The organism is Pedobacter sp. BMA, assembly GCF_001027745.1.
Classification (GTDB): Bacteria; Bacteroidota; Bacteroidia; order Sphingobacteriales; family Sphingobacteriaceae; genus Pedobacter.
Map to the genome: position 1 here is coordinate 56870 of NZ_LECU01000002.1, position 57671 is coordinate 114540.

47 protein-coding genes and 1 other RNA gene (2 of these 48 running past the window's edge) are annotated in these 57671 nt (G+C 38.8%); 30 read left to right on the plus strand and 18 right to left on the minus strand.

Features of this window, described 5'->3' with window-relative positions; translation table 11 throughout:
- A protein-coding gene (locus AB669_RS02700; protein WP_047798047.1) for a 1-acyl-sn-glycerol-3-phosphate acyltransferase crosses the window boundary here: on the minus strand, nucleotides 1-690 show its 5' portion. 39 nt of this gene lie to the left of the window's left edge; the window shows 690 of its 729 coding nt (coding positions 1-690); the start codon lies at nucleotides 688-690; the stop codon falls past the left edge of the window.
- Nucleotides 691-872: 182 nt separating this feature from the next.
- Here AB669_RS02700 and trpS point away from each other — a divergent pair, with 182 nt between their 5' ends.
- The 10 genes from trpS to AB669_RS02745 all read left to right on the plus strand — a co-directional run bounded on the left by trpS (nucleotide 873) and on the right by AB669_RS02745 (nucleotide 13246).
- Nucleotides 873-1871, plus strand: coding sequence for a tryptophan--tRNA ligase (gene trpS, locus AB669_RS02705; protein ID WP_047797772.1), 999 nt, complete (start codon nucleotides 873-875; stop codon nucleotides 1869-1871).
- Nucleotides 1872-1959: 88 nt separating this feature from the next.
- Nucleotides 1960-2574 (plus strand): deoxynucleoside kinase, encoded by a 615-nt coding sequence (locus AB669_RS02710; RefSeq protein WP_047797773.1) that lies wholly within the window; start codon nucleotides 1960-1962, stop codon nucleotides 2572-2574.
- A gap of 19 nt (nucleotides 2575-2593) precedes the next feature.
- Entirely contained in the window at nucleotides 2594-3382 is a 789-nt protein-coding gene (gene kdsB, locus AB669_RS02715; RefSeq protein ID WP_047797774.1) for a 3-deoxy-manno-octulosonate cytidylyltransferase, read from the plus strand.
- A gap of 123 nt (nucleotides 3383-3505) precedes the next feature.
- On the plus strand, nucleotides 3506-4048 hold the full coding sequence (locus AB669_RS02720) for a hypothetical protein (protein ID WP_047797775.1): 543 nt from the start codon (nucleotides 3506-3508) through the stop codon (nucleotides 4046-4048).
- Nucleotides 4049-4171: 123 nt separating this feature from the next.
- A complete protein-coding gene (locus AB669_RS22020; protein ID WP_156166634.1) occupies nucleotides 4172-4642 on the plus strand; it encodes a hypothetical protein in 471 nt (156 codons plus the stop codon).
- Nucleotides 4643-4646: 4 nt separating this feature from the next.
- Nucleotides 4647-5078, plus strand: coding sequence for a hypothetical protein (locus AB669_RS02725; protein WP_047797776.1), 432 nt, complete (start codon nucleotides 4647-4649; stop codon nucleotides 5076-5078).
- 234 nt (nucleotides 5079-5312) lie between these two features.
- Nucleotides 5313-6929 (plus strand): CTP synthase, encoded by a 1617-nt coding sequence (locus tag AB669_RS02730; protein WP_047797777.1) that lies wholly within the window; start codon nucleotides 5313-5315, stop codon nucleotides 6927-6929.
- 20 nt (nucleotides 6930-6949) lie between these two features.
- A complete protein-coding gene (gene yidC, locus AB669_RS02735; protein ID WP_047797778.1) occupies nucleotides 6950-8746 on the plus strand; it encodes a membrane protein insertase YidC in 1797 nt (598 codons plus the stop codon).
- A gap of 186 nt (nucleotides 8747-8932) precedes the next feature.
- Entirely contained in the window at nucleotides 8933-11791 is a 2859-nt protein-coding gene (locus AB669_RS02740) for a prolyl oligopeptidase family serine peptidase (protein WP_047797779.1), read from the plus strand.
- A gap of 183 nt (nucleotides 11792-11974) precedes the next feature.
- Nucleotides 11975-13246: a nucleoside recognition domain-containing protein gene (locus tag AB669_RS02745; protein WP_047797780.1), complete on the plus strand. Its 1272-nt coding sequence runs from the start codon at nucleotides 11975-11977 to the stop codon at nucleotides 13244-13246.
- Between the two features lie 92 nt (nucleotides 13247-13338).
- On the opposite strand, the gene AB669_RS02750 is transcribed toward AB669_RS02745, so the two are convergent.
- The 3 genes from AB669_RS02750 to AB669_RS02760 form a co-directional block, all read right to left on the minus strand.
- Nucleotides 13339-13509, minus strand: coding sequence for a hypothetical protein (locus AB669_RS02750; RefSeq protein ID WP_156166635.1), 171 nt, complete (start codon nucleotides 13507-13509; stop codon nucleotides 13339-13341).
- A 163-nt stretch (nucleotides 13510-13672) separates the two neighbouring features.
- Complete coding sequence (locus tag AB669_RS02755) at nucleotides 13673-14113, minus strand: PaaI family thioesterase (protein WP_047797782.1); 441 nt, start codon at nucleotides 14111-14113, stop codon at nucleotides 13673-13675.
- A gap of 86 nt (nucleotides 14114-14199) precedes the next feature.
- On the minus strand, nucleotides 14200-16656 hold the full coding sequence (locus AB669_RS02760) for a TonB-dependent receptor (protein ID WP_053058222.1): 2457 nt from the start codon (nucleotides 16654-16656) through the stop codon (nucleotides 14200-14202).
- 133 nt (nucleotides 16657-16789) lie between these two features.
- Here AB669_RS02760 and AB669_RS02765 point away from each other — a divergent pair, with 133 nt between their 5' ends.
- From AB669_RS02765 to AB669_RS02775, 3 genes are all read left to right on the plus strand, one after another.
- Complete coding sequence (locus AB669_RS02765) at nucleotides 16790-17023, plus strand: hypothetical protein (RefSeq protein ID WP_047797783.1); 234 nt, start codon at nucleotides 16790-16792, stop codon at nucleotides 17021-17023.
- 74 nt (nucleotides 17024-17097) lie between these two features.
- Entirely contained in the window at nucleotides 17098-18885 is a 1788-nt protein-coding gene (gene lepA / locus AB669_RS02770) for a translation elongation factor 4 (RefSeq protein WP_047797784.1), read from the plus strand.
- Nucleotides 18886-18963: 78 nt separating this feature from the next.
- Complete coding sequence (locus AB669_RS02775; RefSeq protein ID WP_047797785.1) at nucleotides 18964-19845, plus strand: bifunctional 5,10-methylenetetrahydrofolate dehydrogenase/5,10-methenyltetrahydrofolate cyclohydrolase; 882 nt, start codon at nucleotides 18964-18966, stop codon at nucleotides 19843-19845.
- A gap of 71 nt (nucleotides 19846-19916) precedes the next feature.
- Here the strand turns inward: AB669_RS02775 and AB669_RS02780 are convergent, their stop codons facing one another.
- Nucleotides 19917-20252, minus strand: a complete 336-nt coding sequence (locus AB669_RS02780) for a Rieske 2Fe-2S domain-containing protein (protein ID WP_047797786.1) — start codon at nucleotides 20250-20252, stop codon at nucleotides 19917-19919.
- Between the two features lie 105 nt (nucleotides 20253-20357).
- Between AB669_RS02780 and AB669_RS02785 the strand changes: the two genes are divergently transcribed.
- Nucleotides 20358-20981 (plus strand): 7-carboxy-7-deazaguanine synthase QueE, encoded by a 624-nt coding sequence (locus tag AB669_RS02785; RefSeq protein WP_047797787.1) that lies wholly within the window; start codon nucleotides 20358-20360, stop codon nucleotides 20979-20981.
- Nucleotides 20982-21019: 38 nt separating this feature from the next.
- Nucleotides 21020-22906, plus strand: a complete 1887-nt coding sequence (locus AB669_RS02790; RefSeq protein ID WP_047797788.1) for an OmpA family protein — start codon at nucleotides 21020-21022, stop codon at nucleotides 22904-22906.
- Nucleotides 22907-22996: 90 nt separating this feature from the next.
- Here the strand turns inward: AB669_RS02790 and kdsA are convergent, their stop codons facing one another.
- Nucleotides 22997-23809, minus strand: coding sequence for a 3-deoxy-8-phosphooctulonate synthase (gene kdsA, locus AB669_RS02795; RefSeq protein WP_047797789.1), 813 nt, complete (start codon nucleotides 23807-23809; stop codon nucleotides 22997-22999).
- 87 nt (nucleotides 23810-23896) lie between these two features.
- Nucleotides 23897-26086 (minus strand): DNA helicase RecQ, encoded by a 2190-nt coding sequence (gene recQ, locus AB669_RS02800; RefSeq protein ID WP_047797790.1) that lies wholly within the window; start codon nucleotides 26084-26086, stop codon nucleotides 23897-23899.
- A gap of 91 nt (nucleotides 26087-26177) precedes the next feature.
- Between recQ and AB669_RS02805 the strand changes: the two genes are divergently transcribed.
- Both AB669_RS02805 and AB669_RS02810 read left to right on the plus strand, forming a co-directional pair.
- Nucleotides 26178-27146: an SIS domain-containing protein gene (locus AB669_RS02805; protein WP_047797791.1), complete on the plus strand. Its 969-nt coding sequence runs from the start codon at nucleotides 26178-26180 to the stop codon at nucleotides 27144-27146.
- A gap of 14 nt (nucleotides 27147-27160) precedes the next feature.
- Nucleotides 27161-28252 carry a mannose-1-phosphate guanylyltransferase gene (locus tag AB669_RS02810; protein ID WP_047797792.1) on the plus strand — a complete coding sequence of 364 codons (1092 nt, stop codon included), beginning with the start codon at nucleotides 27161-27163 and terminating at the stop codon, nucleotides 28250-28252.
- A gap of 68 nt (nucleotides 28253-28320) precedes the next feature.
- On the opposite strand, the gene lysA is transcribed toward AB669_RS02810, so the two are convergent.
- A complete protein-coding gene (gene lysA, locus AB669_RS02815; RefSeq protein WP_047797793.1) occupies nucleotides 28321-29487 on the minus strand; it encodes a diaminopimelate decarboxylase in 1167 nt (388 codons plus the stop codon).
- 318 nt (nucleotides 29488-29805) lie between these two features.
- On the minus strand, nucleotides 29806-31119 hold the full coding sequence (locus AB669_RS02820; RefSeq protein WP_047797794.1) for an aspartate kinase: 1314 nt from the start codon (nucleotides 31117-31119) through the stop codon (nucleotides 29806-29808).
- Nucleotides 31120-31454: 335 nt separating this feature from the next.
- Here AB669_RS02820 and AB669_RS02825 point away from each other — a divergent pair, with 335 nt between their 5' ends.
- The 9 genes from AB669_RS02825 (at nucleotide 31455) to rnpB (ending at nucleotide 38832) form a co-directional block, all read left to right on the plus strand.
- On the plus strand, nucleotides 31455-33191 hold the full coding sequence (locus tag AB669_RS02825) for a phospho-sugar mutase (protein ID WP_047797795.1): 1737 nt from the start codon (nucleotides 31455-31457) through the stop codon (nucleotides 33189-33191).
- A gap of 295 nt (nucleotides 33192-33486) precedes the next feature.
- Nucleotides 33487-33771, plus strand: a complete 285-nt coding sequence (locus AB669_RS21370) for a hypothetical protein (RefSeq protein WP_156166637.1) — start codon at nucleotides 33487-33489, stop codon at nucleotides 33769-33771.
- Between the two features lie 177 nt (nucleotides 33772-33948).
- Nucleotides 33949-34719 (plus strand): MbnP family protein, encoded by a 771-nt coding sequence (locus tag AB669_RS02835; protein WP_047797796.1) that lies wholly within the window; start codon nucleotides 33949-33951, stop codon nucleotides 34717-34719.
- 1 nt (nucleotide 34720) lies between these two features.
- A complete protein-coding gene (locus tag AB669_RS02840; protein WP_047797797.1) occupies nucleotides 34721-35755 on the plus strand; it encodes a cytochrome-c peroxidase in 1035 nt (344 codons plus the stop codon).
- On the plus strand, nucleotides 35718-36695 hold the full coding sequence (locus tag AB669_RS02845) for a transporter (protein ID WP_156166638.1): 978 nt from the start codon (nucleotides 35718-35720) through the stop codon (nucleotides 36693-36695). Before AB669_RS02840 ends, AB669_RS02845 begins: the two co-directional genes overlap by 38 nt.
- Nucleotides 36696-36706: 11 nt before the next feature.
- Nucleotides 36707-37156, plus strand: coding sequence for a hypothetical protein (locus AB669_RS02850; protein ID WP_047797799.1), 450 nt, complete (start codon nucleotides 36707-36709; stop codon nucleotides 37154-37156).
- A 65-nt stretch (nucleotides 37157-37221) separates the two neighbouring features.
- Nucleotides 37222-37872, plus strand: a complete 651-nt coding sequence (locus AB669_RS02855; RefSeq protein ID WP_047797800.1) for an SCO family protein — start codon at nucleotides 37222-37224, stop codon at nucleotides 37870-37872.
- A gap of 96 nt (nucleotides 37873-37968) precedes the next feature.
- On the plus strand, nucleotides 37969-38391 hold the full coding sequence (locus AB669_RS02860; RefSeq protein WP_047797801.1) for a cytochrome c: 423 nt from the start codon (nucleotides 37969-37971) through the stop codon (nucleotides 38389-38391).
- A gap of 59 nt (nucleotides 38392-38450) precedes the next feature.
- Nucleotides 38451-38832: RNase P RNA component class A (rnpB, locus tag AB669_RS21415), an RNA gene on the plus strand.
- On the opposite strand, the gene AB669_RS02870 is transcribed toward rnpB, so the two are convergent.
- Nucleotides 38832-39710 (minus strand): polyphosphate kinase 2 family protein, encoded by an 879-nt coding sequence (locus AB669_RS02870; protein ID WP_047797803.1) that lies wholly within the window; start codon nucleotides 39708-39710, stop codon nucleotides 38832-38834. The two genes, rnpB and AB669_RS02870, sit on opposite strands and share 1 nt — an antisense overlap.
- A gap of 146 nt (nucleotides 39711-39856) precedes the next feature.
- Between AB669_RS02870 and AB669_RS02875 the strand changes: the two genes are divergently transcribed.
- Together AB669_RS02875 and AB669_RS02880 are read left to right on the plus strand one after the other, a co-directional pair.
- Complete coding sequence (locus AB669_RS02875; RefSeq protein WP_047797804.1) at nucleotides 39857-42304, plus strand: transglycosylase domain-containing protein; 2448 nt, start codon at nucleotides 39857-39859, stop codon at nucleotides 42302-42304.
- Nucleotides 42305-42446: 142 nt separating this feature from the next.
- Nucleotides 42447-45620: a basic secretory protein-like protein gene (locus AB669_RS02880; protein ID WP_047797805.1), complete on the plus strand. Its 3174-nt coding sequence runs from the start codon at nucleotides 42447-42449 to the stop codon at nucleotides 45618-45620.
- 109 nt (nucleotides 45621-45729) lie between these two features.
- Here the strand turns inward: AB669_RS02880 and AB669_RS02885 are convergent, their stop codons facing one another.
- Nucleotides 45730-46080: a GIY-YIG nuclease family protein gene (locus AB669_RS02885; RefSeq protein ID WP_047797806.1), complete on the minus strand. Its 351-nt coding sequence runs from the start codon at nucleotides 46078-46080 to the stop codon at nucleotides 45730-45732.
- Between the two features lie 133 nt (nucleotides 46081-46213).
- Here AB669_RS02885 and AB669_RS02890 point away from each other — a divergent pair, with 133 nt between their 5' ends.
- Both AB669_RS02890 and AB669_RS02895 read left to right on the plus strand, forming a co-directional pair.
- Nucleotides 46214-46990 (plus strand): LexA family transcriptional regulator, encoded by a 777-nt coding sequence (locus tag AB669_RS02890; protein WP_047797807.1) that lies wholly within the window; start codon nucleotides 46214-46216, stop codon nucleotides 46988-46990.
- A gap of 76 nt (nucleotides 46991-47066) precedes the next feature.
- A complete protein-coding gene (locus tag AB669_RS02895) occupies nucleotides 47067-47519 on the plus strand; it encodes a hypothetical protein (RefSeq protein ID WP_047797808.1) in 453 nt (150 codons plus the stop codon).
- Between the two features lie 114 nt (nucleotides 47520-47633).
- On the opposite strand, the gene AB669_RS02900 is transcribed toward AB669_RS02895, so the two are convergent.
- The 7 genes from AB669_RS02900 to AB669_RS02930 form a co-directional block, all read right to left on the minus strand.
- A complete protein-coding gene (locus AB669_RS02900; RefSeq protein WP_047798050.1) occupies nucleotides 47634-49043 on the minus strand; it encodes a calcineurin-like phosphoesterase family protein in 1410 nt (469 codons plus the stop codon).
- 79 nt (nucleotides 49044-49122) lie between these two features.
- Nucleotides 49123-50664: a DUF5689 domain-containing protein gene (locus AB669_RS02905; RefSeq protein ID WP_053058224.1), complete on the minus strand. Its 1542-nt coding sequence runs from the start codon at nucleotides 50662-50664 to the stop codon at nucleotides 49123-49125.
- Nucleotides 50665-50676: 12 nt separating this feature from the next.
- Entirely contained in the window at nucleotides 50677-52248 is a 1572-nt protein-coding gene (locus tag AB669_RS02910) for a SusD/RagB family nutrient-binding outer membrane lipoprotein (RefSeq protein WP_047797809.1), read from the minus strand.
- Nucleotides 52249-52258: 10 nt separating this feature from the next.
- Nucleotides 52259-55741 carry a SusC/RagA family TonB-linked outer membrane protein gene (locus AB669_RS02915; protein ID WP_047797810.1) on the minus strand — a complete coding sequence of 1161 codons (3483 nt, stop codon included), beginning with the start codon at nucleotides 55739-55741 and terminating at the stop codon, nucleotides 52259-52261.
- A gap of 124 nt (nucleotides 55742-55865) precedes the next feature.
- On the minus strand, nucleotides 55866-56864 hold the full coding sequence (locus AB669_RS02920; protein WP_047797811.1) for a FecR family protein: 999 nt from the start codon (nucleotides 56862-56864) through the stop codon (nucleotides 55866-55868).
- A gap of 118 nt (nucleotides 56865-56982) precedes the next feature.
- Nucleotides 56983-57555 carry an RNA polymerase sigma factor gene (locus tag AB669_RS02925; protein ID WP_047797812.1) on the minus strand — a complete coding sequence of 191 codons (573 nt, stop codon included), beginning with the start codon at nucleotides 57553-57555 and terminating at the stop codon, nucleotides 56983-56985.
- A 79-nt stretch (nucleotides 57556-57634) separates the two neighbouring features.
- Nucleotides 57635-57671, minus strand: partial view of a sterol desaturase family protein gene (locus AB669_RS02930; RefSeq protein WP_047797813.1) — the end only. 1172 nt of this gene lie beyond the right edge of the window; the window shows 37 of its 1209 coding nt (coding positions 1173-1209); its start codon lies beyond the right edge, outside the window; it ends in the stop codon at nucleotides 57635-57637.

Below are 57671 nucleotides of genomic sequence, written 5' to 3' on the forward strand. Positions count from 1 at the left end.
TTCTTTTAATATATCAGCGTCATCAATTGCCAGGGCAGCTGTGTTGATGGGTTTGTGAATGTAAATATCGCAAATTCCGGGCTTACTTCCATATTTAGATCCGTCGTCCCAGTTAATTTTCCATACGTTGGTAATGCTAACCGGAACCAGTGGAATATTTTTATCAATTGCGAGCCGGAAAGGTCCGTTCTTGAACTCACCAAGTTTGGGAGGATAATGATCATCAATTTTGCCCTCCGGAAAAATAATCAGGCTCATCCCCTTTTCCAGGTTTTCTCCCGCCTTTTTAAAAGCCCTGAATGCTGAGATTTTACTTTCCCTGTTTACCGATATATCGATGGTTTTAAAAAAAATACTCAATACCGGATTTTTCAGCAACTCATCCTTGCCCATAAAATGATATCTTCCTGAGCACATGATACAAAAAACCATGATATCCAGATTGGAAGTGTGATTGGCGCAATAAATATATGTTTGCTTGTTGTTCAACCTTTCTTCAAACGTGTAGATAAATATTACTCCGGAGAAGAGGCTGCATAAAAAACTGTTTAATTTTCTGCAAAAATTTAGTGCGCTGTAGTACTTTTCGTTACGGGAGGTAAGATAGTAGAGCGGATAAAGCAGTGCAAAGAAAAATATAATCCAAAAAAGGAACCATACCCTGTGTGCCTGGCGTAAAAAATTAATCATAGATGTATCAAAATTATAAAATAGGGTGACAATATCAATTTTAACGGCGTATATTTTTAACGGCATGGTTTCCCGGGACAGAAAAATGAATATTTTGATTTGCTTCGCTTAAGGTGCACATTCATATTAAATTGCGCACAAAATGTGCATTGCATGCAATTTATTTTTAATTTCGTGCCATTATGAAAGAAACAGTGGTGAGTGGCATCAGGCCGACAGGAAAGCTACATTTAGGAAATTATTTTGGTGCAGTAACCAACTTTGTAAAAATGCAGTATGATTATAACTGCTATTTTTTTATTGCAGATCTTCATTCGTTAACCACTCACCCAACCCCTGGCGATTTGCACGGTTACGTGCGCCACGTTTTGGTAGAATATTTAGCTTGCGGAATAAATCCGGAGGAAACAACCATTTATGTTCAATCTGATGTGCCGGAAGTTTCAGAATTGTATCTATATCTTAATATGAATGCTTATCTCGGTGAGCTGGAAAGAAGTGCCTCGTTTAAAGAAAAAATAAGGTCGAACCCCGATAATGTTAATGCTGGTTTATTAACCTACCCAACACTCATGGCTGCAGATATACTGATTCACCGGGCAACTAAAGTCCCAGTTGGAAAAGATCAGGAGCAGCATCTGGAGATGACGCGTAATTTCGGTAACCGTTTTAACAGAATGTATCAATCAGATTTTTTTCCTGAATCTTTTGCATTTAATTATGCAGAAAACCTGGTTAAGGTACCAGGATTAGAGGGAAAAGGAAAAATGAGTAAATCGGACGGCGACGGTAATTGTATTTATTTATCTGACAGTCCGGAAATTATCCGTAAGAAAGTATCAAGGGCAGTAAGTGATAGCGGCCCTACGGAAGAAAATCAGGAAAAGCCTGAAGCCATTCAGAATCTGTTTGATTTGATGAAAATTGTTTCTACACCGGATACCATTGAGCATTTCGACGGTTTGTACAATAAAATGCAGATCCGTTATGGCGATATGAAAAAGCAACTCGCCGAAGATATGATTGTATTCAATTCGCCAATAAGAGAGCGTATAGAAGAGCTTTCGAAAGATGAATTATACTTACGGCAGGTTGCTAAACATGGTGCTTTAAAAGCACGTGAAAGTGCACAAAAGACAATAAGGGAAGTTCGCAGTTTAATCGGATTTAAAAGTTTTTAATCAACAACAATTGATTTGAGGTGTTAGGTGATCCATTTGAAGCCATAAGCCTTTCTATTCTCTTACTTCAAATCTCATATCAAAAAACATGCACATAGCAATCGTAGGAAACATTGGCGCTGGCAAAACTACCTTAACAGGTTTGCTGGCCAAAAATTATGGATGGGAAGCTTTGTACGAAGCTGTGGACAACAACCCCTATCTGGAAGACTTTTATGGCGATATGAAACGCTGGAGCTTTAATCTTCAGATTTACTTTCTAAATAGTCGCTTCCAGCAAATTACCGATATTGAAGTGAATAAACGCAATGTTATTCAGGATAGGACAATTTATGAGGATGCGCATATCTTCGCTGAAAACCTACATGATATGGCGCTGATGACCACACGTGATCATGATAATTACCGGGCTATTTTTGATAACATTACTTCGTTTATTAAACCTCCGGATCTATTGGTTTACCTAAGAGCCTCTGTCCCAACCCTGGTTAATAACATTCAACGTCGAGGCCGGGAATATGAAGCGGGCATACGGATCGATTATCTTTCGAAACTAAACGAAAAATATGAAGCCTGGATAAAAGGTTATAACCTGGGCAAACTTTTGATTCTTGATAAAGATAAACTGGATTTTACCAATAATCCGGAAGATTTGGGAACAGTAATCCAGTCTATTGAAGCTGAGATAAACGGATTGTTTTAACCAGAATTAATTACGGTATATGAGCAATAATCAGCAACAATCGGGTGATGATGAATTAAAGATCATTGGAATTATTCCTGCGCGTTATGCCTCCACCCGTTTTCCGGGAAAGCCATTGGTTGATATTGCCGGGAAAAGCATGATTCAGCGTGTTTATGAACAAGCAGGTAAGGCAAGTAGCTTGGCAAAGGTAGTCATTGCTACTGATGACGAACGGATTGCTGAAGAAGTTAAACGGTTTGGTGGTGACTTTGTTTTTACCGCCTCACACCACCAGAGCGGAACAGATCGCTGTGCTGAAGTGATAGAAAAACTTCCTGATTTTGATATTGTAATTAATATACAGGGTGATGAGCCGTTTATCGAACCGGCTCAGATTGATTTACTAGCGAGTAGTTTTACAGATAGTAAGGTAGAACTGGCAACCTTAGTAAAACCGATCCAAAGTCAGGAAAGTATTTATAACCCAAATAGTCCGAAAGTAGTGATCGATGTTCATGGCCGGGCGATGTATTTTAGCCGTAGTCCCATACCTTTCATCAGAAGCGGAGAGCCAGGCGTTTGGGCAGAAAAACATCAGTTCTACAAGCATATAGGTATTTATGGCTATCGTGCTGAGGCATTAAAGGCAATCACCAAACTTCCTCCATCCTCTTTGGAAATTGCAGAAAGTTTGGAGCAATTGCGCTGGATTGAAAACGGTTTTTATATACAGACGAAGATTACTGATCTGGAAACGGTTGCTATTGATACGCCTGAAGATTTAGTAAAACTAAACAAGTTACTGGAAGCTTTAAAACTCGAATAGTTATGAATAATCCCCTCTGGCAACAGCATCACAAGGGTTATGTCGACTTTCAGTGGTGGTTGTCAATTGGTTATTCTTTTTGAATATCGTCCATATAAATCCTTAAAATTTGTATTTTCGGCTATGAGAAATCTGGTATTCTTTATTGTTGCTTCTGTTTTTCTTTTATCTGCCTGTCAATCCCCGTCAGATAAGAAAGATCCATCTGTTGAGTTTAAAAACGTAAACCAAATCGTTACCAAATCATTTTCGAATCTGAATGTACCCGATACCTTTAAAATTGAGCTAACCGGGAGAAAACCAGAGGACATGGTATTGAATTTTACGATCAAAAATGCTTCTGGTCAGGAGTTATATAATGCAAAACTGAAAGGAACTGATTTGTTAGGCAGTACTGATCCGAATTTAGATTTAACTAAAGAAAAAGATCAGGTTATATTCTTAAAAACGATTGCGGATGATTTTTTTTCGGAAGATAATTTTCTTGAGCCTGCTGTGATGCCTGAAGATAAACCGGATAACTATGTTCCTGATAAGGCACTTTATGAAGAGTTGAAGAAAACAGGTTTGAATGGCTTTAAATACCGGTTAGGTAAAGAGAATAACATTTACATTGCCTGGAGTGAAAAGGAAAAGAAAGTAAAAATCTATTATAATTGCTGTTGAAAAATTTGATTTAAAAATTTCCTGTTATTAATTGAAAAGCCTACTTTTACGCTAATCAAATCGTCTTAGTCTTCGGACTGAACTCCCCTATTGTTGTAAAACCATCCCTTTTTATAATTTTTTATGAAAAGGATATTTTTATTACTATTTGTTTCTTCCATTTTTATTGTGCAGTCTTTTGCGCAGACTGGTTGTGTTATCGTTAGCGATAATGGTATTTGTTGCAGTACCGGAAGCAATTTTTACCTCACAGCTACCACTACGCGAAGCTATGTTAATAATAACCCAACATATAATCCAAGTAAATCAGGTGGTGTGTGTAACACCTCTACCACTACTGTTAACGCAGATGGGAAAATAGTACAATACACCAACGGTATACGTGTCGATCCAGATGCGTGTTACAATCCCGTGATACCGAGGTCTACTAATCGCACCTGCTATGCCAACGGTTTCTGCGGAGTCGAAATGACCTTGAACGTTGTCAGTTGTCCGCTTGATACCAATTCATGGCTATGGCTTTTTATTTCTGCAATTCTGGGGTTCGGTGTATTACGCATAATCAGCGCCCCCTATTCTGATCCAAACATTTAGCGTTATGAAAACTCAGTGGGCTTTAATCATCCTGTTTCTGTTTTTTCGTTCTGGTGATGCATTTTCTGATGTAGTTTATGGATGTAGATATATGGGACGGATCTATACACACCAAATTAACATCGGAACGAGTAACCCTGAGAAATTCGATGAGCCCTATTATTTTCAATATACCAGCCCTGCATCTTGTACATCGGGAACAGACTTATTTGTATTAACCAGCGATGTTGTCGCACGTTCTGTTCCTCAGGGCGGGAGTTGCCAGGCAGAGTACATTGACAATGCATTCCAGTTAGGTGTACGCGTTTACTTCAATAATTCTAAAGTTTATCAGTGCCCTCTGGATAGCCAGGTGTTTTATCTGTTTTTGTTAACAAGCTTTACTGGGGTATTTTGTTTAAGAAAACGGAGTCATCTGCTTAGAGCCAGAAAATGAACCGAAAGGCCAGGTTTAGCCTTTAAAATGCGTTGATGCCCCGTTTGAATTGAACTAAATAACTCCTGATTTTACGATTTTGGGTTATCAGATATGTTATTATCCTGAATCACATTGCATTATCATTTTTTAATAATCTTCATTTTACCAGAGCAGAAACAACTAATTTTCCTACCTTTGTATCCCGTACAAAAAGCAGCAATAAGAACACTTTTGCTGTAAAAAATCAAAATCATGACTAAGTATATTTTTGTTACGGGCGGTGTTACTTCCTCTTTAGGTAAGGGCATCATATCCGCATCTTTAGCTAAACTTTTACAGGCACGGGGCTACCGTGTAACCATTCAAAAATTCGATCCGTACATTAATATCGATCCCGGAACATTAAATCCATATGAACACGGCGAATGTTTTGTTACGGAAGATGGTGCAGAAACAGATTTAGATCTTGGTCATTATGAGCGTTTCCTAAACGTTCCAACATCACAAGCCAATAATATTACAACAGGCCGTATTTATCAAAACGTAATTCAAAAAGAACGTAAAGGCGAATATCTGGGTAAAACAGTGCAGGTGGTTCCTCATATTACAGATGAGATTAAACGTAACATGCGCATTTTAGGTGAAAGCGGAGATTACGATATTGTGATTACGGAGCTTGGCGGTACTGTTGGCGATATTGAATCCTTACCTTTTATTGAAGCGGTTAGGCAGTTCAAATGGGAGGAAGGAAGTTCAAATGCAATTGTTATTCACCTCACATTAGTACCATACCTGGCGGCCGCTGGCGAATTAAAAACGAAGCCTACACAGCACTCAGTAAAAGCTTTACTTGAATATGGAATTCAACCAGATATTCTGGTTTGCAGAACGGAACACCACCTTGGCCCAGACCTTAGAAAAAAAATAGCATTATTTTGTAACGTTAACATTAATGCGGTAGTCGAATCGATGGATGCATCCACTATTTATGATGTGCCATTGTTAATGTTAAAAGAACAATTAGATAAAACTGTTTTAGCAAAATTAAAGCTGCCAACTAAAAACGATCCGGACATGGAAAGCTGGAAAGATTTTCTTGGTCGCTTAAAAAATCCAACTGCCGAAGTTAAAATCGGCTTGGTTGGTAAATATGTAGAATTACCTGATGCTTATAAGTCAATTATTGAATCATTTGTTCATGCAGGTTCTAAAAACGAATGTAAAGTAAAGGTGGAGTATATACACTCGGAAAGTATTTTTCCGGATAATGTGAAAGAAAAGCTTGGACATTTACAGGGCGTATTAGTTGCCCCTGGTTTCGGAAGCCGTGGAATTGAAGGTAAAATTGATACCATTAAATACGTAAGAGAGAATAATGTTCCCTTCTTTGGTATCTGTTTAGGAATGCAATGTGCGGTGATTGAATACGGACGTAATGTGCTGGGCTTAAAAGGCGCACATACTACCGAGATTGATCCTGAGGCTGCAAACCCTGTGATCAATATGATGGAAGAACAAAAGAGTATTGTAAATATGGGCGGTACCATGCGTTTAGGTTCTTATCCTTGCGACATTAAAAAGGGATCAAAGGCGTTTGCGATATATGGTAAACAACATATTAATGAGCGTCACCGTCACCGTTATGAATTCAATAATGCTTATCTCAAACAATACGAAGAAGCAGGAATGGTTGCTTCAGGAATTAATCCGCAAACCAACCTGGTTGAAATAGTTGAACTTAAAAATCACCCGTTTTTTGTTGGCGGGCAGTTTCACCCAGAATTAAAGTCAACAGTTGCTAATCCTCACCCACTTTTTGTTAAATTTGTCGCCGCTGCAATGGAGTATGCGAAAAAGAAAACAAATTAAAAGCAGTACAAATAAATATAATGGATAGAAATACCTTTACAGGAATGTTCCTGATTATGATCATATTGGCAGGATCATTCTACTTTTTTAGGCCAAGCGAGGCCGAAATGAAAAAAGCCCGCGAAATTGAGCACCAAGACTCTTTAAAAAAGGCTGGTATAGCACCAGTTGTTAAAGATACTACTGCCGCTAAAACTATCGCTACGGTTCCAACAGTTGACTCTCTGGCACTAAAAGGTCCGTTTGGCACTGCTTTAGCCGGTACAAGTACCAACACCGTACTCGAAAACGAAAATTTATTGATTAACCTCAGCAACAAGGGCGGTAGAATTTCATCTGTTGAAGTTAAAGGTCAGAAAACATTTGCGGGTAAACCCTTAATCTTGTTTGATGGTGAAGCCAATAAATTTGGGTTGACTTTAAATGGAGCAGGTAAAGTAATCAATACAAATGATTTGTATTTTAAACCAGTTAAAGCTGGTAATACTGTTACAATGCGTGCCGATTACGGTGCCAATGCGTATATTGAATATGTTTATAGTTTGAAAGGCTTGAGTAACAAGGTTGATTTCAAAATCAATCTGGTTGGCCTTCAGCAAGTGATAGCAGGTAATGCGGTTAATTTAAACTGGTCTACGGTATTATTACAGCAAGAAAAGTCGATCGAGAGTGAACACAGATATTCAGCACCATATTACAAGTATGTTGATGGAGATGTAGACCACCTGAGTGTTTCTAAGGATGAGAAAGAAGAACTTACCAAAGGTAAAATACAGTGGTTTTCCTTTAAACAGCATTTTTTCTCGGCATCTTTAATTTCTAAACAAGGTTTTGATAAGGGAAGTCTGGAAGTTAAAATCCCGACTGCTCCCGGACAGGTGAAGTTTTATGATGCTAACATGGAATTGGCCTATGCACACGCTGCAAACCAAAGCTATGACATGGAATTTTACTTTGGAACCAATAAATTTTCTGCGTTAAAGGATCAGGGTTATGATTTGGAAAAACAGGTTGATCTTGGTTACTGGCCATTAAAATACATCAATCGTTTTATCGTATTGCCTGTTTTTAATTTCCTTAACAATTTCGGCTGGAACTTCGGTTTAATCATTTTGGTATTAACGATTTTGTTAAAGGTTGCATTGTCTCCGTTAACTTACAAATCTTACCTGTCTATGGCCAAAATGAGAGTTTTGAAGCCGGAAATGGATGAAATCAAAGCTAAGGTAGGTGAAGATAATCAAACCCTTGTTCAGCAGGAATATTTGAAATTATATAAAAAAGCTGGTGTAAATCCGCTTGGTGGTTGTTTGCCTATGGTATTACAGTTGCCACTCGTAATGGCTTTCTTCTTCTTTTTTCCTAACCTGTTTGAGTTGCGCGGAGAAAGTTTCTTGTGGATGAAAGATCTATCAACTTACGACGAATTCATCAAGTTTGGTGTGAAGCTACCTTTTATCGGTGATCACTTAAGTTTGATGTGCGTATTGATGACGATTTCGACATTAATCATGACCTATTTCAACAACCAGACATCTGGTGCTACCGGTCAGATGAAGTATATCGGTTACATTATGCCGGTTATTTTTCTTGGTGTTTTAAATAGTTATCCATCAGGATTGAACTACTACTATTTCCTGGCGAATTTAATGACATTCGGTCAGCAGATTTTAATTCGTAAAATGGTTGATGACGATAAGATTCATGCTTTAATTCAACAAAATAAAGCAAGACCAGCTGATGAAAAAAAGAAAAAATCTAAATTCCAACAGCGTTTAGATGATTATATGCGTCAGCAGCAGCAAGCTAAAAAATAATTCCACTATTAAAATTGAATAGAAGCCACGATTGTTTAACAGTCGTGGCTTCTTTGCTTTACATCCCCTCGAATAGCTTGCCCTGGCGGTTTATTGTAATATTTGGCATACAAGTTTTTAAATAAGCCAAAAAATTCCAATTTTAGACGATTAGAACTTCACCAACAAATTAATTTACATTCCAAAATGCAAAAAAGACTAACAGTTATTCTGCTTTTCGTTGTCACTTTTGCCTACGCACAAAAAAAACCTCTGGATCATAGCGTTTATGATACCTGGGAATCGGTAGGAAGCAAGCAATTATCAAATAATGGTCAGTGGGCCATGTATGGCGTTATACAGCAGGAAGGCGATGCACAATTGTACATCAGCAACCTGAAGACTAATGCGAAGATTAATATCGCAAGGGGAATGAATGCGCAATTTAGTAATGATTCTAAATTTGCTGCTTTTAATATCCGTCCTTTTAATAAAGACCTGCGTCAGGCGAGGATAAAAAAAAGAAAGCCAGATGAAATGCCAAAAGATTCATTAGGGCTTGTTAACCTGAATTCGGGATTGGTTTCAAAGTTTCCGAGAGTAAAATCTTTTAAATTTCCGGAGGAAGGCGCTGGCGTACTGGCTTATCTGACGGATAAACCAGATACAGCAAGGAAAAATGTAAAACCAGCGGATAAAAAAGATGGCATATCTGATTTTGCAGACGACGAACCTGCTGCAAAAGGAAAATCAGAAGAAGGAACCGATCTTATCGTTAAGAATCTGACTACTGGAATAGACAAAACCTACAAGTTTGTTACTGAATATGCTTTCAGTAAAGACGGCAAACAACTTGTATTTTCCTGCAGCGGTTCGAAAAAAGATAAGCTGGCGCCTCAGGGTGTATTTCTATTGAATACAGAAAAAGGCACTTTAAAAACTTTAATTAAAGGCAAAGGAACCTTTAGAAGTTTCACTTTTGATGAGGATAGCGAACATTTAGCTTTTGTTGGTGAACAGGATCCTGAGAAGCAGGAGATTAAAAACTATAATATTTACTACAACTCTTTAAGTTTAGATACGGCACAGATTCTGGTTGATTTTGATATGCCGGGGTTACCTTCAAAGTGGTCGGTAAGTGGAGATGGCAGAGTGAATTTCAGTAAGGATGGAAAGAAACTTTTCTTTGGAATTGCTCCTGTAAAAAAGCCGAAAGATACTACGATAGTTGATTTCGAGGTGGCAAAGGTTGATGTGTGGAACTACAAAGATGATTATCTTCAGCCCATGCAGCTAAAGAATGCAGAGCGCGACAGTAAAAAAAGTTATCTTTCAGTAATCGATGTGTTCAGCAGTGATCCTAAAGTGGTGCCCTTAACGGATGTTACACTTCCAGATGCCAGCTTGATAGCAGAAGGTGATGTTAACCTGGTATTGGCTTCAACAGATTACGGACATCGTATTGAATCTCAATGGAGTGGTTCTACATCAAAAGATTATTATCTGGTAGACACCAAAACCGGACAACGGAAAAAGATTATTTCAGGTCTGAATGGCAATGCTATGGCATCTCCTGGTGGCAATTACATTTTATACTTCGACCGGAAAGCCGCAAACTGGTATACTTACAACGTAGCAAATGGCAGAATCGTTGCCCTTACGGAAAGTTTGAATGTTAAATTTGTTGATGAAGATAATGACGTGCCTGACCTCCCGGGATCTTATGGCATTGCAACATGGACAGAAGGCGATAAAGCTGTTTTGTTGAATGACAGGTATGATATATGGTCTTTTTCACCAGATGGAAAAAGCCCGGCTAAAAACATTACTGCCGGTTTTGGAAGAGCAAACAATATCACATTTCGTTACGAAAGAGTTCAGCAGGAAAACCGTTTCGAGCGTAATGCAGATACCAAATTTGTGAAAGCGAATGAACTGGTTTGGCTGAATGGTTTCAATAACGCTACTAAAGAAAACGGCTTTTATAAAACTACCGTTGGCTCTGTTAAAGCGCCTGACCTGGTAGTGATGGGAAAAACAAAATACTCTAATTTGCTAAAGGCTAAAGACGCTGATGTTTATATTTACGATAGAGGTAATTACGTTGAATCGCCTAATGTATATGTAACCAACGATTTTAAAACCGAGACCAAATTAACCAATACAAATCCACAACAAAAGAATTACAATTGGGGCACTGCAGAATTGGTGAAATGGGTCACTCCAAAAGGTTATAAGGCGGAAGGCATTTTGTACAAACCTGAGAATTTCGACCCAAATAAGAAATATCCGATGATTGCTTATTTTTACGAGAAGTTGTCTGATGGCTTATATAGTTATCAGGCACCTGCCCCAACCCCGTCCCGCCTGAACATTTCTTTTTTTGTTAGTAACGGCTATCTTGTTTTTGCGCCAGATATCAGTTACGAAGCAGGACATCCAGGCCAATCGGCAGTAGAGTATATCAACTCAGGGGTAGAAAGCTTAAAGAAAAATAATTGGGTAGACGGAACTAAGATTGGTATTCAAGGTCAGAGCTGGGGAGGTTATCAGGTTGCGTATTTAATTACGCAAAACAACATGTATGCGGCCGCCTGGGCTGGTGCACCAGTAGCAAATATGACATCTGCTTATGGTGGTATTCGTTGGGAAACCGGTATGAACCGGCAGTTCCAGTATGAAAAAACACAAAGTCGTATCGGTGCTACCCTTTGGGAGAAACCTGAGCTTTATATTGAGAACTCTCCCTTGTTTATGTTTCCAAAGGTGAGTACGCCAGTGGTTGTGATGGCAAACGATGCCGATGGTGCTGTGCCATGGTATCAGGGCATTGAAATGTTTACGGGTTTACGCCGTTTAGGTAAACCGGTTTGGATGTTAAATTATAATGGTGAAGCACATAATCTTGTACAGCGCCAGAACCGAAAAGATATTCAGATTCGCGAGCAACAGTTTTTTGATTACTACCTTAAGGGAGCCAAGGCACCTGCCTGGATGACCAATGGTATTCCGGCAACTGAAAAAGGAAAGACCTGGGGTTTTGAATTAACTGATGATAAGCCTTAATTAATCACGAGGTTTTTACGTAGCGTTAAGCGTCCATAGTGCTGGTTTACATATCCGCATTATGGACGCTTTTTATTTAGGAACAACTGGCGAGAGGCTTTTCAAGAACTGACTATTTGATTTATGCCGAGAAATTAAACTAAAAAACCTATTTTCACCAATCATAAAAACGAAACAAATTAAATGGCATTAAGCAGGATCTGGTCGGGATTTATTATTGTAGCTATTGTTGTAGCAAGTATCAAATGCTTTTTCTTCGGGCAAACTGATATTTTTAACTGGATGGTAATTGGTAAGGCTGATGATGCTGCTAATCCATTGAAGCTGGATGGGGTGATTCAAACCTCTTGGGTTGCGGTTGAACTTTGCCTGAAACTCATCGGTATTTTAGCATTGTTTATGGGATTAATGAGTATTGCAGAGAAGGCCGGTGGAATTCGTTTATTATCACGAATTGTAGGTCCGTTCTTTTCAAAGCTATTTCCTGATATACCTAAGGGGCATCCATCAATGGGGCACATGATTATGAATTTTTCTGCCAATTTATTGGGGCTTGACAATGCGGCTACACCATTTGGGTTGAAGGCTATGGAGAGCCTTCAGGAGCTCAATCCTAAAAAGGATATGGCTTCCAATGCGCAGATCATGTTTTTGTGTTTACATGCAGCCGGATTGAGTTTAATTCCCGTAAGCGTAATTGCCATCCGCGCATCTCAAAATGCTTCCAATCCAACAGATGTATTCATTCCTTGTCTGATTGTAACTTTTGTGGGTACCATGGCTGCCATGCTCATTGTATCCTTCAAACAAAGAATTAATATTTTTCAACCTGTTGTGATCGGTTGGATACTCGGACTCTCGCTGATCATAGCAAGTCTGGTACTCTACATCCGTTCGCTGGATGCTGTTGGAATCCAGTCATTTTCCGGTTTGCTGAGTAATGGTTTAATCCTATTTATATTTCTCGTCATCGTAATTGGTGCCTTATATAAAAAGATCGATGTATTTGATGCATTTATAGATGGTGCGAAGGATGGTTTCAATACTGCAATCAACATTATCCCCTATCTGGTAGGGATGCTGGTAGCCATAAGTTTACTACGAACCAGTGGTACTTTTGATGTGGTAATTAATGCCATAAAGAGCGTATTTGTTTATTTAGGCACTGATACCCGTTTTGTAGAAGGGCTGCCAACGGCTTTAATCAGGCCCTTGAGTGGTGGCGCTGCAAGGGGCATGATGGTGAGTACAATGGAAACCTATGGGGCGGATTCCTTTGCTAGCAGGCTATCCGGAATATTTCAAGGAGCATCTGATACTACTTTTTATGTGGTAGCCGTTTATTTCGGGTCAGTAAAAATCAAAAATACCAGATATGCCATTGGATCGATGTTACTTGCAGATCTGGTAGGTGTTTGTACTGCTATAGGCATATGCTACCTGTTTTTTGGTTAATAAGCTTGCCTGAACACAAAAAAATCCCGGCTTCTTTAAAAGCTGGGATTTTTTTACGGGCGTTGTATTAAATGGGTTGAATTTTTAGGTACTCAGGCTGGCAAAGATAACCTATTGATAATTTCATCGATAGCATCAGGCTCAATAGCGACATTTTTGGATGCACACCATTTTTCCGATCTCGTATCAAGCCAGATACAGAATGAATGGTAACCATCTAAAACAACGGCATAGGTTTCATGAAAGTCATCTTGAATGCGCATGCAAAATCCCTTGAAGATCTTGCCTCTAACAATAAATTGCAGGGTTGAATAATTTTCTAACATGGCTCATTATATTTTTGGTTAAGTTACAACAATGTATTAATGAGAATGTTTTGTTAATTTAAAGGAATCAATAAATAATTCTTAACTAAATTCAGGAAGCTTAACCTATGTTTAACATGTTCGAGTAGCCTCTTGCTATTAAACGCTTTTTCGAAGGCAAATGTATCTCACATTGGAGATTTAATATGATCCTTCCTTTTTTTACGATTACTGTTTCCGCAATGATTTCATCCCCTTCTGCTGCTGGTGCAAAATAGTCGATATAGTTACTAACTGTTGTATAGCGATCATTTAGACCCATAGTATAAACAGTAGCTCCAATTAAATCATCTATTATCCCTGCTGTAACACCGCCGTGCAGAATCTGGTATGGGTTTGTCATTTCTTGTCGAACAGTGTATCTACATGCCAAAACTCCGTTTTCGGCTTTAATTAAAACCGGTGCAAGCCAATTCATAAAGTTGGAAGGCGAATTTGTAATAATTTGCCCTAAAGACTGACGTAAGAAATTTAAACGCTGTTCACTTAATGATTCATCCATAGTGATAAGAAAATGTATATCGTAAAGTTAAAGATTTGTGCCATATCCAGAAACGATTAATTTTTGGATCGACTATCTTTACCAGTTTAAAACGGCAAAACCAGTTTAAAGCTAAAGTTTCTACCCATATTATAAATCCCTGACCGGCCATTTGGCGAGGACTGGTAGTACTCAAAATACTTCAACCTGTTTAAATGGGATTGATAAGCAATATTGAAAATGTTTTCGGCCTGAAAAAATACCTCAGCAATTCGTTTACCAGACTTGCCCCTGATTGCTGAGCCAATGCCAGCATTAAACAACGTATAGCCACTTGTGAAGGTTTCTGTATTGTCGAGCGCATAGAACTTATGCTGAGCGGAAGTAATGGCCACGTCCATTTTGATAAAAGGTTTATCCAGTAATCCAGATTGTTTTTGAGCAGTCAGTTTTAATTCAGATCTAATTTGAAGCGGTGGGATAAATGGTAAATACCTGGCATCCCTCCCATGCAGTCGCAATAATTCACTGTTTTGATTTATTCCTGTTACGTAGGCTATACTGTTATTCAGACTGAGCCATTTTAGTGAAGATGGATGGAGATTTACTGAAAATTCTGTACCATACAACCTGGCTTTTGATTGTTGATATTGATAAGTCAGATTGCCGGGTACAATTACTACCGGATTACCGTTTTCATCAGTTAATCGTGATTGATAGATATAGTTCTGGATATGGTTATTAAAAACTTCAAGGCTAATATCCAGATCTTTGAGATAGGCGATCGTGCCCAGGTCTTGCTGAAGGTTAAACTCCGGCTTAAAGTTTCTGTTGCCCAAGTAAACGATATGAGCTCCCGGATCCAGACCGTTAGACCCGATTTCTGTGATGTTGGGCGCACGATATCCGCGGGCTATATTGGCTTTTATGACAACCCTTTTTGAAATGTTGTAAGTGAAACCCAGGCTTCCTGACATTCCGTAGTAACTTTTGTCGAACGAGGGAAATTGTAAGTTGCTGTTTGCTGATTGTGATGTAACCTGTTTACCAAATCCGGTATCAGGATCCGTACCTACGTAAAAATTATTCCAATAAGTGTTTCTACGATCTACCCTCACTCCGCCTGATATGTCAAGTTTATCGAATGTTTTTTTTATAAAATAGAATGCACCGATGTCAAAAAGATTATAATCTGGAATTGGAAAATCAGTAGCCGATTTACTCCTGTTGGTTTGGTACATGCCATTTATACCAATTGTACTCTCGAAACCCGAGAAGTCTGGCAAATTATATTTTACATCATAATTTAAGGTATTAAGTACCACATATAAACCAGCCTGATCAGGAGCAGTCGGATGGTTGAATTCTTTTCTTACACTCTGCTGGCCGCCAATTAGCCAATGCAAATCGCTGTTACGAAATTTCAGCCGGCTTGAGTTGTATAAGCGGAAATGTTGAATATGCTGATGAAGAGGATTAATGCTATATTTTTTAAGCGACTCATCCCCAACAACTGGTCTGCTTCTAATGTCATCACCCTCGTCAAGTGTTTGCACGGTAAATCTGCGTGTTATCGAGTCTCTGCTTCCGTCAGGAATTTCCATTAAGTTGTTATAGAATGTTACTGCTGTTTTCGAATAAAATCCTGATTGATCCAGGACGGCACTTCCTGATAGATTATATTCTTTAAATGCTGTACCATAGACATACCTGTCAATTTTATTGTAATAATTATGTGCCGCTTTTGAAGTTGCCCGGGCAGAAAATTTCCAGTGGTCAGTATTATAATTTAATCCGAGCGAGGCACCGTACATTCCATTATTGGATTGGTAGTTCGACGTGAAATCACCGTCAAGGCTGGCACTTTCTGTATTTGCAACATCAGGAATCATATTAATTACGCCTGCCAGCGCGTCAGAACCGTAAGTTAAACTAGCAGGCCCTTTTATTACCTCCACCCTGGCGATACCATATTCATCTACTTCTATTCCATGCTCATCGCCCCATTGCTGCCCCTCTTGCCTTAAGCCATCATAAAGTGTTAAAACACGATTATAGCCCAGCCCCCTGATAAATGGTTTGGAGACATTTGGGCCGGTTGTTACTGCCGAAACGCCGGGAATGCCTTTTACAATAGCATCAATCAGATTGGTATTCATATTCTGATTCATCGCTGATTTATTTAAAACTGCAATTGGAACCGGATTTTTTCTAAGTTGCGTCGCCCGATTAACGCCAGTTACCACAACTTCATCAAGTTCCGAACTGAGATTGATCATTTCTAAATCTAACACCACAGTGTCCTGGTTCAAGTCAAGTTTCAGTTTTCTGTTTTGATAACCAATGCCGCTGAATACAATCGACCATTCGCCTTTTGGTAAGTCTTCAAAATAATAATGACCTTTATTGTCAGATTTCACAAGTTTTTTCAGAGCTGGTAATTGGATGTTAATATTCGCAATAGGCAGACCCATAGATGTAACTGTCCCGCTCAGGCGAATATCCTGGGCTTTAACATTCAAGTTGCAAACAAAAGCAAATAGTATCAGGTAGTAGTATTTCATGACGGAAGCTTATCTAAATATATTTTTAGACAAATCTAAATTTATATTTATGTAAATCAAATTTTATTTGTCTGCACTTCCATAATATTGATCTGTCAGCATTTATGGCTTGAATTTTGTTAAACCGTATCCTATGGAAGACAATCAATATCCCGAAAAAAGAATTCTGAAGCCATCAGTAATTCATGATGATTTGCCAGGAGTTAGAAAGCCTGAACACCTGAGGAAAGCCTTGCCTAACCATGATGACTTACTTCCAGAAAATCCAGAGCGAAATTATCACCACGAAGACTTAGGGAATAGCGCGCCTATCCATGATAGTATTGAACATGCTGATGATGATGTTTGGAATGGAGAAGACGCCTGAGTAGGAAATGACTGGTGATTCACCTTTATTTTCAGCCCCACAAATTCCATTAAAAAGCATATCTTTGCGCAAAGATGAAGCATATACGTAATTTTTGCATTATTGCACATATCGACCACGGTAAAAGTACCCTGGCAGATAGGTTATTAGAATATACGGCAACAATTTCGCAGCGTGAAGCGCAGGCGCAGTTGCTGGATAACATGGATTTGGAGCGTGAGCGAGGCATTACGATTAAAAGTCATGCTATACAAATGAATTATAAGGTTGGAGATATTGAATATAACTTTAACTTAATTGATACTCCCGGACACGTGGATTTCTCATATGAGGTATCACGTTCAATTGCAGCCTGTGAAGGGGCATTACTTATTGTTGATGCATCGCAGGGTATTCAGGCGCAAACTATATCCAACTTATACCTGGCCCTTGAGCACGATCTTGAGATTATACCCATACTTAATAAAATGGACTTACCTGGCGCAATGCCTGAAGAGGTAAAGGATCAGATTATTGATTTGATTGGTTGTAAACGAGAAGACATTATTCCTGCATCTGGTAAAACAGGTATGGGGATTCCTGATATAATTCAAGCTATTGTTGACCGCGTTCCTGCTCCGGTTGGCGATCCTGAAGCGCCTTTACAAGCATTGATTTTTGACTCCGTTTTTAACTCATTCAGAGGAATTATCGCTTACTATAAGGTGGTTAACGGTGAGATCAAAAAAGGCGACAAAGTAAAATTTATCAATACCGGTAAAGAGTATCTGGCTGATGAGGTTGGTATTTTAAAACTGGATATGGCACCACGGAATGTGGTCAAAACCGGGGACGTAGGTTACATTATTTCCGGCATTAAAGAAGCCAGGGAAGTAAAAGTTGGTGATACGATCACGACTACTGCAAGACCTTCGTTAGATGCAATCCAGGGTTTTGAAGAGGTTAAACCAATGGTTTTCGCGGGGATTTATCCTGTTGATACTGATGAGTTTGAAGAGCTTCGTGAAGCGATGCACAAGTTGCAGCTAAATGATGCATCAATAGTTTTCGAACCTGAAAGTTCTGCTGCTCTGGGCTTTGGTTTCCGTTGTGGATTCCTTGGAATGTTGCACATGGAAATTATTCAGGAACGTTTGGAACGTGAATTTGACATGACGGTAATCACCACCGTTCCCAACGTATCTTACGTTGCCCATACTACCAAAGGCGATGAAATTTTCGTAAATAATCCTTCAGATTTGCCTGATCCAAGTAAATTGGATTCGGTTGAAGAGCCATTTATCAAAGCTAACATTATTACCAAAGCTGATTTTGTTGGGCCTGTGATGTCACTTTGTATTCAGAAAAGGGGAACAATTGTAAATCAATCATACTTAACATCTGATAGGGTTGAATTGGTGTTTGAAATGCCAATGGGCGAAATAGTATTCGATTTCTATGATAAATTGAAAACCATTTCAAAGGGTTATGCCTCTTTCGATTACCATCAGATTGGATACCGAAAGTCAGATTTGGTTCGTTTGGATATGCTAATCAATGATGAACCGGTTGATGCTTTATCATCACTAATCCACAGAAGTAATGCTTACGATTTCGGAAAGAAAATTTGTGAAAAATTGAGAGAATTAATCCCTCGTCAGCAGTTCGAGATTAAAATTCAGGCATCTATTGGAGCTAAAGTTATCGCCCGTGAAACGCTTAGTGCTTTACGTAAAGATGTAACAGCTAAATGTTATGGTGGTGATATTTCCCGTAAACGTAAATTACTGGAGAAACAGAAAAAAGGTAAAAAACGCATGCGTCAGGTTGGAAACGTAGAAATTCCCCAATCAGCGTTTATGGCAGTGTTGAAATTAGATTAAATCAGATAGCAGATATTAGATTTGAGATGCCTGAGGTACAATCTCAAACCAATATCTGGCATCTCACATTTTATAAGAATGAAATTATTAGACGGTAAATACGTATCTGAAAAGGTTAAGGTTCAAATCGCAAAAGAAGCTGCAGAATTTTTAAATGAAAGTGGCAGGAAGCCCCACCTGGTTGCCATCTTAGTAGGTAATGACGGTGGCAGTGAAACCTATGTGGCCAGCAAAATGAAAAACTGTGAAAAGGTTGGTTTCCGGTCTTCACTTCACAGATATGATGATTCAGTATCTGAAGCGGAATTATTGGCTAAAATCGAAGAAATTAACCAGGATGATGAGGTTGATGGATTAATCGTCCAATTGCCTCTGCCTAAGCATATCGATCCGGAAAAGGTCACTGAAAAGATCGACCACCGGAAAGATGTTGATGGTTTCCACCCGGTGAATCTGGGTAGAATGATGCGCAATTTACCATGCTTTATTCCTGCTACCCCTTATGGCATTATGTTGATGCTTGAAGAATACAACATTGACACTACAGGAATGCATTGTGTTGTAGTGGGTAGAAGTAATATTGTGGGTAGCCCGATGAGTATTCTGATGGCTCGCAACGCTAATCCTGGAAATTGTACGGTAACATTGACACACTCGCGTACAAAAGATTTAAAAGAACAGGTGTTGCAGGCTGATATCATTATTGCTGCGATTGGTAAAAAGAATTTTATCACAGCAGATATGGTGAAACCTGGAGCGATTATTATAGATGTTGGTATCAACCGCGAAACTTCGACAGAAACCAAATCAGGATTTAAACTATATGGTGATGTGGATTTCGAACATGTTGCACCAATATCGTCTTTCATAACCCCCGTTCCCGGTGGAGTGGGTTTAATGACAATTGTGGGCTTGCTTAAAAATACATTGGCATCGGCCAGAAAAGAGATTTATGCTTAAAGCAAATCCCGGGGCTTAAGCTTCGATACTTCGGCAATAAAAAACGGTTCAATATATTGGGCCGTTTTTTTTTAGCCCCATAATTTAGTCCACCAGTTTTCTTCAAAGCCTACATATAAGCCGTCTTTGCGTAATTCTGTAGGGTAGATATCAATATAGTCTCCCTGTCCCTCTGCTCCTCTTCCGGTGGTTAAATTGTATTCGTAACGATGTACAGGACAGACTAGGTGACCGCTTTTGCACCATCCTCCTGAAAAATGCCCACCGGCATGCGGACACTGAGATTGTGTAGCGGTAAACTTCCCGTCAGCATTTATTATACACAACTGCTTGCCGTTTACATCCGACATTTTTATTGTGCCTGAGCCTGGAAGCTGTACTTTGTTTAATGCTTTGAACCACTTCATCAAGCTAAAATATCAATTAAATATCAGTGTTATTTCATCTTTGCATTAATTTTCGAATGAGAAACCGCTTCACCATATTTTTTTAAGATATTTGCATCCTCAAAAATGAAACAAGACATACCAGAAGACGGCACATTACTTCCTTTAATGGAAGAGTTTTATACCATACAAGGCGAAGGATTTAATACGGGCAAAGCAGCATATTTTATTCGCTTAGGTGGATGCGATGTAGGCTGCCACTGGTGCGATGTGAAAGAAAGCTGGGATGCCGAAATGCACCCTCTTACTCCTGCCGATGTAATTGTTGAAAACGCGGACCGCTTTCCTGGTAAAGCTGTTGTCATCACTGGTGGCGAACCCTTAATTTACAATCTGGATTATTTAACAAACAGCCTTAAAGAACGCGGCATATTAACCTTTATTGAAACTTCTGGTGCTTATCCGCTTTCGGGGAATTGGGATTGGATTTGTTTATCCCCAAAGAAATTTAAAGCACCTCGCCCTGATATCACGCCGTTTGCCCACGAACTAAAAGTAATTGTTTTTAACAAAAGTGATTTTAAATGGGCGGAAGAATACGCTGCAATGGTGTCTCCGACATGCAAACTATATTTGCAGCCCGAATGGTCAAAATCAAAGGAGATTACCCCACTGATTATTGATTACGTGATGGCTAATCCGAAATGGGAAATTTCTTTACAAACACACAAATTTTTAAATATTCCGTAAATAGTTTACATTAGCTTTGATATCCAAATGTTAATGTAATGAAATACTGGTGTCTTCTATCGCTTACATTTCTGAGTATTTTTACAAATGCCCAGAATTCTTCTAATAAAAAAGCATTAAACTTTTTCGAAAGGGCAAATCCTTTTATCCAGAAACAGGATTACGCATCTGCAGAGCAGGTACTGAAAAATGCTATTGAAGCAGATCCCCATTTTCAGGATGCCTATGCGTTGCTTGCAGGAGTTTACAAAGCGCAACGAAAATACAGCGATGCTAAGCAAGCGTTTCAAAAAGTGCTTGCTTTAAGTAAAAATGTATCTCCTGAAATACTTTTTGGAACCGCGGAGATGGAGTTTGCCACTCAGGAATATGCAAAGGCCAGGCAGCATTTTACTGAGTTCCTGAATTTGGATGCATCTTCAGACCGTGCGAAGAAAGCTACGAAATACCTGATGGATTGTGACTTTTCAGTTTTGGCAATAAAGAAGCCATTCAAATACACCCCAACTAACCTGGGAAGTGGTGTAAATACAACTGACGCCGAATATTTTCCAGCGCTAACGGCTGATGGAGAAACTCTGGTTTTCACGAGACAGGTAAATGGTAATGAAGATTTCTGGACTTCCCAATTTAAAAACAATTCCTGGACAATGGCTACGCGTTTGTCGCCCAAAATAAATACTGCAAGGTATAATGAAGGTGCTCAAACCATATCGCCTGATGGAAAATATCTTTTTTTTACAGGATGCAATCGCCCCGATGGTTTAGGCAGGTGTGACATATATGTTTCCCATCGTGAAGGTAACGACTGGGGGGAACCGTATAATGTTGGTAAGCCAGTTAATTCTGAATACTGGGAATCGCAACCTGCAATCAGTCCTGATGGCAGAACACTGTATTTTATCAGTAATCGTCCAGGTGGTTCTGGTGGATACGATATCTGGAAAAGCACCATTACGGATGATGCAAAGTGGGGCCCCGCCATAAACCTCGGCACCGACATCAACACCTCTTATGACGAAAATACCCCTTTTCTCCATGCCGATGGTAAAACGCTGTACTTCTCTTCTGATGGCTGGCCTGGATTTGGGAATAAAGACATCTATTTCAGTAGAATGGATGATAGCGGTAAGTTTACAACCCCAGTTAATCTGGGATTTCCGTTAAATTCATTTGATGATGAGAGCGGTTTGATTGTAAGTGCCGACGGCAATTTAGGAATGTTTTCCTCTAACCTGAAAGATGGTTTTGGAGCTCAGGATATTTATAGTTTTGGCATTCCTGAGGCAGCAAAACCTTCGAAGGTCTCTTATGTCAAAGGTATTGTTCGCGATAAGGACAGCAAAAAGACGATAGAAAGCAATGTTCAGGTAGTAGATCTAAAAACGAATAAAACTGTTTTTGATGATTATACTGATCCTGAAACCGGTGAGTTTTTAGCTGTAATGCCAATTGGAAGTGATTATCTTTTTAACGTGAATGCTGAAGGATACCTATTTTATTCTGAGAACTTTGAGCTTAAGGCTGGCGACATTAATAAACCTTACCAGATTGAGGTTTACATTGAAAAAATTAAGCCAGGCGGAAATGTTACATTGAGGAATATTTTCTTTGACACCAATAAATACAACCTGCTCCCCGCTTCAATAAGAGAACTTAATTTATTAATCGACTTCTTGAATCAGAATACAACTGTAAATATCGAAATCCAGGGTCATACAGATAATATCGGCGACGCAAAACTCAACGAAAAGCTTTCGCTAAACAGGGCAAATGCTGTTTACGATTATTTGCTGAAAAATGGCATTGACCTGAGGAGACTTACTTTTAAAGGATTTGGCGCCAACAAGCCGGTTGCAGATAATAAGACTGAGATAGGAAGAAAGAATAACCGCAGAACATCATTTGTGATTACAAAAATATAGGAACACGGTATAGATCTCAAAAGTATTTCTCTGGTCAAATGCAGTGATGTTACAAGGTTGACTCCGGGAGATACTTTTGAGATAGAAACTTTATATTATCGCTTGTCTGATGCGAATTAGTTTGCTCAATGTTTCTTCCAGCAAATCCAAATGTAACATATTAGCGCCATCAGATTTTGCGTTTGCGGGATCCGGGTGTGTTTCGATGAATAAGCCATCTGCACCAACTGCAATTGCAGCTTTAGCAATGGTAGATATCAGTTCTGGTTTACCGCCTGTAACACCGCTACTTTGATTAGGCTGTTGCAAGGAATGTGTACAATCCATTACCACAGGAACACCAAAACCTTGCATCTCCGGTAAACCACGATAATCAACGATCAGGTCCTGGTAGCCGAAGGTATTCCCCCGGTCAGTTAAAATAACTTTATTGTTTCCCGCCTCTTTAATTTTCTCCACTGCAAATTTCATCGATCCGGCTGAAAGAAACTGACCTTTTTTTACATTGACAACTTTTCCTGTTTGCGCTGCTGCGATTAATAAATCAGTTTGGCGACAAAGGAAAGCCGGAATCTGCAATACATCTACGTAAGCGGCCGCCATAGCGGCCTCGTCACTTTCATGAATGTCTGTTACGGTTGGTACGCCAAACTCCCGCCCAATACGCTCTAAAATACGTAACGCTTTCTCATCTCCAATACCTGTAAAAGAACTCCCTTTACTTCGGTTTGCCTTGCGGTACGAGCCTTTAAAAATATATGGAATTTGAAGCTTATCAGTAATTGTTATGATTTTCTCTGCAATGCGCATGGCTATATCTTCACCCTCAATGGCACATGGGCCAGCCATCAAAAAGAAATTTCCTGATTCTGTATTTTTTATTTTATCTAAATAGTTAAGCATAGTTGCAATTTGAGATTTGAAAAATGAGATATCAGATATTAAACTTCGGCAGTCTAAAATCTAATATCTATCCTCTTAAATCTAATGTTAGTTTCCTAATTCCGACATGAATTTAATTCTCATCAATTGAATTTCTTCACGGGTGTAATCAGTTTCGCCAAGTTCATTTAAGGCATCATCGATAGAGTCGCTTTCGGCAGCCCGGAAATAATCGAATACCTCGTCTTGTCTGTCATCGTCAATTACTTCATCGATAAAATAATTGAGATTAAGCTTTGTTCCTGAATTTACAATTGACTCAACCTCCTTTAGGATCTCTTCGTAAGTAATGCCTTTTGAATCAGCAATATCTTCTAAACCAATCTGCCGGTCAATATTTTGAATGATAGATACTTTCATTTGCGATTTATTTGCCTGAGTTTTAATGATCAGGTCTATAGGTCGCTCAACGTCATTATCTTCAACATATTTTTTTATCAGCTCAATAAACGGTCCGCCAAACTTCATTGCTTTACCAGAGCCCACTCCAGAAATCTGGCGTAACTCTTCCATAGTGATGGGATAATGCGTACACATTTCTTCTAGCGATGGATCCTGAAAAACAACAAATGGCGGAACACTTTTCTGCTTTGCAATTTTCTTTCTCAGATCTTTAAGTAACTGGAGCAAATGAGTATCCAATGCACCGGTACCCTGTTTGGCATCATCTTCATCTTCCTCTACTCCGTCGCCTATAGGTTCATTTAGAATAAACTTCAAACTATAAGGATTAACTATAAAATCTCTCCCCTGTTTGGTTAACTTTAAGAGTCCGTAATTATCAATGTCTTTATACAGATAGTTGTTTAAAACGGCTTGACGGATAACCGATTTCCATAATAATTCACCCTCACCTTTGCCAATTCCAAATTCCGGAACTTTGCTATGCTCGTAGGCGATAGTCTGCGCAGTTTCCAAACCTAAAAATACATTCAGCAGATGTGCATCATCAAATTTCTCTCCTGTAGTCTCAATAAACTTCAGCAGTACAGATAGCTGTTCTTCGGCTTCAAATTGCTTTTTCGGTTTCTTGCAATTATCGCACATGCAGTTACAGCCTGTTTCATTAAAGTTTTCACCGAAATAATGAAGGATTTGCTTACGGCGGCACACACCTGACTCAGCATAATCGATTACTTCTTTAAGGATCTGAGTCCCGATTTCGCGTTCTGAAACCGGCTTATCTTTCATGAATTTGGCAAGTTTATCTACATCTTTTTGAGAATAAAAAGCAATACATACACCTTCCCCACCATCACGGCCAGCCCTGCCAGTCTCCTGGTAATAGCCTTCCATACTCTTCGGAACATCATGGTGGATCACAAAACGAACATCAGGTTTATCAATTCCCATTCCAAAAGCAATTGTAGCGACAATAACCTCAGCATCTTCCATTAAAAACCTGTCCTGGGTTTCTGCTCTTACTTTAGGCTCCAAACCTGCATGATAAGGCAAGGCACTAATTCCGTTGAGATTTAATGCCTCGGCAACTTCCTCAACTTTTTTGCGACTTAGGCAATAAATAATGCCAGATTTACCAGGATTAGATTTAATATATTTTATAATTTCTTTTGTGATGTCTCGCTTGGGGCGGATCTCATAGAATAAATTCGGTCTGTTAAATGACGACTTAAATAAGGTAGCCTCACTCATTCCAAGATTTTTCATGATGTCTTGCTGCACCTTTGGTGTTGCGGTAGCTGTTAAAGCGATTATCGGAATATTGTTTCCTAATCCTCCAATCACCTGTTTTATTTTCCGGTATTCCGGCCTGAAATCGTGTCCCCACTCTGAAATACAGTGCGCCTCATCGACTGCAACAAATGAGATTTTAATCAGATTGAGAAATTCTATATTTTCCTGTTTCGCAAGAGACTCAGGCGCTACATAAAGTAATTTGGTTTGACCGCTTAAAAGATCAGACTTAACTTGAGTAATTTCGGATTTGTTTAAAGACGAATTAAGAAAATGAGCAATGCTGTCACTACCACCGAAGGCCCTTAACTGATCTACCTGATTCTTCATCAGCGCAATTAATGGTGAAATCACTATTGCAGTTCCGTCACTCATTAAAGCAGGTAGTTGATAGCAAATAGACTTCCCTCCGCCCGTTGGCATAATCACAAACGTGTTGTTGCCCTCTAAAATATTTGTAATGATCGACTCTTGATCACCTTTGAAATTATCAAACCCAAAGAAATTTTGCAGGTTATCAAATAACGACTTTTTCACGTCCATTTTGTGTAATAAAATATGCGATGCTATTTTTCTATCCAAAATAACATAATTTTACAAGAAATTCAAGTATCACAAAACATTTTTTTTCTCTTTGAAAAGTAAAAAATCAATAATACAGTCAGCTATAGGCACTTTGGAGCTAGAGGCAGCAGCAATTTTGAATGTCGCCAAAAATCTAAATGATGATTTTGAAAAAGCAGTACGCACCATTTTATCGTGCGATGGAAGAGTCATTGTAACCGGCATTGGAAAAAGTGCCATTATCGCACAAAAAATTGTCGCCACTTTTAATTCTACCGGTACGCCAGCAATTTTTATGCATGCCGCCGATGCCATACATGGTGATTTAGGTATGATACAGCGTAACGATGTAATTATCTGTCTCTCTAAAAGCGGTAACACACCAGAAATCAAAGTTTTGATTCCGCTACTTAAAGCAGCGGAAAATAAACTGATCGGAATGGTTGGTGAGGTTAAATCCTTTCTTGCTGAACAATCTGATATTGTATTAAATACTTCATTCGAGAAAGAGGCTTGCCCACATAATCTTGCCCCTACAACAAGCACAACTGCTCAGTTGGCAATGGGTGATGCACTCGCCATTTGTTTGCTTGAATGCCGTGAATTTAATGAAGCCGATTTTGCAAAATACCATCCCGGGGGCTCTTTAGGTAAAAAACTTTATCTGAGAGCCAAAGATTTGGCTGCTCTGAATGAAAAACCATCAATCTCTGCATCAGCACCAGTAAAAGATGTATTGATCGAAATTAGTAAAAACCGTTTGGGTGCTGTTGCTGTTGTAGATGAAAGCCGGCAGGTAATTGGAGTAGTTACCGATGGGGATATTAGGCGTATGCTGGAAAATAATGGTTCAATAGCCAATTTAACTGCAAGTGATATTATGGGGAAATCACCTAAAAGTGTGCAGTATGATGCACTTGCGGTTGATGCACTCGATATCATTAAACAAAATAATATTACCCAATTGCTAGTTCTCAAACAAAATACTTACTTTGGCATCATCCATTTACACGACCTGCTAAACGAAGGTATAGTGTAATTTTAAAACCTAAAATGAATAAAGATTATTACGCACTTATCATGGCCGGCGGCGTTGGAAGCCGTTTTTGGCCAGTGAGCAGAACCGAATATCCAAAACAGTTTATTGATTTCTTCGGGGTAGGAAAAACATTAATTCAAAGTACCTATGAAAGGTTTTTGAAAATCTGCCCGCCAGAAAATATTTTTATTGTTACCAATGAGATTTATTCAGGTTTAATAAAAGAGCAACTGCCAGAACTAAGTAACAATCAAATACTGGCCGAACCGCTTATGCGTAATACTGCTCCCTGTATTGCCTACGGTAGTCTTAAAATACATGAGTTAAATCCGAATGCAACAATTGTTGTTGCACCATCCGACCATACTATTGCCAACATTGATGGGTTTATCGATTCAATACAGCAGTCACTGAATGCCGCATCGAAAAACGATTGCCTGATTACGCTAGGTATAAAGCCGAACAGACCTGACACGGGATATGGCTATATTCAGCATACCGAGTATGTGTTGAATACAGATACCGATTTACATAAAGTTAAAACCTTTACCGAGAAGCCAAATCTTGATTTGGCAAAGTCGTTTATCCAGAGTGGCGATTTTCTATGGAACGCAGGAATTTTTATTTGGTCATCAAGGTCAATACTTAAAGCTTTTGAAAAACATCTTCCGGATATGTACGAGATATTCAATGTCGGAAAATCTGAATTAAATACTGGCAGTGAGAAAGAGTTTATCAATAACGCCTATCTGCAGTGTACCAACATTTCTATCGACTTCGGTATAATGGAAAAAGCCGATAATGTTTATGTACTTCCCGCTGACTTTGGCTGGTCTGATTTAGGAACCTGGGCATCTATATATGAGATGGCAGATAAAGATTATGTCGGCAATGCAGTAATACCTTCAGAGCAAGTGATCATGTTTGATTCATCTAATTGTATGGTAAATGTACCGAAAGATAAACTGGTTATTTTAAATGGATTACACGATTATATTGTTGTAGAAAATAACAATATGCTGATGGTTTGTCCAAGAAATGAAGAGCAAAAAGTTAAACAATTTGTCGCTGAAGTGAAATCACGCTTTGGTAATAGATTTATTTAGCGAAAACTGAGCCCATAAAAAAGCCTGACTATTCTTTAATAGTCAGGCTTTCACATTTGTAGCAGTAATTAAATCTCATTACTGTAAACTGATCTAATTGCGTCTCTTAGATTGTATTTTGATGCCATAACCTCGCCGTAAGCGCCGGCACTGCGAATAGCGAAAATATCTCCCCTGAATGATTCCGGCTGCTCAACTTCTTTGCCGAAGCAGTCTGTACTTTCACAAATTGGACCCACAATATCATATTTAATCAAAGCCTGAGATTCTGGACCTGAGATTTGTGACAGATTCTGAATCTTATGGTAGGCCTGATATAATGCCGGTCGCATTAATTCCGTCATGCCCGCATCTAAAATCACAAAGTTCTTCTTTTTACCATTCTTGATATATAACGCTCTGGTAATTAATGATGCTGATTGGCCAACTAATGCTCTACCCAATTCAAAATGAACTTCCTGGTTAGGTTTAATTTCCAAAAATTCTTTAAATATTTTAAAGTAAGATTTAAAGTCAGGAATCTGATGGTCAGGATTGTAGTAGTCGATACCTAAACCTCCGCCTACGTTTAAAACCTGAACGATAAAACCTTTATCCTCAAACCAGGTACAAAATTCATTTACCCTAACACAAAGGTTTTTGTATACATCAAGGTTAGTGATCTGAGAACCTATATGGAAATGGATTCCAATAAACTTAAGGTTTGATGATTCTTTCAGGGTATCAGCACACTCGGGTAAGTCCCAGGAGTTAATGCCGAATTTATTTTCATCTAAACCAGTAGTAATGTTGTGGTGTGTATGTGCATCAACATTCGGATTGATACGGATAGCTACCTGAGCTATTTTACCTTTAGCTGCTGCAAGTTCGTTTAAAACCTCCAGTTCCTGAATGGATTCTACGTTGAAGCAGAATATATCCAGATCCAACGCTTCATTTATCTCTTTGTCAGATTTTCCAACGCCAGCGAAAACTATTTTTTTATTGTCGAAACCAACCTCTACAGCCCTCCTCACTTCTCCGGCACTTACGCAATCTGCACCAAAACCGATGGTTTTGATCTGTTCAAGCAAAACGGCATTAAAGTTTGCTTTTAAAGCATAGTGGATATGGAAATGATAAGGAGCAGCAGCTTCAGCACAAGTGCTTAAAGTTTGCTGAAGCAAATCTGTATCGTAATAGTAAAATGGCGTTTCTATATTGTCAAACTTTGATATATCTTTATCGGCAAACATGTTCAAATTCCTTATTATATTTTTAATTCTATTTTTTGGGCTGGTCTACGTTGGTAACTACCTCGACTTAAAGAATGGAAGAATTACACAAAAACAATTCAATGGAAAAATCCGGTTTCTGATCGTTTTGATCCTGATTGTATTATTCCTTTTATTTATTAAAAAATGAAAATAGTAGCAGCCCTATTTATTATACTGATTATTTCCCTTGGATTATTAAATTCCTACAAGAAATATAAAAACCAGTTATTACCATCTGGCTTCCTGGCTTGTCATTTCCTGATTGGCTTAATGGTAATAATTGGTGCATTTTATTTACTATTCGAATAAACGGTTGTGTAGGCTTCGCAAAGCTTCAGTTTTGTATTCGCTTAAAATCAGAAGGGACACATTATAATTACTTCCGCCATACGAGATCATTCGGATTGGAATGTGCTTTAATCCCTCTAAAACCCTGCTTGCAAAGCCATGTTTCTCTGATCCGAAATCACCTACAACGCATACGATGCTATGATTAGTATCAACCTCAACAGTTCCAAAACTTTCTAATTCCTCAATAATTTTCGACAGATTTCCCGTTTCATCAATTGTTAAAGAAACAGCCACCTCTGAGGTGGTAATCATGTCAATAGGTGTTTTATAACGCTCAAATACCTCGAATACACGACGCAGGAATCCGTAGGCTAACAACATCCTGCTCGATTGAATCCGGATAGCTGTAATGCCATCTTTTGCTGCTATAGACTTAATTTTACCTCTTTCACTGTCGTGTGTAATTAAAGTACCAGCAGCGGTTGGCTCCATCGTATTTAATAAACGGACAGGGATTTTATATTTTTGTGCAGGGAAAACTGACTGCGGGTGTAAAATTTTTGCACCGAAATAAGCCAATTCAGCAGCCTCATCAAACGAAAGTTGCGCGATAGGTTTGGTACCTTTTACTATTCTTGGGTCATTATTGTGCATACCGTCTATGTCAGTCCATATTTGAACTTCTTCCGCTAAAATTGCAGCACCTAGTAAAGATGCGGTATAATCACTACCTCCACGACGTAAGTTATCCACTTCACCAAAGCTATTGCGGCAAATGAAACCTTGCGTAATGAAAAGCTTATTGTCTTGATATTGCTCCAACAGCGGAGTTAAGTGTTTTGTGGTGAATGGAATATCGGGTTCATTATCCTCATCAGTTTTCATAAAATCAAGCGCGGGTAACAAGACCGATTGCACGCCTATGGATTTCAAATAAATGTGATATAATGTCGTTGATAGTAACTCACCTTGTGCCAAAACAACCTTTTCTTCAATAGGTGTGAAAATGTCGTTTGCCAATCCGGCTAAAAATCCGAAATGATAATCAATAACTTCGTTACCTTGTTCCTGAAATTCTGCCGATGGTAATAATTCGACAACAAAATCTTTATATTTTGTATATAGATTTTCAACCGCAACACTACCCTTCTTCTTATCTCCAGCTAAAAAATAATTTGCAATTTCTACTAAACTATTTGTGGTGCCAGACACGGCTGACAATACCACAATCTGCTCTTCATTTGGATTAATAATATCCAATAATTTCGTCATGCGCTCAGGACTACCTACAGAAGTACCCCCAAATTTTAAAATTTTCATTTCTTGCTTATTGTTTTTTAATGGTGATGAGCTATTACGATTTCTCAGTTACTGAAAAATCAGGTCACATCATCTGATTATTTTTTGGTTATTACCCGCAATGATACGCCGTTGAGAAAATTTTTATAACTATTTTGAAAAAGTTACAATAGCATCACTTTAATACTGGATTTTCTTTATTATTGTATCGGGGCGTGAAAATAAACAAAAGCAACTTAAAAGCAACATCCTCAACAAAATAAAATTTGGACAGACTGAAATTATTTTCATGCTGCCAAACTTCAAAGCATAAATATTGTTCAACACCAGATATTAAATTTAAAACATAAAGCTCAATGCAATCAATTGACCAATCAACACAGGCCACCATTAATCAATGGCTAAGTGGAAATTACGATGAGAAAACGAAGTCAGAAATCCAGGAATTAGTAGATAAAGATGCAACTACCGAACTTACAGACGCTTTTTACAGAAGCCTGGAGTTTGGAACCGGCGGTTTACGCGGTATTATGGGTGCAGGCTCTAACCGGATTAACAAATATACCATCGGAACAGCAACCCAGGGATTGGCAAATTACCTGAACAATAAATACCCTAATGAAAAAATCAGTGTTGCCATTGCACATGATAGCCGTAATAATTCTGATTACTTTGCTAAAATTACAGCCGATGTATTCTCTGCAAATGGAATCCATGTTTATTTTTTCGAAGAATTAAGACCTACACCTGAATTATCTTTTGCTGTTCGCCATTTCGGTTGTAAAAGTGGGGTGATGTTAACTGCCTCACACAACCCAAAAGAATATAACGGTTATAAAGCCTATGGTGCCGATGGTGGTCAGTTTACTTCTCCAGACGATAAATTAGTAATTGACGAAGTAAATAAAATTAAAAGCATCGATGACGTTAAATTCGACCGCGTTGATGCAAATGTGGAACTGATTGGCCAGGAGGTGGATAAACTTTATCTGGATGGTATTACTGCCCTTTCAATTTCTCCTGAAGCAATAAAAAGACAGCATGATCTTAAAATTGTATACTCTCCTATCCATGGTACTGGTATCACATTGGTTCCTAAAGCACTGGAGCAGTTTGGTTTCACCAACGTTACTGTTGTTGAAGAACAAAGTAAACCTGATGGTAATTTTCCAACAGTGGTTTATCCTAACCCCGAGGAAAAAGATGCTTTAACCCTGGCAATGAATAAAGCGAAAGAAATTGATGCTGATTTGGTGCTAGCTACCGACCCGGACGCTGACCGTGTGGGTATCGCCGTAAAAGATAATGCTGGTGAGTGGGTTCTGCTAAATGGCAACCAGACAGGAAGTTTATTAATTAACTATCTGTTATCTGCATGGCAGGAAAGTGGCAAACTAGATGGTAATCAGTTTATTGTTAAAACAATAGTAACCTCAAACCTGATCGAAGAAATTGCGAAGAAAAAGAACGTTACCTATTACAATACCTTAACAGGATTTAAATATATCGGACAGTTAATGACTGAGCTTGAAGGTAAAAAGTATTTCATCGGAGGTGGCGAAGAAAGTTATGGTTATCTCATCGGGGATTTAGTGCGCGATAAAGATGCTGTTGTTTCTGCTGCTTTTATTTCGGAAATGACTGCTTATTATAAAGATAAAGGCGCAAGTTTGTACAATGCTTTATTAGATATGTATGTAGAATATGGCATTTACAAAGAAGATCTGGTATCACTTACCAAAAAGGGTAAATCTGGCGCAGAAGAAATTAAAGCCATGATGGTGAAATTCCGCGAGAATCCGCCAGCAACTTTAGGTGGCTCAAAAGTTTCGGTACTAAAGGATTATGAATTAGGTCAGGAAACGGATTTAGCTACTGGCAAAGTAACTAAACTGGATTATCCAACCTCTGATGTTTTGCAGTTTATTACAGAAGATGGTAGCATCGTGTCGGCACGTCCGAGTGGTACCGAACCCAAAATCAAATTTTACTGTAGCGTTAATGCCCCTTTATCCGATAGAGGAGATTTCGCGAAAGTTAATGATGAACTCGGTGAAAAAATAAAAACAGTAATGGCAGATTTGCAGGCATAGTTAAGCCGAAGATTTGCATATCAAGAACATGCTAACCGGATGCAGAACGCCTGCATCCGGTTTTTTTATGATGGATAATTTACAATACCTAGTCAATTGAATCAGGGAATGAAAATTATTTTCTATGATTTAAAATCTAAGAATATGGGGCATTCTGGGTTTTTTCTTTGCAGCAATCAATTTCTTTAATACTTTTGCAGCAAATACAATGTTCAAAAAGCTCCTGATATATTTATTAATCATTTGCTCAGTTTCAAACGGAGCAATGCAATTGGTAGTATACTCAGGTTACAAAATGAATAAAGCATACATTACCAGTGTATTTTGTATCAATAAAGAACATCCTGAATTGCATTGCGACGGGCAGTGTTTCCTCGCTAAAAAGCTAAAAGATTTAGAGTCGAAAAATAAACAAGCCCAGGAAAGTCTTAGACGTGTTGCAGAGGCTGAACCGAAATTTCAATCTTTAGCAGTCAACCATCAACTCCCATATTTTATCATTAAAACAGAAACGGGTTACCTGGAAAAACCAGTAAAAGACCTTTCTGCATCTGTCTTTCATCCTCCGAAAACGGTTTAAGTAATTTTTCAAGCGACGGTTTTGCTGTCGAACAGTTTAGCTCGTTAAATATGATGCAATTAAAGCATATTGTAGTTACTCGAAGCTGAGCAAAAACGATCTGTGCCGTTAATTCTTTCAAACCATAAGTTTTGACGTTGTACAGGCTTACTTTTTACTTATCCAATTTTCGAAATAATGAAATTATCACAATACCTCCTGGCATTGCTATGCCCTATTATTATGCTCTCATCATGCAAAAAAAATGATGATGCCGTCACAGCCGACACTAAATCGAGTTTTACCATTGAGTTTGAACATCAGGTTAATGGCGCTGCGCTGTCCTTAAACACCACGAGATACAAAAATGCCAAAGGTGAAGATTTTAGTATCTCCACTTTTAAATATTATGTCAGTAATATCAAATTAACTAAAGCAGATGGCACAAGCTATTTAATACCAGAAAGCTATTTCCTGATTGACGAATCAAAAAGCACATCAAAAACTATTACCCTTACTGATGTACCAACTGGTGATTATACCAGGATAGAATATACTATTGGCGTAGATTATGCACGCAACTTTGCTGGTGCCCAAACAGGTGCTTTAGATCCCATCAACGGGATGTTCTGGACATGGAACAGCGGTTACATATTCGTTAAACTGGAAGGTACGTCGCCCCTTTCTACCGCAACCGGGAAAGCCTTAACGTTCCATATCGGAGGCGTTCTAGACCCAAATAATACCATTAGAACGTTCTCAGCCGAAATAAATGCGGCTAACCCATTAAGGGTAAGGACCGACGCAAAACCTAACATGCACTTCATCGTAAACGCGGCTTCTTTGTTTACAGGGGTAACGGATATCAGTTTTGCAACCTTAAACTTCACAATGGGTGGTGCAAACTCAGTTGTTGTAGCAGACAATTACGCTAAAGGATTGTTTCGCCTGGATCATATTCATAACTAGTATGCCAAAGAAATCAATCGTTTTTGCAATGCTTATTCTAAGCATTGCATTAATGTATGCCTGCAGCAAAAATGATGATGATGCAATTGCCGGAGAAACACTGGTTAAGTTTACCATTCCATCTAATTTTCCAGCCCCCGCATACAATTTCGAAGACAATATACTAACTAATGCTGGTTTTACTTTAGGTAAAAAGTTGTTTTACGATGCCAGGCTCTCTGCTGATAAAAGTGTTTCCTGTGGTAGCTGCCATCAGCAATTTGCCGCATTTGCCAATCTCGACCACAAGGTTAGTCACGGCGTAAACAACTGCCAGGGCAAACGAAATGCGCCTCCACTCTTTAATCTGGTCTGGCAGAAAGCTTTTTTTTGGGATGGAGGTGTTAAGAATATCGAAACTTCACCTCTCAACGCCATCACCGATACTTGTGAGATGGGTACCGATATTGCAACGATAATTGCTTTTTTGAAAAATACTGCTCCATATCCTGAGTTATTCAGAAAGGCTTTTGGCACTGCAGAAATCAATTCGCAATTACTGCTGAAGTCAATTACCCAATTTACAGCTGTGTTAGTATCGGGGAATTCAAAGTATGATAAGGTAATACGTAATGAAGGAGCTGCATTTACAGCTACTGAGTTGGCTGGTTATAATCTTTTTAAAGAAAAGTGCTCCTCCTGCCACACTGAGCCTTTGTTTACCGACTTCTCTTACCGGAGTAACGGACTTGACCTGGTGAGTAATGATGAAGGTCGGGCAAATATTACAGGCTTAAGTGCTGATTTAGGGACATTTCGTGTTCCGACTTTGCGGAATATTGAATACACTTTCCCTTACATGCACGATGGACGCTTTTACAGTCTGGACGAAGTATTAGAGCATTATAACTCCGGCGTTAAACAAGCTAAGAATTTAGATGAAAAGCTTAAAGGTGGTATCGCTTTAAGTGCCGCTGAAAAAGAACAAATCAAAGCATTTCTAAAAACATTAACAGACAATGAATTTATCAAAAACACTTTTTATAGCGAATCGTAAGCTATTAGCTATCGCATTCCTTTTTTTTAGCACCAATATTTTCGCCTGCGATATTTGCGGTTGTTTTATGGGTATTACGCCATACTATAATAGGAACAGTATTAGTTTGTTATATCGGTATCGCTCATTTAATGGTTACGATGGACAATCTCATTCGTTGTTCCCGAATGGTGGAAATTTCTTTATTCCTGCACGTAGCCAGAATAACCCCATCACTAATCATGCTGGTAATCCTTCCGATTACGAATTATATCGCTCAGTTGAAGTTAGAGGCAAGTATTTTATCAATAACAGACTTGAAATAAACGCCATTTTACCTTATGTTTCAAATAGCGAGCGGTATAATGGCTATACCTCGTCTATTTCCGGAGTGGGTGACGTAAACATCTATGCAGGGTACCATCTGTTACAAAAGCTGGAGAGTAACTTTAAGCAACAACTAGTTGCAGGTGCAGGAATTAAACTTCCAACAGGAAAAAACGATCTGAAAAATAACGAGGGTATCCGTTATTCATCACTTATGCAGGGCGGTACAGGTAGCACTGATGGATTTGTTTACCTGAATTATATGGTTGGCATAGGCAAGTTTGGCGCAAGCCTTAATACTTCATATAAAGTAATCGGAACAAATAGCCGTAATGAAGGTATAGCCAACAGTACTACCAGTTTTCTGAATGTATTTTATACGCAAAGAATTGGGGAAGATATACAGGCAATGCCATCGGCCCAGTTTTTTTACGAATATTCAGGGGGAGAGAAATATAATGGCGTAAAAACAGGTGAGCATGTGATGAATAATTTAATGGGTGGTGTTGGTGCAGATATCTATTATAAAAATGTTGCCCTCAATGCAGGAATACAGAAAAATATTTGGGAAGCAGAAACAGACCATCCAATGAGTGCAGGAAAGGTTTATGTTGGAATGACTTATAATTTTTAAAATCTATAATAATGAAGAGAATATTAATACTGGCAATCGCCATTAGTGCGCTAATTCATAGCGGATGTAATACTGACCCTGATTCAAATGCAATTAAAAAAGAAGTACTTAACATTCACGATAAATTGATGATGGACGGAGAGAAAGTTGTGAAAAACCGGATTAAGCTGGATTCGGTATTGAAATCAGATCAACTTAATTCCTTATCAGATGCTAAGCGAATTACATTGCTGATTACACGTTTAAATGCAGCTGATGAAAATATGATGGACTGGATGCATTTTTTTAAGGATGACTTCAAGGGTAAAAGTGAACAAGAAGCCCTGGCGTACTACAAATCTGAGATGCTGAAAATAAGAGCTGTAGAAGATGAATATATCAGGATTATCAGAGAATCAGATTCAGTGCTTAAGGCTCATCATGTGTCGCCATCAGCGAAAATGGAACATCATAAAAACTAAATTTATACGCTTTAAATTCCGTCCTCCATCACAGAGGTTGTATATTTACACTTTAATAAAATATCATGAATAAAATTGTTTTTTCAATATCAGTTTGCTTATCAGCTGCTGTCATATTTTCATCTTGTCAGCAAGATAAGAAATTACCCTTTTACGGAGAACGCCATGCTGAAACTGTTAGAGATGCTTCGGGGGCTGAAAAGATTGATACGGTTTATCAAACCATTCCCAATTGGTCGTTTCTAAATCAGGATAGTGTTGTGACTACCAATACAGTAACAGATGGTAAAGTTTATGTTGCTGATTTTTTCTTTACGTCTTGCACAACCATCTGCCCTACTATGCACCGCAATTTAATGACGGTTTATAATGACTTCAAAAGTAATCCCGATGTGATGTTTATCTCACATACCATCGATTTTAAATATGATAAGCCATCAGCCCTTAAAAAATATGCCCGGAAATTAGGCGTAGATGGACCTAAATGGCAGTTCCTTTATGGAAGTAAAGACAGTGTTTATACACTTGCAGAAAAAAACTATCTCGTTGCTGTTGGAGAAGACAGTACAGCAAAGGACGGTTACATACATCAGGGTTATCTGGTTTTAATCGACAAAGACAGGCGCATCCGCGGTGCTTACGATGGCACCAAAGAAGATCAGGTTGAACAGTTAAAGAAAGATATTCCACTACTATTGGCGGAATATAAAAAATAATATATTTTGTAACGGAGACACAGATTGTACTTGGATTAAAGTGTATATTTTTCCGCTGTCTCTGATGTTTCCGTTGCAATACAAACCACAAATTACATGCGTAAGTATATCATCAATTCTCTTTCTCTACTTTCTATTCTCGCGATTGTTATTTCCTGCCAGAATCAGGAAACAATTGATCTGCAAAACTATATGTCTAATGGCAAAGATATCTATATCGCCAGGTGTCAGAATTGTCACGGTAAAAATGGAGAAGGATTGGGTGAACTCGCACCTCCGTTAACGGATTCCATTTTTCTGAAAACTAACAAAAGCCGTTTAGCTTGTATGATTAGAAACGGGGCAAATGAAAGTCTTTTAATTAGCGGTAAAACATATAAAGAAAAAATGCCAGCTTTTCCGGAATTAGCCGATATTGATGTTGCTCAGGTAATGGTGTTCATCACGAACTCTTTTGGTAACAACCAAGGCTTTGTACCTTACAAAGAAGTATCTGTCCAGTTGCAAAGTTGTAGATAGATTCAAAAACTTTGCATTTCTAATAGCTTTTTGATTTAAAAAAGTCATATTTGCACGAAAATGCAGGTTGTTCTATCGCTGTTTCGGGTAAAACCGGAAGAGAGGAAAGTCCGGGCAACGCAGGGCATCCCGCTTTCTAACGGAAAGGGATTGAGGAATGAAAACCTGAATCACGGATTAGTGCAACAGAAAATATACCGTCCTGGGTTTAGTAGGGATAAGGGTGAAAACGTGTGGTAAGAGCGCACGAGCATCGCAGGTGACTGCGGTGGTTTGTAAACCCCGGGAGTTGAAAGACCAAATAGGCTAACGCATGTAGGGCTGCCCGTCCGATGTTAGTGGGTAGGTCGTTAGAGGTAAACGGCAACGTTTACAGTGGATAAATGATAGAAATCTTAAGAAATTAAGAAACAGAACCCGGCTTATAGACCTGCATTTTTTTATTCTCCCAATAACGCCAGCTTTGTTTCGCTCAGCTTGGCCTGTTCTGCTTCATCCAGTATGGGGTATTGTATTTTTAACTGTTTCATTCTATCTTCTATGATTTCGCTGATAGCTAGTCGGGCAAACCACTTTTTATCTGCCGGAATAATGTGCCAGGGGGCATCTTTGGTACTGGTTTCATTAATAGCATCTTCATATGCATTCATATAATCATTCCATAATGCACGCTCCTTTATGTCTCCCGATGAAAACTTCCAGTTTTTTGAAGGGTCTTCGATTCTTTCCAGAAACCTTTTCTTCTGTTCCTCTTTACTTACATTTAGAAAAAACTTTAGAATAACTGTCCCATTGGCAGTCAAATGTTCTTCAAAGTTTCTGATGCTTTCGTAGCGCTTTTTCCAGAATGCCTTATTCACTTTTTTTACATCATCGATATTAGGAATGTTTTCGCTTAGAATATATTCAGGATGAACTTTGCATACCAGCACATTTTCATAATGAGACCGGTTATGAATGCCAATCCTGCCGCTTTCAGGTAAAGCTCTGTAATGTCGCCACAAAAAATCGTGCTTGTATTCTTCTGATGTGGGTGTTTTAAAACTAAAAACCTGGCATCCCTGCGGATTTAAGCCACTCATAACATGTTCAATAGCGCTGTCTTTACCGGCTGCATCCATAGCCTGAAAAATAATTAACAGCGAACGTGTTCCTGAAGCGTATAGCTTTTCCTGCAAGTGATTAATTTCAATTTTCGACTTCACCAAAGCATCTTTAGCCTTTTCTTTGGTGTATCCGCCCGTAAAATCAGTTTTATTATTCTTCAGCAGGAATTTCTTTCCGCCATTTACGATTAAGTCTTTAAATTCGTTTTTCATACAAAGGGAACAGTTATAATGGTTGTCTTAGGTCCTGTTGTCAATAAATATAGAACAAAAAATAGTATATTAAATACGCTGATTTGCATGTATAGTTTTTTATATTTAACCTTTTCAGCATTTACCCAAATATCATCTTACGCATTATGTTTAAAGAGATAAAAAACAAGTACTTACGATATTCTTTAATCACCTTATTTTTTATAATCATTTTCTTCTCGGCGCTCCAACTTAACTTTTTGTGGTTATTTGGTTACTCTCCGAGTGTCAAAGATATCAAAGCACCTACACTCCGTGTGGGATCTGAGCTTTACACCGCGGACGGAAAGCTGATAGGAAGGTACTTTAAAGAAAACAGAACTCCTGTAAATTACAATGAGATTTCTCACAGCGTGGTTAATGCATTAGTAGCTACAGAGGATGTCCGTTTTTACAAACACTGGGGTATCGATGTGCAAGCGGTTGCACGTGCTGTTATTGGGCTTGGAAAAGATGGCGGTGCAAGTACAATTACACAGCAGCTTGCTAAAAATCTTTACCGTACTAGATATAATAAGTCGCAGGGATTCCTGGTTAAGATTCCGGTTGTTAGAACGCTTATAGTGAAGTTAAAAGAGTGGATGACAGCTGTGAAGCTGGAATCTAACTACTCAAAGAATGACATCATTACCATGTACCTCAATACGGTTTCATTTGGCAATAATGCATATGGTATCAAAACAGCCAGCAGAATTTATTTTGATAAAGAAGCAAAAGAACTATCAACTACAGATGCTGCTTTACTTGTTGGAATGTTGAAAGGCACAACGCTTTATAATCCGACTAAAAATCCGGAGAAAGCCTTAGAAAGAAGAAACGTTGTCCTTGCTCAAATGGGTAAATATAACCTTTTAAGTAAAGATAGTCTTGGGATGTTAACGAAAGAACCCATTAAGCTTAAAGAAGGTAAAATGCAGGATGGCAGCGATGGCGATTCTTATCTACGGAGTGCAGTTGCAAAATATTTAGAAAAATGGTGTACGGATAACGGTTATGATTTATATGAAGATGGTTTAAAGATTTACACAACTATTGATTCTAAACTGCAGAAATACGCTGAAGAGGCTGTAGCAGATCAGATGCGGATTCTTCAACGCCGATTCTACAGTGTTTGGGGTAACGAAGACCCATGGTACGACTCTGAGAAACAGAAAGTAAACTACCCAGAACGGGCAATGAAAAACCTGTCGGTTTATACAATGCTTCAAAAGAAATTCCCAAATAATCCCGATTCTGTATTAGCTTATTTCAATAAGAAAAAACGAATGCAGATTTTTACTTACAAGGGCGACCGCGACACCTTGTTCTCTACACTCGATTCTATTCGCTATTACGGCAAAATCATGAATACGGGTATGATGACGATGGAACCTGCCAGTGGCAAAATTAAAGTTTGGGTTGGTGGTATTGATCATAAATTTTTTAAATACGATCACGTGAATCAGGCTAAACGTCAGGCGGGTTCTACCTTTAAGCCGTTCGCTTATTTAACTGCGCTTGAGCAAGGCATGAGTCCTTGTGACAAATTTACTGATAAACCAGTGAAAATTGCGTATCAGGATAAAGGCGAAACAAAATATTGGGAACCAAAAAACGCTGATTACAGTGTTACCTATCAGGAGATGAGCTTGCGCTGGGCTATGGCAAGATCAGTGAATACCATTACAGCCCAGGTAACTGAGAAAGTTGGATGGGATAATGTGGTAAAATATGCTCATGAGTGTGGTATTGATAGTCACCTGGAATCAGTACCATCGGTGAGTTTAGGTTCAAATGACGTTACCGTTTATGAAATGGTTAAAGCGTATGCCACCTTCATGAATAAAGGAGTGAAAACTGACCCCATATTAGTTGAAAAAATTACCGATCAGGATAATAATGTTATCGACGAATTTAAACCTAAGACCACAAGGGTACTTACCGAAGAAATTGCCTGGTTAATGACTTACATGTTCCGTGGAGGTATGGAAGAACCAAGGGGAACTTCGCAAGCGTTATGGGAATGGCCTGACTTGTTCAAAAAAAATAATCAGATTGGTGGCAAAACAGGTACATCATCTGATTATGTTGATGCCTGGTATATGGGCTTAACTAAAGACCTGGTAACCGGAGTATGGGTAGGATGTGATGAGCGTACCGCACATTTTAAAAATGGTGAACAAGGTGAAGGTTCCAGAACTGCACTTCCTATTTTTGCTAAGTTTATGGAAAAAGTATACCTGGATCCATCAAGCGGATATACGTATGGTGCTTTTCCTAAGGCTACTGTGGAAATTACACGTTCCTACAATTGTCCAAGCCCACAATTTGTCAGGGATACAACTACAACGGATACCGTTGTTGTAGATTCGACCGAATTTGTTGTACCAGAAACTGCCCCAGCAGAAACTCAACCTGCAGCTGATCAAACTGAGGTTAAAAAAGAAGAGAAAAAAACCGAACCCGCACAAAATCAACCTGCTGCAACTGTTCCCCTAACAAAGAAAGAAGAACGTGAACTACGCAGGAAACAAAGGCAGGAAGAAAGAGATAAGAAGAAGAGCGGTGAGAATTAATAATCCGAAGGTTTTTTAGGAAAGTGACCTTCCTGTAAGTTGTTAAATTTTTACCGGAAGGCTAAATATTTATTATTTTTAATTTCTGAAAAGTTCATGATCAGTTCTTTAAACTCCTGAATAACAATAGAAAAACTAGCATATGAAAATAAGCGCTACTTTTATTAGAAATTGCCTCACGCTGTTACTGTTACTTATCCTTTCTGGGACAGCAAATGCACAATATTTCGGACAAAATAAGGTGAGGTACAAAAAGCTCGACTTTAAGGTTTTGCAGACTCCACACTTCGAAATTTATTATTACATCAAAAATGAAAATCTTTTAAAAAGGTTTTCCCAGGATGCCGAAACCTGGTACAAAATGCATCAGGAGGTTTTCAGGGATACATTCCTGAAAAAAAATCCCCTGATCCTTTATAATAACCACCCGGATTTTCAGCAAACTACAGTTCTGAATGGCGAGATAGGAATTGGTACAGGAGGAGTTACGGAAGCATTGAAAAACAGAGTTATCATGCCCGTAATGGAACTGAATAGCCAAACACGTCACGTGCTGGGTCATGAACTGGTACACGCCTTTCAATACCATGTACTCCTTGAAAAAGATTCAATCAGCCTCGAAAATGTCGGACAAACACCACTGTGGATGGTCGAAGGAATGGCCGAATATCTATCTATAGGAAAAAAGGATGCTTTTACTTCAATGTGGATGCGTGATGCCATGCTCAACCGTGATATTCCATCATTGAAAGATTTAACCAACTCTAATAAATATTTTCCATACCGTTATGGCCAGGCATTCTGGACTTATATCGGATCCCAATACGGCGATACCACAATTGTTCCGCTATTTAAAAACACAGCCAAGTACGGTTATGAAAACGCCATCAGATATACCTTCGGATACGATGACAAAACCTTGTCAGGATTGTGGAAAAATGCGATCGACGGTCATTATAAACCATTGTTGAAAGCAGATAGCTCCCAAATCAAGATAACCGGAACTAAAATTATTGATAATAAGAATGCAGGAAATATGAACGTTGCCCCTGCCCTTAGTCCCGACGGTAAATATGTGGCTTTTATGTCGGAAAAGGATTTGTTTGGTATCGACTTGTTCTTGGCAGATGCAAAAACCGGTAGAATCATAAGGAAATTAAGTAGCCAGATATCGAACGGACATATCGATGATTTTAATTTTATTGAATCCGCAGGGGCCTGGTCGCCCGATAGCAAACAGTTCGCATTTAGTATTTTTAGTCACGGGAAAAACCAAATGATGATCATTGATGTGGCCAATGGTTCGACCATTTCTCAAACAGCAATGAACCAGGTAGCACAATTCGGAAATTTAACATGGTCTTCCAATGGGAAGGATATTGCATTTTCGGGAATGGTTGAAGGACAAAGCGACATATTCTCCTATAATCTGGATACAAAACAGGTAACGCAAATCACAAACGATGTTTTCTCGGATTATGCACCAAGCTTTTCTCCTGATGGAAAGAAAATTGTTTTCTCTTCCGATCGTGCAGCAATCCAGGCTCAATCCGTTAATGCTGTATCGCCCATAAATCTTGCAGTCTACGATATAGCTTCTAAATCAGTCACTAATCTCAACGTTTTTCCGGGTGCAAATAATCTTAACGCTCAGTTTTCATCCGACAGCGAGAATATTTATTTCCTTTCAAACAGAGACGGTTTCAGAAATCTCTATAAGTATAACTTCCCAGATAACACGGTAGACCAGTTAACTGATTATTTTACCGGAATTAGTGGGATTACTGAATTTTCTCCGGCTATTTCTATTTCTCGTACTGATGACATCGTATACAGTTATTATCGTTACCAACGCTATACATTGTATAATGCCCAACTAAGTAGTTTTAAAGCGAAAAGAGTTGGTAATCAGGAAGAGAACTTCGATGCGGCCATTTTGCCGCCAATGGAAAATATAGGAGTCAACATCATTAATTCTAACCTTAACAATTTCGATCGCTTCGAAAAAATTATCGCCGATTCCATGAGAACTGTGCCATACACACCAAAATTCAGACTTGATTATTTGGCAAACAGTGGTGTAGGTGTTTCAACAAGCCGTTTTGGTACCGGCGTTTCAGGAGGTATTGTTGGGATGTTCAGTGACATCCTCGGCACTAATCAGATCATTGCAAACTTGTCTGTTAATGGCGAAATTTACGACGCTGGAGGGCTTGTAGGGTATATCAACCAGAAAAGCCGAATTAACTGGGGTGCTGCCATCTCACATATACCATACGTATCGGGATTTAATTCCTACGCTTATGAAAAATTGCCAGCCGAAAATAATACTACTGTCGAGGCATTAAATCAGAGAACGGATATCATTCGTACGTTCGAGGATCAGCTTCAGCTATTCGCGGCATACCCTTTCAGCAAAATACACCGTTTCGAGTTGGGTGGAGCTTTTTCTCACTATAGTTACCGGATTGATCGATACAGTAATTATTATGATAACGCTGGATACTATCTTGGATCAGACAGAAGTAGAATCTCCAATGATGAAGCCTCTGCGGATTATGGAATCCCATTTAATTCTTTTACTCTGTTTCAGGTGAATGCTGGATTTGTGGGGGATAACTCCATCTTCGGACTAACAGGTCCTCTTGATGGCTTCAGGTACCGTGTTAGCGGAGAGAAATACTTCGGGACTTATAACTTTGCAGGAGCTACGGTAGACTTAAGAAAATACTGGCGGTTAAAGCCAGTTACTATCGCCGCAAGGTCTTATAATACATTGCGAATTGGCAAAGATGCAGATCGTTTGTACCCCATGTATGTTGGATATCCTTATCTAATCCGCGGTTACGAATCGAACTCAATATATAAAACAACCTCAGCACAGTCATCAGAGTCTTTCGATATTAATCAGTTAACAGGTAGTAAAATTGCTGTGTTCAACTTCGAGTTACGGTTACCGTTTACCGGCCCGAAAAAGCTTGCGGCCATCCCCTCTAAGTTACTTTTCTCTGATCTGAACTTGTTTTTCGATGCCGGATTAGCGTGGACCAACGATACCAAAGTAAAATTCAAAAGTGAACCAACATACACCACAGAACCAGTGTTGGACGCAAATGGGCAGCCGGCTGTTGATAGTGATGGGAAAAAGGTGACTTATCAAAATACTACTGAACGTGTACCAGCCATGAGCGTTGGTGTTTCGTTAAGGGTAAATATATTTGGCTATTTCGTACTCGAACCCTATTATGCAATACCATTTCAGCGTAAAGACGTAAAGGGCGGAGTATTCGGATTAACATTTGCGCCAGGATGGTAAATCACATAATCAGAAGATAAATTCATAATTATAAAGGCGATCATCAAGGTCGCCTTTTATATATACTTACTATTTTTTTACAAAAAATCTCAACATATGTGCGTCATAATTAAGACATGCTGGTGAAAGCAAGCTTAACCTGATTAGTGATATTTCTTTGCAGCAGAATATTCTCAAAATCCAATCCAATAGTGAGATCAATCCAGTCTGGATTACATGACCTTACTAAACGCTCTTTTTGCATTCTGGTGAATCTGCTGATGGTTTTGAAACGAACTAAAGCAAGTTCTTCAGTTTTGAATTCCTCGAAATAAACCAAACGTGTCAATTGCTTTCCATTATCAAAAAATAAGTTAGGCATCTGCTTGTAAAAATCCAGGGTTTTCATCAAATCCGAACTCATGCCTACATGCATACAAGTGCGGTTTCTGTCGGTAACGATGTAAACAAACTTTTTCATAATAATGGATCTAAAATTAAAACTAAACTATTTAGTATGTGTTCTTGCAATTTAAAATAAAATTACTAACTTTATGAGCATAAAATTACTAACTAATTTAGTAATTCCAAATTTATTTTAAAATTTATTTTTTATGTCAAATATTTCCAACAACCTGAAATACCTTAGAAAGAAAAAAGGCCATACACAGCAAAATTTCGCTGATATTATGGAGATTAAGAGATCTTTGATCGGCGCCTATGAAGAAGACCGCGCTGAACCTAAATATGAATTGCTAAAAAAAATAGCTGAATATTTCGATTTAACCATCGATGAATTTATCAATGAAAAGATATCAGACACCTGGAAACCTAAGCCGAAGAGTTCAGGTTCGAACTTAAGGGTATTAAGTATATCGGTTGATCAGAATGATAAAGAGAATATTGAACTCGTGCCTGTGAAGGCAAGTGCAGGGTATTTAAACGGTTTCTCTGATCCTCAATACATCAGCGACCTGCCAAAGTTCCAACTTCCTATTCCCGCTTTACGTCAGGGTACATTCCGTGCTTTCGAAATCATGGGCGATAGTATGTTGCCGGTTCAACCCGGAAGTGTAATTATTGGTGAGTATATGGATAACTGGAATGAAGTTAAAACCGGAGAAACATATATAGTTATAAGTAAAAACGAGGGCGTAGTATATAAGAGAGCTGGCAACCGTTTCAAAGAAAATAAGGATTTGAAACTGGTTTCAGATAATAAAGTTTATGATACATATTCCATTGCTGCTGACGATATCCTTGAAATTTGGCGCGCTAAGGCTTACATTTCTACTACATTGCCTGAGCCAACCCCAGATCCTACAATGGAAACACTTACTCAGATGATGTCGCAAATGCAAAAATCAATTTCGCAGCTCAACAAAAATTAACACTTTTTAACACACTGTAGTTAAACCGTTCACCCATTTCCATATCTATATAAACAAACACAAAAGAAATAAAACTATGAAAAAGGCGATTTTAACAATAGCAATTGCTGTGATGGGCTTAAGTGCTGCACTGGCTCAGGACACTACGAAGAGAATGAGGCGGCCAATGCCTAAAATGACTGCTGAGCAACGTGCAGAAAGAGTTGCTGAGCGCATGGAAAAGCAATTGAGTTTAACCGCAGATCAGAAAACCAAAATCTATGCAATAGAACTAGATAATGCAAAAAAGATGGAGGCATGGAGATCTGCTGATCAGGGGGATGTAAAAGGTAAAATGAAAGAACGTAAAGCAGAAATGGATGCTCAAAAAGCTAAAGTAGATGCGGTGTTAACTGCAGATCAAAAAACTAAACTTGATTCATTTCGTGCAGAGGCAAAAGAAAAAGGAGGAAAAATGCGAAAAGGACTTGGAGAAAGAGGAAGAAAAGCAAAACCTCCTGTAGTTTCTGATCCACCAGTTCAGGGGTAAAAACAATAAGTAATAATTAATTTTTCGGAAAGCGTACCCATTATGGATACGCTTTTTGTTTTTAACCGCGAAAGATTATGATCTTAGAAAATCTCATTTATCAGGCAGCATAAATTAACCAGTGTATTCTGCTTCAAAAGTCTCACCGAAACGATCTGTGGCTACAACCTTTACAGTTTTAATTGATGGTTCAAAATGGGCCATAAATAAATGGTCAGTCGACCTAGGCTCTACAAACGGCCTTGGATTGGGTAATTTATCACCTTTGTACAGTTTAACAGCGAGTGGGTCAAAGCCATCTTGCTGCGCAAGTGCGCCCATTGATTTTCCATCAAGAAAATATTCTACTTTCCATTCAGGATCATAATTCCATACGTTTGCAATTAATCTTTTTTGATTGGTCAGTGTATCCACGTAGATATCCATTTGCTCTTTTCTATCTCTACCTGTAGATTTGTAGTACCATTTCAATTTTGTCCCATCGACTTCATAAACGCCATATCCACGCGGCGTACCGTCTTCACAGATGGGGCCGGTCCACCAGCCTCCGCATACAGTTCCATGATTATGTTCAAATACCCCATTTTTGATCACATTTGTGTTGAAGTGCGTATGCCCCGACATAATATGAACGTTTTTAAAGCCTTTGATCACTGCGTAAAAATCATCATTGTTTTTTACAGAATTGTGAACAGGTATGTGCAAACAGATAATCAATAAGGCATCTTTAGCCACAAACTGCAGATCTTTTGCCAGCCACTCAAGCTGTGTTGGTGTAATGTATCCATCATAATTTCTTTCTGTTCCCAGGTATCGCACATCATCTAAAACAACATAATGTGCTTTACCCCTGTTAAATGAGTAGTAGGTTGGGCCATAATGAGCCTGGAAAGTTCTGTCGGAGGTATCATCACCTCCTTGGCGATAATCCTGGTCGTGGTTACCTAAAGCCTGAAAGAACGGAATACCAATTTTTGCTATTGCTTCGTCGTAATCAGGAAACAAATCGAAATTATCCCATACTAAATCACCGACACCAATTCCATGCACAAGGGTTTTACCCATTTCGCGAACAACTCTTTGGGTATCTGGAACTGATGTTTCCATCATCTGAGCCACATCCTTTTTATTCTTCACCTGCGGATCTGCCCAAATAATGAAGTTATGCTTATCATCCTTCTGTTTTAATGGTTTTAAATCGAAGTTTAATTTGCCGGCAGTATCTGGTTTATAGTAATGACGGGAAATACTGCTTTCTGTTTTAAATTCGTAGCCTGATGGTGTACTGATCCAAACGAAACGAGCAAGTTCATGAAGTCTGATTTCATAATTACCCTTTTTATCAGTTTGTACAACGCTATAACCATCCGAGATAACTGCTCCAACTACGGCTTTGCCTTTGGTAGTGACAGCACCCGAAACAACCCCTTCCTCTGCAAACAAAGTGGAAGGAAAGGTTTTTAGGCTAATAAATATAGTAGAAGTTAATAAAGTTGATTTTTGGATGAAGGATCTTCTGTTCATAAAGAAAAATGTGATTAAATTTAAATAAATCAACCATAGCATTTCTATGGCTGATTTATTATATCAAATACAAATAAAATTATTTTGTTAGTCTTGATGCACCCGACATTGTTTCAAGTGAAGCTTGAGTTGTAGTTGTAACCGATAGAGACAATGTATTGTGGATTCTGGAAGTGGTCCATGTTTGACTGGTAGTATTATAAACACCACCAAGATAACTGAATTTCCCAGCTTCAATAACGGGAAATATTGGCGTATTTGTACCTTGTCGAAAAAAGGGCTGGTATGCTGTACCATTATAAACTTTATAAAACTCATTAGTTGCAATAGAATACCCTGCACCAGGGCTGTACATCGACCCACTCATTCCACCAAAAAATATGGCATCTGAGGGTACTGTGGTAAGGCTTACAGTTGTAGTAGGGAAAATAGCAATACCGGCGGGGTTTCCACTGTTAGCCAATAAATTGATTGTTACTGAACCAATGCCATCGTCTCCTGGAACAGAGGCATATAGTTTATTTGCCACCCATTTCGCTGAACTGATATCCTTTGAACCGATTCCATAAGCAAGTTTGTAACCTCCGACATAAAAAAACTGGCCCTTAGAAACTGTACCTTTTGTAATATTGAATTTGAAAGTTCTTAAATCCCCTGTGTTCCATCCCGCGGTTGGAAAGCCGGTAGGTGTTGAAGCCCCTGCATTGTTACAGGCATATACACTGAAAGGAGTTCGTCTAAAATCCAAATCCTGGGTTGCCATAAACTGAATATACTCATAGTTCGCATCTGTACTCTGTGGATCAGCCAGATAACCTGTTACAATCGCAGGGTGCAATCCTAAGGGAATTGTTGGATCAACTACGATGCTGGTAGCCACAAAATCGCCAGCGGTTCTAGGCCATATTTGTGGTTTACCCGTTGATGAAGATGGGAGGCACAAACCGGATACATTTGCCGAATAAGGTAGGAATGTGCTTTTAAACGTTGCTGTGCCCCCTACATGCATTTCCATATCTCCAGATCCATCATTGTATTTTTTATCTCCCTCCAGTGTTTCGACACCTATATTAGGATCAAAATTACAATCGTAGGCCACTACAAGGCATGATTCGAAGTTCTCTGGTTTTGCAACTACTAATACTGCTGTGGCCGATGTAATAAAAGGTTTGATATTCGTTGCAACCTTGGTAACATTTGCAGAAGATATACCAGTGATCTGTAAAATACCATTTACCCGTTTCAATACTCCGCCCTCTATATTCACATGAACTGAATCGCCTGGTATATAGCTCGATGCGACAGAGCCGATATTAACAGCAATACCCCGAAGAGAATCAATTCCATTTCCAGATGTTCTTTTGTTCTGAATAAAAAGCAATCCCGAAGGGATGTTGCCGGCAGAATGATCGGATACTACCTGCCCCTTAACGATATAGGCATCCCTCATTATTTCCTTTGTAAGGGTTATGTCGTTACCTTTATATAGCTTACGTAAATCTAAATTTGAGATGTATGATCCCGGAGAGCTTAAAATATAATCGCTGTCCCGTTTGCACGCAGCTAATACAGCTGTAAAACAAGCTATAGCAACTGTTATATAAATAGAAATCTTTTTCATAATTCTTGAGTTTTAAGGTTTTTGCCACCAGACATTTGTATTGATATCATCAGCACCTTGCGATGCTACAGCTTTAGCATAGTTCGTTGGATTTGTAGACTGAGTGATTATTGGGTAAAATAATCTGGCAGGCATCCTGCCGCCGTTCACTAATCCAGGTCCCGTGGGCAAAACCGGATGCTTCGTGCGTCTGTATTCGATCCATTGCTGAAAGTCAACTAGGAAATTGGCATAGTACTTTTGCTGGTGTATCATTTCCATTTGGCTATTGCCACCCGTAAGGTTGTCCAATGGCAGGGCTGAGTTCCACTTAAGATTCGCCGCAGTTTGAAATGCTGCGAACTTTGCACGTGTATAAGTAGGCAGCCAATAGTTGATGGCCTGAAACATCCCTTCGTCGTAATAGTGGGATACTGTATTCCTTGAAATCCAACCCTTCGCAGCAGCCTCTGCTAATATGAAATATACCTCAGCACTGTTCATAATGATACCTGTATACTTATCAGTTTGTAATGTAGGATAATAAGTTGTACCTGATATAAGCTGTCCTTGCGAATAAAAGTATGCCTGTTTTATTACATCAACGCCAGCTGCATAACCACTCGGTACACCAACATAACCATCCGTTCCCCTGCCGATAGCCCAGCGTGGTACACTATTCGTACCCAACGTTGGGTCAACGCGAGGGTCTGTCCAGGTAACTAACTTGCCCAAAAAGTAATCGCAGATAGCGACACCCCTAAAATCAACGGGGCGCACATTTACCATAAATGGTGACGAGTATACATCTGTACTGCTCTCTGTGCCGTTCCATAGTATTTTTGCCGTTTGATCGCTGCTCTCCATTAATGGAAAATTGGCAGGGTTTGTATCGATCATTTCCTTTATTGTGGCAATTGTTGCCTGTGCAACTTCTGATTTGCCCGAAATCCGTAGCAATAACCTGAGGCGTAAAGAGTTCGCAAGCCTTCTCCACTTCGCAACATCCCCACTATACACAGGATCACTGCTTGCTGAGATTGAAGTTCCTGTTTTAAGTAGCTCATTGGCTTCAGCTAGTTTTGCAATTAAATCAGCATAGATATCTTTTTGTTTGTCAAATATTGGCTCGTATATACCCAGATGCCCTTTATTAGCTTCTGTATACGGAACATCGCCGTAAGTGTCAGTAAGTAATTGATATATCCACGCTTGTAAAATCAGGGATATGCCTTGATAAGATTTGTTTAGCGTTGCTGGCTGGCTTGATATCGTATAGATGTCCTTAATATCTGTAAGGCTAACATACCAATTGTTCCAGGTATAATCTGCCAGCGTACGCCTCAAATCGTATCTGAAAACTTTTCCATCGGCATCGCTGATGTCAACCGTAACCTGCATCAGTTCATTGTTGAAATTCCGGTTACGAACCATATTGGTACTTAAAATATTTACCAGAGAAGATGCCAGCAATTGCTCTGGTTTTACAGTGCTTTTTCCAAGCGGATCTGTATTTACTTCGTTAAAATCTTTTTTACACGAAAGGGAAAAAAGTGTCGATAACCCAATTAAAAAGTATATGATCGATTTTTTGTTATTTTTCATTTTTCTATAATTATATACCAACTACCAAACGTAAACCATATGTCCTGGTAGATGGCAATTGTCCTACCTCAAATCCTTGTACAATATCGGTACCTGATAATGTTCCGAATTCAGGATCAAATCCCGGCCATGGTGACCAGATAAAGAGGTCACGTCCGTAAGCACCCAATGATAGTTTGCTGAATCCTATTTTCCTCAAAAACCGTTTTTTGAAGTTATATGTTAAATTTGCTTCTCTAAATTTTAAATAATCAGTCCTGAACACGCTTCCTTCGGCCTGATCAGATCCGTACAATGATGTATAATAGCTTTCAAAATCAGTGGCGATAACATCATTTTTCCGGTATGTTCCATCAGCATTCATCACTACTCCATCTCCTATTACACCGTTATACCTACCTGGTAATGTGATGTTCAGCTTGCCCAGAGCAGCCATTCTGGAAAAAGTAAGTGAGTGTGCAACTGCACCTAATTGCGCATCGAAAAGGACATTCAAACTAACTTCCTTATAACTAACTCCTGTTCCAAAACTGAACCTGAACTTCGGAGTGGTATTGCCTAGATATATCAGCTCTGTTGAAGTTTTGGCGTTCCCAGTTGTAGAATCAAATACAATCTGCCCGTCAGGTGACCGTTGAAAGCCTAAGCCATATAGATCGCCCATGCTGCCGCCAACTTTAGCAACAATTTGTCCGCTTCCTAAATTACCGGTGCGAAGCACAACGGAACTATCTGCTAATTCTTTAATTTTGTTTCGGTTCGCAGTAAATGTTCCGTTCACAGTCCACTTAAAATTCTTTGTTTGGTAAGGTATTGCATTTAATGCAAGTTCAATTCCTTTGTTGTCTACCCTTCCCACATTAAATACACCCACGTTGTAACCTGTCGATCTATCGACAATTCTATTCAGGATCTGATTTTTAGTGTTTCCTGAATAAACTGCCAGGTCAAAATTTAATCTGTTTTGGAATAATTTCAAATCCAAACCAAGCTCTACCGTTGTAGTAATAAGTGGTTTTAAGTTTGGGTTAGGTAAAACGGTAGGATTGGTCATTGCATTTCCTGGGTAAATGCCATTTGCCGCAATTAAGTAATTGTAAGCAGTTAAATAAGGGTTCGTGCTTCCACTACCTACCTGAGCAATTGAGCCTCTTAATTTTGCAAAGCTGATTGCTTTTGGTAGCTTCCAGTAATCTGATGCAATAAATGCTAAACTGGCTGAAGGATAAAAAAAGCCAACGTTATCAGTTCTGGTTACTGTTGCTAAGGTACTATTCCAATCCTGGCGGGCGGTAAGGTCTAAATATAGATAGTTCTTATAAGAGAGTGATGCTGTGGAGTATAAACTATTGATTCTATATCTGGCTGTATCTGGTACGTAAATTAAAGGACTAACATTATTATCCAGTGAATATACGTTTGGAACAACTAAACCATCAGCACGTGTCTCTTGTTTATCATATTCATTTCTCATCTGACTGCCGCCTAAAGTAGTCGTCAGGTTGAAATCTTTGCCAATATTTGTATTGTATTTGAACATGAAATCTGCATTGATTTCATAAGATCTTACGTTTGTTAAACGATAAGATCCCTGAACAAATTTACCTCCGGAGGCATCCCACGGACGACGGGTGTCACGAATATCTTTGTTAAGATCTCCAGAAGCTCGAACCATCAGGCTAAAATGGTTGTCAAACTGATAGTTCGCGGAAATATTTCCCAGCCAACCATTTCTGCGTTGTCCATTTAAGTATTCATATGAAACTGCATAAGGGCTTTCTGGATTGGTGGTTGTAATGTTAATAAGCTTTGTGTTTTCTGATCCGCGTACCCAATAATCCCTGTACCAATCTGTATTCACGTTTGGCTGTGCAAACATAAACCAATACATTAATGATTGATTACCATATCCGGTTGCCGGCAAATTGTCGCTGTTCCTGTTGCTGTATTGTGCTTTAATATTAATGCTCAGTTTTTTAGTAATGTTGGTGCTCGCATTATAAGCGATCGTAGTGCGTTCCAGTCCTGTGTTTGGAACAATCCATTCATTGCGTCCATGGCTCGCTGACAAACGCATAGATATTTGTTTATAAGTCCCGTCTAAGCTAACCGAATTGGATGACTGGAATCCGGTTTGAAAGAAAGATTCGATCGGATCTTCATATGCTATCCACGGTGTTCTATTTATACCCCTTGTCTGGGTCACAGGATCGTACTGATAATACATCCCCCCGTTAGAAAATGGAGCTCCCCACGTGGCACTGGTTGCGTTGGTAGTGGTTCCATCTACCGTAGCTCCATACGAGAAGTAGGAAACACCGTACTGTCCCTGTCCATATTGATTTTGCCTGTCTACATTACGATTAACCCCTTCCCATGAACTGTTGGATGTGAAACTAATACCAATTGTTTTTCTGTTCTTACTCGCCGATTTGGTAGTAACGATGATTGCTCCATTAGCACCTCTTTGTCCGTATAATGCAGAAGCAGCTGGACCTTTCAAAACGGTTACAGCTTCAATGTCATCAGGATTTAAATCATTTAAACCACTCCCAAAATCTGCAGGCATGATATCACCCGATGTTCCATATACACCCCCGCCGGTTGCCGCAGTTCTTCTTGAACTGCTACTTGCAACCACTCCGTCTATTACAATAAGCGCCTCATTGTCTCCGGTAAGATTGTTCTCTCCTCTTAAGATAATTTTATTCGAGCCAGCGGGACCACTATTTCTTACCAGGTTTAAACCGGCTACTTTGCCGGATAATGCATCGGTCCAGTTGCTGGATATTGCATCTGTAAGCTGAGTGCTATCAACTTTAGTTATAGCATACCCTAAAGACTTCTCTTCTCTTTTTATTCCCAGCGCGGTTACCACAACATCATCCAGAGAATTATCTGATTGCTTCAGTTGAATGTTCAGCTTAATTGTTGCTCCGGTAGAAACGTTTACGTTTTGAATCTTGCTTTTCTCATAGGAAATGTAACTTGCTTCAATTGTATATGATCCAGCAGGTACGGTAATACTGAAATTACCATCATTATTAGTTTGGGATACCTGGTTTAGTTCAACAAATTTAATGGTTGCAGCAGGTATTGGTTGCTTATTTTCATCTAAAACCTTCCCGCTGATAATTCCTGATGTTGCACTCTTAGCTACGATTAAGATATTACCTGATGCATTTACCTTATAGTCAAATGGCAGATTCTTAAACATGATCTTAATGATTTCCGTAAGAGAGCGTTCACCCCGGGCAACATAAACCTTTCTTTGATCATTTAGCTGCGTATTGTTGTAGCTTATACTACGGCCACTTAACTTCTCTATTTCTTCAAAAGCCTTCTTTAATGTAATTCCATCTGCTTCAAACAGAATTTTTTTGTCCGTCTGCGCATTGGCCAGTTGAACTTGCAGCAATACTATAGCAAGTATAATGGTGAGTTTTGATGAGTACTGATGGATAATTTTTAGCCACCTCGTATTAATTTTCATATTTTTACTAAGTTTTACTTTGTCGTTTTAAATGGAGTTTAACTCTTTAAAGGCCTGAAATGTGTCCAGCATTTCGGGTCTTTTGCTCTGGTAAGGTTTAATTCATGTTTGGTTTTTTAGGGTTTTAATAAATAGTTATCTTTTTTCCATAGATGCTGTATTTTGAATTTGATAACTGTGCAATCATATCCATCAGTTGTATTACCGAACATTTATCGAACTTTGTTGTAAGTTTAATATGTTTTAAGGCTTGGTTTTTAAAAGTGATGTCTACATCATATTCACGCTCAATTACCCGCATAATTTCCGATAATAGCTGATCATAGAAAACTATTTTATATATGCGCCATGAATCAATTTCATCAGCATCCACATTTGCTTTCCTGATCGAGACTCCGTTATTTAATACGCTCAATTGCTCATTCGGCAAGAGGTAGGTTACATGTTTCGTTTTTCCCTGACTGAAAACCACACCTACTTTTCCCGTCTTCACAGTAATCTTTACTTTATCTGCATCTTTGTACGCATTAACATTGAAAGATGTTCCCAGCACCGAAGTGGCTACTTTTCCGCTGTAAACTACAAAGGGCTGCCCAGGCCTGTGCTGTACATCAAAAAACGCCTCACCTTCCAGATAGACAATTCTCTTTCCTTTATCATAGCTTTCCAGATATTTTATTCTACTGTCACCATTTAGGTAGATATTCGAACCATCCGGCATGGTTACAAGACGCTTTTGTCCCTTTGGATTATAGATTTCGTGAAAGACAGTTGCTGTTTTCGTCTTTTGGTTTTGCAACTGAAAATAGGTGATAGAAACAGAAAAAATCACAATAATAGCTGCCGCTATCAACATCCATCGATTAAACGATCGCGTTTTAACTGATGAAAATTCTTCAGGCTCCTGATTATTAGTTCTCTGCTGAATTTTAGCCCAGCTTTGCTGTTGTTTTAGCGGAGCGTCAAAAAAGCTATCTGCAGCCTCATAAATTTTAACCACCTCCCTGAAAGTTTGCTGGTTCTCCCTGCTTTGATCTACCCACAACATTAAATCAGCAAGATCTTCGCTGCTGATATTCTTTTGGGTAAAGTCTTCAATTAATTTGTAATAATGTTTATCCATGTGATAGCGTTGTTCTAACACTAAGACAGGATTATGCCTACTGCTACGTAGCGAAAGCGGTTAAGATATTATTAAGAAAACGTTAACTGTTTTTTCAAAGGCTGGTCGTGCCTGGAAATTAAAAAGTAGAACTTTGGTTAGGACGGGAAATAAGTGTCCTTAGATTTTTAACCGCTTGATAAAGTAATGTTTCAACAGTCCTTATGGTGATACCCAATACTTCGGATATGGTACTCTTTTCGAACATTTCAAGGCGGCTCATTAGCAGCACCTCTTTCTGGCGCTCCGGTAATTGATGAATAAGGTCGATAATTTCTTTGTATGACTCACGGCTGCTCATCAATTCGAAAGGGTTCAGCCGTTCATCGGATATAAGCAAGCTTTCTTCGTGATCATCAAGGCGGGAGGTGTCTAGTTTAACCCGATTAATTTCATTCAGTGCAGTATTTCTCGCTGAAACGAAGAGATAGTTCTTCAATGATTTAACATCGATCGTCGCACGTTTATCCCAGAGTTTGATAAACAAATCCGCAATAAGCTCTTCGGCCTTACTGTAATCATTTAAATAAATAGAAGTAAACTTGCATAGCTGACTATAGTACCGCTCAAAAAGCGTCTCCAGAGCACCCGCATCATCGCATTTTAATAAAGACATCAGGTCTTCATCACTCTTTAGAATATACTCCCTCATTTGTACGCAAATGTAACCCCGTAATATTATGCCAATGTTAAATCTATTTGGCGTTTAGGTTATGGAAGTATTAATTTTGTTAGGTTTGAAATACGTACCGCGTATACATTTTACTG

Coding starts and splice junctions, on each gene's coding strand:
- trpS (WP_047797772.1), top strand. CDS start 873: ATGAAAGAAACAGTGGTGAGTGGCATCAGGCCGACAGGAAAGCTACAT.
- AB669_RS02710 (WP_047797773.1), top strand. CDS start 1,960: ATGCACATAGCAATCGTAGGAAACATTGGCGCTGGCAAAACTACCTTA.
- kdsB (WP_047797774.1), top strand. CDS start 2,594: ATGAGCAATAATCAGCAACAATCGGGTGATGATGAATTAAAGATCATT.
- AB669_RS02720 (WP_047797775.1), top strand. CDS start 3,506: ATGAGAAATCTGGTATTCTTTATTGTTGCTTCTGTTTTTCTTTTATCT.
- AB669_RS22020 (WP_156166634.1), top strand. CDS start 4,172: ATGAAAAGGATATTTTTATTACTATTTGTTTCTTCCATTTTTATTGTG.
- AB669_RS02725 (WP_047797776.1), top strand. CDS start 4,647: ATGAAAACTCAGTGGGCTTTAATCATCCTGTTTCTGTTTTTTCGTTCT.
- AB669_RS02730 (WP_047797777.1), top strand. CDS start 5,313: ATGACTAAGTATATTTTTGTTACGGGCGGTGTTACTTCCTCTTTAGGT.
- yidC (WP_047797778.1), top strand. CDS start 6,950: ATGGATAGAAATACCTTTACAGGAATGTTCCTGATTATGATCATATTG.
- AB669_RS02740 (WP_047797779.1), top strand. CDS start 8,933: ATGCAAAAAAGACTAACAGTTATTCTGCTTTTCGTTGTCACTTTTGCC.
- AB669_RS02745 (WP_047797780.1), top strand. CDS start 11,975: ATGGCATTAAGCAGGATCTGGTCGGGATTTATTATTGTAGCTATTGTT.
- AB669_RS02750 (WP_156166635.1), bottom strand. CDS start 13,509: ATGCGCATTCAAGATGACTTTCATGAAACCTATGCCGTTGTTTTAGAT.
- AB669_RS02755 (WP_047797782.1), bottom strand. CDS start 14,113: ATGGATGAATCATTAAGTGAACAGCGTTTAAATTTCTTACGTCAGTCT.
- AB669_RS02760 (WP_053058222.1), bottom strand. CDS start 16,656: ATGAAATACTACTACCTGATACTATTTGCTTTTGTTTGCAACTTGAAT.
- AB669_RS02765 (WP_047797783.1), top strand. CDS start 16,790: ATGGAAGACAATCAATATCCCGAAAAAAGAATTCTGAAGCCATCAGTA.
- lepA (WP_047797784.1), top strand. CDS start 17,098: ATGAAGCATATACGTAATTTTTGCATTATTGCACATATCGACCACGGT.
- AB669_RS02775 (WP_047797785.1), top strand. CDS start 18,964: ATGAAATTATTAGACGGTAAATACGTATCTGAAAAGGTTAAGGTTCAA.
- AB669_RS02780 (WP_047797786.1), bottom strand. CDS start 20,252: ATGAAGTGGTTCAAAGCATTAAACAAAGTACAGCTTCCAGGCTCAGGC.
- AB669_RS02785 (WP_047797787.1), top strand. CDS start 20,358: ATGAAACAAGACATACCAGAAGACGGCACATTACTTCCTTTAATGGAA.
- AB669_RS02790 (WP_047797788.1), top strand. CDS start 21,020: ATGAAATACTGGTGTCTTCTATCGCTTACATTTCTGAGTATTTTTACA.
- kdsA (WP_047797789.1), bottom strand. CDS start 23,809: ATGCTTAACTATTTAGATAAAATAAAAAATACAGAATCAGGAAATTTC.
- recQ (WP_047797790.1), bottom strand. CDS start 26,086: ATGGACGTGAAAAAGTCGTTATTTGATAACCTGCAAAATTTCTTTGGG.
- AB669_RS02810 (WP_047797792.1), top strand. CDS start 27,161: ATGAATAAAGATTATTACGCACTTATCATGGCCGGCGGCGTTGGAAGC.
- lysA (WP_047797793.1), bottom strand. CDS start 29,487: ATGTTTGCCGATAAAGATATATCAAAGTTTGACAATATAGAAACGCCA.
- AB669_RS02820 (WP_047797794.1), bottom strand. CDS start 31,119: ATGAAAATTTTAAAATTTGGGGGTACTTCTGTAGGTAGTCCTGAGCGC.
- AB669_RS02825 (WP_047797795.1), top strand. CDS start 31,455: ATGCAATCAATTGACCAATCAACACAGGCCACCATTAATCAATGGCTA.
- AB669_RS21370 (WP_156166637.1), top strand. CDS start 33,487: ATGAATAAAGCATACATTACCAGTGTATTTTGTATCAATAAAGAACAT.
- AB669_RS02835 (WP_047797796.1), top strand. CDS start 33,949: ATGAAATTATCACAATACCTCCTGGCATTGCTATGCCCTATTATTATG.
- AB669_RS02840 (WP_047797797.1), top strand. CDS start 34,721: ATGCCAAAGAAATCAATCGTTTTTGCAATGCTTATTCTAAGCATTGCA.
- AB669_RS02845 (WP_156166638.1), top strand. CDS start 35,718: ATGAATTTATCAAAAACACTTTTTATAGCGAATCGTAAGCTATTAGCT.
- AB669_RS02850 (WP_047797799.1), top strand. CDS start 36,707: ATGAAGAGAATATTAATACTGGCAATCGCCATTAGTGCGCTAATTCAT.
- AB669_RS02855 (WP_047797800.1), top strand. CDS start 37,222: ATGAATAAAATTGTTTTTTCAATATCAGTTTGCTTATCAGCTGCTGTC.
- AB669_RS02860 (WP_047797801.1), top strand. CDS start 37,969: ATGCGTAAGTATATCATCAATTCTCTTTCTCTACTTTCTATTCTCGCG.
- AB669_RS02870 (WP_047797803.1), bottom strand. CDS start 39,710: ATGAAAAACGAATTTAAAGACTTAATCGTAAATGGCGGAAAGAAATTC.
- AB669_RS02875 (WP_047797804.1), top strand. CDS start 39,857: ATGTTTAAAGAGATAAAAAACAAGTACTTACGATATTCTTTAATCACC.
- AB669_RS02880 (WP_047797805.1), top strand. CDS start 42,447: ATGAAAATAAGCGCTACTTTTATTAGAAATTGCCTCACGCTGTTACTG.
- AB669_RS02885 (WP_047797806.1), bottom strand. CDS start 46,080: ATGAAAAAGTTTGTTTACATCGTTACCGACAGAAACCGCACTTGTATG.
- AB669_RS02890 (WP_047797807.1), top strand. CDS start 46,214: ATGTCAAATATTTCCAACAACCTGAAATACCTTAGAAAGAAAAAAGGC.
- AB669_RS02895 (WP_047797808.1), top strand. CDS start 47,067: ATGAAAAAGGCGATTTTAACAATAGCAATTGCTGTGATGGGCTTAAGT.
- AB669_RS02900 (WP_047798050.1), bottom strand. CDS start 49,043: ATGAACAGAAGATCCTTCATCCAAAAATCAACTTTATTAACTTCTACT.
- AB669_RS02905 (WP_053058224.1), bottom strand. CDS start 50,664: ATGAAAAAGATTTCTATTTATATAACAGTTGCTATAGCTTGTTTTACA.
- AB669_RS02910 (WP_047797809.1), bottom strand. CDS start 52,248: ATGAAAAATAACAAAAAATCGATCATATACTTTTTAATTGGGTTATCG.
- AB669_RS02915 (WP_047797810.1), bottom strand. CDS start 55,741: ATGAAAATTAATACGAGGTGGCTAAAAATTATCCATCAGTACTCATCA.
- AB669_RS02920 (WP_047797811.1), bottom strand. CDS start 56,864: ATGGATAAACATTATTACAAATTAATTGAAGACTTTACCCAAAAGAAT.
- AB669_RS02925 (WP_047797812.1), bottom strand. CDS start 57,555: ATGAGGGAGTATATTCTAAAGAGTGATGAAGACCTGATGTCTTTATTA.